Origin of the sequence: Cyanobium sp. BA5m-10 (genome assembly GCF_024346255.1) — a bacterium.
Taxonomy (GTDB): Bacteria; Cyanobacteriota; Cyanobacteriia; order PCC-6307; family Cyanobiaceae; genus Cyanobium_A; species Cyanobium_A usitatum.
In genome coordinates, this window is record NZ_JAGQCP010000014.1 from 1 (window position 1) to 53,360 (window position 53,360).

General features: G+C 63.6%; 61 protein-coding genes and 1 tRNA gene (1 of these 62 running past the window's edge). 29 read left to right on the forward strand and 33 right to left on the reverse strand.

Annotated elements, in window-relative coordinates:
• The coding region (locus KBY85_RS06945) for an FAD-dependent oxidoreductase (protein WP_254960851.1) at window positions 1–170 on the forward strand (170 nt) is incomplete at its 5' end.
• A gap of 2 nt (window positions 171–172) precedes the next feature.
• Window positions 173–1,084 (forward strand): phytoene synthase, encoded by a 912-nt coding sequence (locus KBY85_RS06950; RefSeq protein WP_396121822.1) that lies wholly within the window; start codon window positions 173–175, stop codon window positions 1,082–1,084.
• Here KBY85_RS06950 and KBY85_RS06955 read toward each other — a convergent pair.
• The 3 genes from KBY85_RS06955 to KBY85_RS06965 form a co-directional block, all read right to left on the reverse strand.
• The gene (locus KBY85_RS06955; protein ID WP_254960801.1) at window positions 1,072–1,992 is read right to left on the reverse strand and encodes an alpha/beta fold hydrolase; all 921 of its coding nucleotides are present in this window, start codon (window positions 1,990–1,992) and stop codon (window positions 1,072–1,074) included. The two genes, KBY85_RS06950 and KBY85_RS06955, sit on opposite strands and share 13 nt — an antisense overlap.
• A 65-nt stretch (window positions 1,993–2,057) precedes the next feature.
• Entirely contained in the window at window positions 2,058–2,486 is a 429-nt protein-coding gene (locus KBY85_RS06960; RefSeq protein WP_106632655.1) for an RNA-binding protein, read from the reverse strand.
• A gap of 67 nt (window positions 2,487–2,553) precedes the next feature.
• Entirely contained in the window at window positions 2,554–3,855 is a 1,302-nt protein-coding gene (locus KBY85_RS06965; RefSeq protein ID WP_254960802.1) for a CCA tRNA nucleotidyltransferase, read from the reverse strand.
• A 28-nt stretch (window positions 3,856–3,883) separates the two neighbouring features.
• On the opposite strand from KBY85_RS06965, the gene KBY85_RS06970 reads away from it, so the two are divergent.
• Genes KBY85_RS06970 through KBY85_RS06980 form a run of 3 tightly spaced genes read left to right on the forward strand, consistent with a single transcriptional unit; the run spans window position 3,884 to window position 5,425 of the window.
• Window positions 3,884–4,135, forward strand: coding sequence for a Ycf34 family protein (locus tag KBY85_RS06970; RefSeq protein ID WP_254935639.1), 252 nt, complete (start codon window positions 3,884–3,886; stop codon window positions 4,133–4,135).
• Window positions 4,136–4,145: 10 nt separating this feature from the next.
• Window positions 4,146–4,760, forward strand: coding sequence for a tRNA (adenosine(37)-N6)-threonylcarbamoyltransferase complex dimerization subunit type 1 TsaB (gene tsaB, locus KBY85_RS06975; RefSeq protein ID WP_254960803.1), 615 nt, complete (start codon window positions 4,146–4,148; stop codon window positions 4,758–4,760).
• Window positions 4,760–5,425 carry a YdcF family protein gene (locus KBY85_RS06980; protein ID WP_254960804.1) on the forward strand — a complete coding sequence of 222 codons (666 nt, stop codon included), beginning with the start codon at window positions 4,760–4,762 and terminating at the stop codon, window positions 5,423–5,425. The genes tsaB and KBY85_RS06980 overlap by 1 nt, the downstream gene beginning before the upstream one ends.
• On the opposite strand, the gene KBY85_RS06985 is transcribed toward KBY85_RS06980, so the two are convergent.
• The 5 genes from KBY85_RS06985 to rpaB all read right to left on the reverse strand — a co-directional run bounded on the left by KBY85_RS06985 (window position 5,367) and on the right by rpaB (window position 10,163).
• Window positions 5,367–6,080, reverse strand: coding sequence for a 1-acyl-sn-glycerol-3-phosphate acyltransferase (locus tag KBY85_RS06985; protein ID WP_254960806.1), 714 nt, complete (start codon window positions 6,078–6,080; stop codon window positions 5,367–5,369). The two genes, KBY85_RS06980 and KBY85_RS06985, sit on opposite strands and share 59 nt — an antisense overlap.
• Window positions 6,077–6,970 (reverse strand): ACP S-malonyltransferase, encoded by an 894-nt coding sequence (gene fabD / locus KBY85_RS06990; protein WP_254960807.1) that lies wholly within the window; start codon window positions 6,968–6,970, stop codon window positions 6,077–6,079. Before fabD ends, KBY85_RS06985 begins: the two co-directional genes overlap by 4 nt.
• Before the next feature lie 38 nt (window positions 6,971–7,008).
• Window positions 7,009–8,001 (reverse strand): beta-ketoacyl-ACP synthase III, encoded by a 993-nt coding sequence (locus KBY85_RS06995; RefSeq protein ID WP_254960853.1) that lies wholly within the window; start codon window positions 7,999–8,001, stop codon window positions 7,009–7,011.
• A gap of 79 nt (window positions 8,002–8,080) precedes the next feature.
• Window positions 8,081–9,412 carry a phosphate acyltransferase PlsX gene (plsX, locus tag KBY85_RS07000; RefSeq protein ID WP_254960809.1) on the reverse strand — a complete coding sequence of 444 codons (1,332 nt, stop codon included), beginning with the start codon at window positions 9,410–9,412 and terminating at the stop codon, window positions 8,081–8,083.
• Window positions 9,393–10,163, reverse strand: coding sequence for a response regulator transcription factor RpaB (gene rpaB / locus KBY85_RS07005; protein ID WP_254941379.1), 771 nt, complete (start codon window positions 10,161–10,163; stop codon window positions 9,393–9,395). The genes plsX and rpaB overlap by 20 nt, the downstream gene beginning before the upstream one ends.
• A 112-nt stretch (window positions 10,164–10,275) precedes the next feature.
• Between rpaB and radA the strand changes: the two genes are divergently transcribed.
• Window positions 10,276–11,745, forward strand: a complete 1,470-nt coding sequence (gene radA / locus KBY85_RS07010; protein WP_254960810.1) for a DNA repair protein RadA — start codon at window positions 10,276–10,278, stop codon at window positions 11,743–11,745.
• A 6-nt stretch (window positions 11,746–11,751) separates the two neighbouring features.
• Here radA and KBY85_RS07015 read toward each other — a convergent pair whose 3' ends face one another.
• Window positions 11,752–12,273, reverse strand: coding sequence for a photosystem I assembly protein Ycf3 (locus tag KBY85_RS07015; RefSeq protein WP_254960815.1), 522 nt, complete (start codon window positions 12,271–12,273; stop codon window positions 11,752–11,754).
• Window positions 12,274–12,344: 71 nt separating this feature from the next.
• On the opposite strand from KBY85_RS07015, the gene KBY85_RS07020 reads away from it, so the two are divergent.
• From KBY85_RS07020 to KBY85_RS07030, 3 genes are read left to right on the forward strand one after another with little or no spacing between them, the layout of a single operon-like run.
• Window positions 12,345–14,666 carry a heavy metal translocating P-type ATPase gene (locus KBY85_RS07020; RefSeq protein WP_396121823.1) on the forward strand — a complete coding sequence of 774 codons (2,322 nt, stop codon included), beginning with the start codon at window positions 12,345–12,347 and terminating at the stop codon, window positions 14,664–14,666.
• Window positions 14,656–15,336, forward strand: coding sequence for a dTMP kinase (gene tmk, locus KBY85_RS07025; protein WP_254960817.1), 681 nt, complete (start codon window positions 14,656–14,658; stop codon window positions 15,334–15,336). The genes KBY85_RS07020 and tmk overlap by 11 nt, the downstream gene beginning before the upstream one ends.
• Window positions 15,333–16,283, forward strand: a complete 951-nt coding sequence (locus KBY85_RS07030) for a DNA polymerase III subunit delta' (protein WP_254960818.1) — start codon at window positions 15,333–15,335, stop codon at window positions 16,281–16,283. The genes tmk and KBY85_RS07030 overlap by 4 nt, the downstream gene beginning before the upstream one ends.
• On the opposite strand, the gene KBY85_RS07035 is transcribed toward KBY85_RS07030, so the two are convergent.
• The 4 genes from KBY85_RS07035 to KBY85_RS07050 all read right to left on the reverse strand — a co-directional run bounded on the left by KBY85_RS07035 (window position 16,284) and on the right by KBY85_RS07050 (window position 18,362).
• Window positions 16,284–17,009 (reverse strand): response regulator transcription factor, encoded by a 726-nt coding sequence (locus KBY85_RS07035; protein ID WP_254935582.1) that lies wholly within the window; start codon window positions 17,007–17,009, stop codon window positions 16,284–16,286. It lies immediately after the preceding gene.
• A 271-nt stretch (window positions 17,010–17,280) separates the two neighbouring features.
• A tRNA-Asn gene (locus KBY85_RS07040) sits at window positions 17,281–17,352 on the reverse strand.
• Window positions 17,353–17,381: 29 nt separating this feature from the next.
• Complete coding sequence (locus KBY85_RS07045; protein WP_254960819.1) at window positions 17,382–18,065, reverse strand: ABC transporter ATP-binding protein; 684 nt, start codon at window positions 18,063–18,065, stop codon at window positions 17,382–17,384.
• Window positions 18,066–18,098: 33 nt separating this feature from the next.
• Entirely contained in the window at window positions 18,099–18,362 is a 264-nt protein-coding gene (locus KBY85_RS07050; RefSeq protein ID WP_254960821.1) for a hypothetical protein, read from the reverse strand.
• Between the two features lie 178 nt (window positions 18,363–18,540).
• On the opposite strand from KBY85_RS07050, the gene psbD reads away from it, so the two are divergent.
• From psbD to KBY85_RS07070, 4 genes are all read left to right on the forward strand, one after another.
• A complete protein-coding gene (psbD, locus tag KBY85_RS07055) occupies window positions 18,541–19,596 on the forward strand; it encodes a photosystem II D2 protein (photosystem q(a) protein) (RefSeq protein ID WP_254960822.1) in 1,056 nt (351 codons plus the stop codon).
• A 92-nt stretch (window positions 19,597–19,688) separates the two neighbouring features.
• Window positions 19,689–19,826 carry a hypothetical protein gene (locus tag KBY85_RS07060; protein WP_254960823.1) on the forward strand — a complete coding sequence of 46 codons (138 nt, stop codon included), beginning with the start codon at window positions 19,689–19,691 and terminating at the stop codon, window positions 19,824–19,826.
• A 198-nt stretch (window positions 19,827–20,024) separates the two neighbouring features.
• Window positions 20,025–21,566, forward strand: a complete 1,542-nt coding sequence (locus KBY85_RS07065) for an iron uptake porin (RefSeq protein ID WP_254960824.1) — start codon at window positions 20,025–20,027, stop codon at window positions 21,564–21,566.
• A gap of 229 nt (window positions 21,567–21,795) precedes the next feature.
• On the forward strand, window positions 21,796–22,446 hold the full coding sequence (locus KBY85_RS07070) for a J domain-containing protein (protein WP_254960825.1): 651 nt from the start codon (window positions 21,796–21,798) through the stop codon (window positions 22,444–22,446).
• Window positions 22,447–22,452: 6 nt separating this feature from the next.
• On the opposite strand, the gene KBY85_RS07075 is transcribed toward KBY85_RS07070, so the two are convergent.
• Window positions 22,453–23,778 (reverse strand): O-antigen ligase, encoded by a 1,326-nt coding sequence (locus KBY85_RS07075; protein ID WP_254960826.1) that lies wholly within the window; start codon window positions 23,776–23,778, stop codon window positions 22,453–22,455.
• The gene (ndhO, locus tag KBY85_RS07080) at window positions 23,775–24,044 is read right to left on the reverse strand and encodes an NAD(P)H-quinone oxidoreductase subunit O (protein ID WP_254932304.1); all 270 of its coding nucleotides are present in this window, start codon (window positions 24,042–24,044) and stop codon (window positions 23,775–23,777) included. Before ndhO ends, KBY85_RS07075 begins: the two co-directional genes overlap by 4 nt.
• 101 nt (window positions 24,045–24,145) lie before the next feature.
• On the opposite strand from ndhO, the gene KBY85_RS07085 reads away from it, so the two are divergent.
• Window positions 24,146–25,081, forward strand: coding sequence for a TIGR01777 family oxidoreductase (locus KBY85_RS07085; RefSeq protein ID WP_254960827.1), 936 nt, complete (start codon window positions 24,146–24,148; stop codon window positions 25,079–25,081).
• On the opposite strand, the gene KBY85_RS07090 is transcribed toward KBY85_RS07085, so the two are convergent.
• The 4 genes from KBY85_RS07090 to KBY85_RS07105 are packed head-to-tail and all read right to left on the reverse strand — an operon-like array spanning window position 25,038 to window position 27,400.
• Window positions 25,038–25,301 (reverse strand): hypothetical protein, encoded by a 264-nt coding sequence (locus KBY85_RS07090; RefSeq protein WP_106633073.1) that lies wholly within the window; start codon window positions 25,299–25,301, stop codon window positions 25,038–25,040. The two genes, KBY85_RS07085 and KBY85_RS07090, sit on opposite strands and share 44 nt — an antisense overlap.
• Window positions 25,298–26,521 (reverse strand): lipid-A-disaccharide synthase-related protein, encoded by a 1,224-nt coding sequence (locus tag KBY85_RS07095; RefSeq protein ID WP_254960828.1) that lies wholly within the window; start codon window positions 26,519–26,521, stop codon window positions 25,298–25,300. Before KBY85_RS07095 ends, KBY85_RS07090 begins: the two co-directional genes overlap by 4 nt.
• Entirely contained in the window at window positions 26,518–26,940 is a 423-nt protein-coding gene (locus KBY85_RS07100) for a M48 family metallopeptidase (RefSeq protein WP_254932301.1), read from the reverse strand. Before KBY85_RS07100 ends, KBY85_RS07095 begins: the two co-directional genes overlap by 4 nt.
• A 49-nt stretch (window positions 26,941–26,989) precedes the next feature.
• Window positions 26,990–27,400, reverse strand: a complete 411-nt coding sequence (locus KBY85_RS07105) for an iron-sulfur cluster assembly accessory protein (RefSeq protein WP_254960829.1) — start codon at window positions 27,398–27,400, stop codon at window positions 26,990–26,992.
• 98 nt (window positions 27,401–27,498) lie between these two features.
• Between KBY85_RS07105 and zds the strand changes: the two genes are divergently transcribed.
• From zds to KBY85_RS07120, 3 genes are all read left to right on the forward strand, one after another.
• Complete coding sequence (zds, locus tag KBY85_RS07110; protein ID WP_254960830.1) at window positions 27,499–28,992, forward strand: 9,9'-di-cis-zeta-carotene desaturase; 1,494 nt, start codon at window positions 27,499–27,501, stop codon at window positions 28,990–28,992.
• A gap of 8 nt (window positions 28,993–29,000) precedes the next feature.
• Entirely contained in the window at window positions 29,001–29,444 is a 444-nt protein-coding gene (locus tag KBY85_RS07115; RefSeq protein WP_254960831.1) for an SRPBCC family protein, read from the forward strand.
• 286 nt (window positions 29,445–29,730) lie between these two features.
• Entirely contained in the window at window positions 29,731–29,982 is a 252-nt protein-coding gene (locus tag KBY85_RS07120; protein WP_254960832.1) for a hypothetical protein, read from the forward strand.
• Here KBY85_RS07120 and KBY85_RS07125 read toward each other — a convergent pair.
• From KBY85_RS07125 to KBY85_RS07145, 5 genes are read right to left on the reverse strand one after another with little or no spacing between them, the layout of a single operon-like run.
• Window positions 29,939–30,769, reverse strand: a complete 831-nt coding sequence (locus tag KBY85_RS07125; protein WP_254960833.1) for a uroporphyrinogen-III synthase — start codon at window positions 30,767–30,769, stop codon at window positions 29,939–29,941. The two genes, KBY85_RS07120 and KBY85_RS07125, sit on opposite strands and share 44 nt — an antisense overlap.
• Window positions 30,770–30,780: 11 nt before the next feature.
• Window positions 30,781–31,992, reverse strand: coding sequence for a glycosyltransferase (locus tag KBY85_RS07130; protein WP_254960834.1), 1,212 nt, complete (start codon window positions 31,990–31,992; stop codon window positions 30,781–30,783).
• 45 nt (window positions 31,993–32,037) lie between these two features.
• On the reverse strand, window positions 32,038–33,693 hold the full coding sequence (locus tag KBY85_RS07135) for a glycoside hydrolase family 3 N-terminal domain-containing protein (protein ID WP_396121824.1): 1,656 nt from the start codon (window positions 33,691–33,693) through the stop codon (window positions 32,038–32,040).
• Complete coding sequence (rbfA, locus tag KBY85_RS07140; protein WP_254960835.1) at window positions 33,683–34,075, reverse strand: 30S ribosome-binding factor RbfA; 393 nt, start codon at window positions 34,073–34,075, stop codon at window positions 33,683–33,685. Before rbfA ends, KBY85_RS07135 begins: the two co-directional genes overlap by 11 nt.
• Window positions 34,076–34,077: 2 nt before the next feature.
• A complete protein-coding gene (locus KBY85_RS07145; protein WP_106633081.1) occupies window positions 34,078–34,284 on the reverse strand; it encodes a DUF751 family protein in 207 nt (68 codons plus the stop codon).
• Window positions 34,285–34,349: 65 nt separating this feature from the next.
• Here KBY85_RS07145 and KBY85_RS07150 point away from each other — a divergent pair, with 65 nt between their 5' ends.
• Window positions 34,350–35,069 (forward strand): glutathione S-transferase, encoded by a 720-nt coding sequence (locus KBY85_RS07150; protein ID WP_254960836.1) that lies wholly within the window; start codon window positions 34,350–34,352, stop codon window positions 35,067–35,069.
• On the opposite strand, the gene KBY85_RS07155 is transcribed toward KBY85_RS07150, so the two are convergent.
• Window positions 35,026–35,691, reverse strand: coding sequence for a DUF6816 family protein (locus tag KBY85_RS07155; RefSeq protein ID WP_254960837.1), 666 nt, complete (start codon window positions 35,689–35,691; stop codon window positions 35,026–35,028). The genes KBY85_RS07150 and KBY85_RS07155 overlap by 44 nt on opposite strands.
• Between KBY85_RS07155 and KBY85_RS07160 the strand changes: the two genes are divergently transcribed.
• Complete coding sequence (locus KBY85_RS07160; RefSeq protein WP_106633084.1) at window positions 35,690–35,950, forward strand: chlororespiratory reduction protein 7; 261 nt, start codon at window positions 35,690–35,692, stop codon at window positions 35,948–35,950. The genes KBY85_RS07155 and KBY85_RS07160 overlap by 2 nt on opposite strands.
• A 10-nt stretch (window positions 35,951–35,960) precedes the next feature.
• Here the strand turns inward: KBY85_RS07160 and KBY85_RS07165 are convergent, their stop codons facing one another.
• Window positions 35,961–36,587 (reverse strand): shikimate kinase, encoded by a 627-nt coding sequence (locus KBY85_RS07165; RefSeq protein ID WP_254960838.1) that lies wholly within the window; start codon window positions 36,585–36,587, stop codon window positions 35,961–35,963.
• Window positions 36,588–36,657: 70 nt separating this feature from the next.
• On the opposite strand from KBY85_RS07165, the gene KBY85_RS07170 reads away from it, so the two are divergent.
• Both KBY85_RS07170 and KBY85_RS07175 read left to right on the forward strand, forming a co-directional pair.
• The gene (locus KBY85_RS07170; RefSeq protein ID WP_254960839.1) at window positions 36,658–37,620 is read left to right on the forward strand and encodes a 6-carboxytetrahydropterin synthase; all 963 of its coding nucleotides are present in this window, start codon (window positions 36,658–36,660) and stop codon (window positions 37,618–37,620) included.
• Between the two features lie 5 nt (window positions 37,621–37,625).
• Window positions 37,626–38,261 (forward strand): dihydrofolate reductase family protein, encoded by a 636-nt coding sequence (locus tag KBY85_RS07175; protein WP_254960840.1) that lies wholly within the window; start codon window positions 37,626–37,628, stop codon window positions 38,259–38,261.
• Here KBY85_RS07175 and KBY85_RS07180 read toward each other — a convergent pair.
• Window positions 38,234–38,656: a hypothetical protein gene (locus KBY85_RS07180; RefSeq protein ID WP_254960856.1), complete on the reverse strand. Its 423-nt coding sequence runs from the start codon at window positions 38,654–38,656 to the stop codon at window positions 38,234–38,236. The two genes, KBY85_RS07175 and KBY85_RS07180, sit on opposite strands and share 28 nt — an antisense overlap.
• Before the next feature lie 53 nt (window positions 38,657–38,709).
• Here KBY85_RS07180 and KBY85_RS07185 point away from each other — a divergent pair, with 53 nt between their 5' ends.
• Together KBY85_RS07185 and KBY85_RS07190 are read left to right on the forward strand one after the other, a co-directional pair.
• Window positions 38,710–39,900: a GNAT family N-acetyltransferase gene (locus KBY85_RS07185; protein ID WP_254960841.1), complete on the forward strand. Its 1,191-nt coding sequence runs from the start codon at window positions 38,710–38,712 to the stop codon at window positions 39,898–39,900.
• The gene (locus KBY85_RS07190) at window positions 39,893–40,276 is read left to right on the forward strand and encodes a DUF4346 domain-containing protein (protein ID WP_254960842.1); all 384 of its coding nucleotides are present in this window, start codon (window positions 39,893–39,895) and stop codon (window positions 40,274–40,276) included. Before KBY85_RS07185 ends, KBY85_RS07190 begins: the two co-directional genes overlap by 8 nt.
• A gap of 84 nt (window positions 40,277–40,360) precedes the next feature.
• Here KBY85_RS07190 and KBY85_RS07195 read toward each other — a convergent pair whose 3' ends face one another.
• Window positions 40,361–41,968 carry a B12-binding domain-containing radical SAM protein gene (locus KBY85_RS07195; RefSeq protein ID WP_254960843.1) on the reverse strand — a complete coding sequence of 536 codons (1,608 nt, stop codon included), beginning with the start codon at window positions 41,966–41,968 and terminating at the stop codon, window positions 40,361–40,363.
• Between the two features lie 156 nt (window positions 41,969–42,124).
• Here KBY85_RS07195 and KBY85_RS07200 point away from each other — a divergent pair, with 156 nt between their 5' ends.
• Entirely contained in the window at window positions 42,125–42,217 is a 93-nt protein-coding gene (locus tag KBY85_RS07200; RefSeq protein ID WP_106633090.1) for a cytochrome b6-f complex subunit 6, read from the forward strand.
• Here KBY85_RS07200 and KBY85_RS07205 read toward each other — a convergent pair.
• Entirely contained in the window at window positions 42,204–43,427 is a 1,224-nt protein-coding gene (locus KBY85_RS07205; protein WP_254960844.1) for an MFS transporter, read from the reverse strand. The genes KBY85_RS07200 and KBY85_RS07205 overlap by 14 nt on opposite strands.
• Window positions 43,424–44,824, reverse strand: coding sequence for a 30S ribosomal protein S12 methylthiotransferase RimO (gene rimO / locus KBY85_RS07210; RefSeq protein WP_254960845.1), 1,401 nt, complete (start codon window positions 44,822–44,824; stop codon window positions 43,424–43,426). The genes KBY85_RS07205 and rimO overlap by 4 nt, the downstream gene beginning before the upstream one ends.
• Window positions 44,825–44,924: 100 nt before the next feature.
• Here rimO and KBY85_RS07215 point away from each other — a divergent pair, with 100 nt between their 5' ends.
• Window positions 44,925–45,851 carry a vitamin K epoxide reductase family protein gene (locus KBY85_RS07215; protein ID WP_254960846.1) on the forward strand — a complete coding sequence of 309 codons (927 nt, stop codon included), beginning with the start codon at window positions 44,925–44,927 and terminating at the stop codon, window positions 45,849–45,851.
• On the opposite strand, the gene nadB is transcribed toward KBY85_RS07215, so the two are convergent.
• From nadB to KBY85_RS07230, 3 genes are all read right to left on the reverse strand, one after another.
• The gene (gene nadB, locus KBY85_RS07220; protein WP_254960847.1) at window positions 45,830–47,485 is read right to left on the reverse strand and encodes an L-aspartate oxidase; all 1,656 of its coding nucleotides are present in this window, start codon (window positions 47,483–47,485) and stop codon (window positions 45,830–45,832) included. The two genes, KBY85_RS07215 and nadB, sit on opposite strands and share 22 nt — an antisense overlap.
• Window positions 47,486–47,571: 86 nt before the next feature.
• Window positions 47,572–47,949, reverse strand: coding sequence for a photosystem II complex extrinsic protein PsbU (gene psbU / locus KBY85_RS07225; RefSeq protein ID WP_254941806.1), 378 nt, complete (start codon window positions 47,947–47,949; stop codon window positions 47,572–47,574).
• Window positions 47,950–48,060: 111 nt separating this feature from the next.
• Window positions 48,061–48,726, reverse strand: coding sequence for a DUF3120 domain-containing protein (locus tag KBY85_RS07230; protein WP_315859974.1), 666 nt, complete (start codon window positions 48,724–48,726; stop codon window positions 48,061–48,063).
• Window positions 48,727–48,891: 165 nt separating this feature from the next.
• On the opposite strand from KBY85_RS07230, the gene KBY85_RS07235 reads away from it, so the two are divergent.
• The 4 genes from KBY85_RS07235 to KBY85_RS07250 form a co-directional block, all read left to right on the forward strand.
• Window positions 48,892–49,755, forward strand: coding sequence for an undecaprenyl-diphosphate phosphatase (locus KBY85_RS07235; RefSeq protein WP_254960848.1), 864 nt, complete (start codon window positions 48,892–48,894; stop codon window positions 49,753–49,755).
• Between the two features lie 22 nt (window positions 49,756–49,777).
• The gene (locus tag KBY85_RS07240) at window positions 49,778–51,196 is read left to right on the forward strand and encodes a TIGR03279 family radical SAM protein (RefSeq protein ID WP_254932328.1); all 1,419 of its coding nucleotides are present in this window, start codon (window positions 49,778–49,780) and stop codon (window positions 51,194–51,196) included.
• Window positions 51,197–51,331: 135 nt separating this feature from the next.
• Window positions 51,332–52,906: a TolC family protein gene (locus tag KBY85_RS07245; protein WP_254960849.1), complete on the forward strand. Its 1,575-nt coding sequence runs from the start codon at window positions 51,332–51,334 to the stop codon at window positions 52,904–52,906.
• Between the two features lie 7 nt (window positions 52,907–52,913).
• A protein-coding gene (locus KBY85_RS07250) for a BCD family MFS transporter (protein WP_254960850.1) crosses the window boundary here: on the forward strand, window positions 52,914–53,360 show its 5' portion. 969 nt of this gene lie beyond the right edge of the window; the window shows 447 of its 1,416 coding nt (coding positions 1–447); the start codon lies at window positions 52,914–52,916; its stop codon lies beyond the right edge, outside the window.

Genomic DNA, 53,360 nt, shown 5'->3' on the forward strand with positions numbered 1-53,360 from the left:
CGGTTTACAAAACCGTGCCTGGCTGCCAGCAACTGCGGCCCGATCAAGCCTCGCCGATCCCCAACTTCTTCTTGGCCGGCTGCTACACCATGCAGCGCTACCTGGCCTCAATGGAGGGGGCGGTGCTCAGCGGTAAGCAGTGTGCCCAGGCGATTGGTAATGCGGTCTAGTCGTGGTGGTTTCCTCGCTCCCAAATTTGGAGAAGGCTTATGAGGCCTGCCGGCAGGAGACGGCCGAGTGGGCTAAGACCTTTTATCTGGGCACCTTGTTGATGCCGCCGGCCAAGCGCCGGGCGATTTGGGCGATTTATGTGTGGTGCCGCCGCACAGATGAGCTGATGGATAGTGCGGAGGCCCAAGCCCGTCCTGTGGCAGAGCTGGCAGCTCGCCTAGATGCCTGGGAGGAGCGCACTAGGGCCCTGTTTGCTGGCGAGGTTTGCGATGGTCTTGATCTGGTTATGCGGGACACGATGGAGCGTTACCCCCAGCCCCTGCAGGCTTACTTAGACATGATCGAGGGTCAGAGGATGGATCTGCGCCTGCACCGTTACCCCACCTTTGAAGATCTAGAGCTCTACTGCTACCGGGTGGCAGGCACTGTTGGCCTGATGACTCAGGAGGTGATGGGATTGGATCCTGCCTATACAAGCGCGCCTTGGAGTGATCGGCCGGACACCTCCCACGCAGCTGTAGCCCTCGGCATCGCCAACCAGCTCACCAACATTCTTCGCGACGTGGGCGAAGATCGTTCTAGAGGGCGTATTTACCTTCCCCAGGAAGATCTGGAGCGATTTGGTTATAGTGAAGCCGAATTGCTTGCCGGCACTGTTAACGACAATTGGCGTGCGCTGATGCGATTCCAGCTGGAGAGAGCTCGAATGTGGTTTGCCCGCTCAGAGTCAGGCGTGCGCTGGCTTGCTCCCGACGCTCGATGGCCCGTATGGGCATCGCTACGGCTATATAGGGGCATTCTTGATGTAATTGAGGAGCACCACTACGACGTTTTTAACAAGCGAGCCTTTGTGCCTAGGGCTGGCAAGCTATTCGATCTACCTTTTTCCTATCTGGTCGCTCAGGTGCGCTGAGTAGCGCCGCCTTTAATCCACTCCAGCAGAATTGAATTCACCAGCTCAGGTGCTTCGTCGTGGGGGCAATGTCCAAGTCCTGGCAGCACGCGTAGATCCTGAATACAGGAGTATTGCTCTGCCCAGCGGCGCGCCTCGGCTGGGTCCTCCCAGGGATCGGCTTCCCCCCAGATCATGCGCACCGGCAGCGCCGGTGTGGCGGCGCTTAGGTCGGCCAGCAGATCGGGGGCCAGGTGGTCGTTAAATAGGTTGACGAAGCCGCGAAAACTTTCCGTGGCACCTGGATCGGTGCTGGGCCGGTGCAGCAGGGCTACCAGCTCATCGTCGATGTGGGCACCACTCGGGTAGGCCTGCGCCAGCACGCTGCGAATGAAGGCCGGCTGAGCCAGTAGGCGAAACAGGGGTGCGATCACCCAGCGCTGCCGCACCAGCTGCTTCACCAGGGGGCGACTGGCCCGTTCCCAGCCGGGCAGCTGGGCCGCCCGTTTGTCGTCGAGGGTGCGCTGGGCGCAGTCGATCAGGATCACCTGAAAGGGTGGGAAACCCTCTGCCAGTAGCAGCCTGGCGGCGGTGAGGGCCACCATCGCGCCGATCGAGTTGCCCACCAGGTGCACGCGGGGCTGGGCTGGGCCGCTGCCAGGTTCGGCCAGAAGCAATTGCCTCACCGCGTCGGCTACCTGGCGGCCCCAGAGGTCGAAGCAGTACTGAACAGCGCCCTGCCTTGGCGGCTCTTGAGCTAATCGCGAAACAGGCTTATCGCTGGCGCCAAAGCCCAGCAGGTCGAGGGCGATCACCCGGGCATGGGGAGCGAGGGCCGGCAGGTTGTGGCGCCAATGGCCCACAGACGCCCCAAAGCCATGGATAAGCACAACCCGGTCGGTGCTGCTCGGCGAGCCCGCTGCAAGCAAGTGGATCCGATGTCCCTGCCAGTTCCAGTCGCTGGGGATCGGATCCGTATCAGTAAGTGCTTGGCTCAGACAGCAGCCTTCTGATTAGCCAGCAGGTCCTTGAGCTTGGCCAGTTCGCCGGCCCAGCGGGGATCGGGAGCTTCGCTATCGACGTTGTCGGCGTGCACAACCTTGTTGACGGCCTTGCGGGCAGCGGTGGGAGCCGCGCCGCCGGGGCGACGCTCGCCGGGGGCAGGGCTGCGGCTGTCCTTGCGCTCAGAGATTTCGATGCGCATGGCATTGCCACCGAAATCCTTGCCGTTGAGCTGCTCGATCACGGTTTCGGCAGTCTTTTGATCTTCGACATTTGCAAAGCCGAAGCCGCGGCAAGCGCCGGTGTCGCGGTCGTTGACGGCCTTGAAACGGACTCCTTCACCCACGGCACTGAACAGAGCCTCGAGCTCCTTGGCATCAAAGGTCTGCGGCAGGTTGCCGACGTAGAGGCGAATGCTCATGGGGAAGGGGGAAGAAAACTTTCTGCAGGCGAGGAGAAGCCTCTCGAAGCGCCTTTACATCAGAAAGTTAATCACGCCGCCGGTCCTCGCTTCCCTCCCGTGCGTGTTGCTGCCACCAGCTTTGTGCCGCCGCCAGCACTTCTGCGCGGGCATCAGCATGGGCCTCGGGCCCTGCAACCAGGCGCCCGAAAGCTCGCTCGAGGGTCAGGTGTGCGAGCAGGCGCCCCAGCAGGCGGCCTGGGGGAATCGCCAGCTCCTGCTGCAGGCTGAGGCCATCTAGGGGCGGCGCTGGATGGAACAGGGGGTCGCTTGGCAGGCGCCAGCGCTCCAGTAGGCCCGCCCCCGACTGGGGGAGCAGCAGTAGCAGGGCGGGCAGATCGGCCTCCAACGCGCTGCATAGGGCCAGGCGTCCAGCCTCCGGTAGCCCATCCCAGCCACCCACTGAGCCCAGCTCCTGGCGCCAGTGGCGCAGGGCCCGGCTGCGTTGCTGCAGCCTGCGGCTGCTGCGCAGGCCGGCCAGGGCTTCAGGTGTCAGCAGGGCAGTTAGGCGCGCAAGAGGCAGGGCCCAAGAGATTTCTTCGGCTTCCAGGCCCCGATCCTGGGCTTGATTCAGGCCCAGTGCGCTTAGGGCGGCGGCACCCGTCTCAGTTGTACCGCTGATAGTGGCATCGGCGCCCCAACTCCCTAGTAGGCCGCATTCCAGGGCCAGGGCCAGGCCCGTTTCTCCGTAGGCAGCGCAGGCCAATTTCTCCAGCTCCGCCAGCACCCGTTCGCCGGCTACCTGGGCGAGCTGGCTGGCATGGGATTCAATCCAGCGGCTGCTGGTGGGGTCTAGTTCAAAGTTCAGGCAGCAGGCCAGGCGGATGCCTCGCAGCAGGCGCAGGGGGTCGGCGAGCAGATTTGCTTCGCTCACCGCCACCAGCTGACGGCTGCCCAGGTGATTGAGACCGCCGGTGGGGTCCACCAGGGCTGCCGCGGCGGCGCCGGCGGCGGGCACGGGCAGGGCGATGGCGTTGATTGTGTAGTCGCGGCGCCTCAGGTCTGCTTCCAGGCTTGAACCTTCCTGGCGGGCCAGGTCGAGGCTCCAGCCCCCCAGCACCAGCCGGGCGATGCTGCGCTCCGCATCCAGCACCACGCAGGTGCCGCCATGGTCCCTGGCCAGCTGGCGGGCCAGGGCTAGGGCATCTCCAGGCACCACTACGTCCAGGTCCGGCTGGCGCTCCAGGCCCCCCAGCAGACCATCGCGCACGGCGCCGCCCACCAGGGCCGTGCCAGGTGGCAGGGCTTCTCGGGGAAGGGGCCAGGGCTCGGCCAGCAGGCGCTGCCACAGCTCTTCTGCCACCTCGCCAGTGGGGCGGTGAGCCGTCACAATGGGTCCCTGGCTCCGCCTGGGCAGCATGTGCATCTGCGTGGATTGCCACTGGGTCGACCGCTGTCAGGCTTACCACGCGGTGGAGCGTCAGCACGGTGCGCCCCACCTCTGCCTGGAGCCCGATCTCAGCCCGACCGAGCCACGCATTCACGTGCAGGTGCAGGATCTTCCCGCAGGTGGGGTGGGAGTGGAGTGGGACGTGCGCGCCTGCGGCAGTTTTCAGCGGGATGTGGGCCGCTGGCAGCGTCTCTGCCCAGGCGCAGCCCTGCCGCGATGAGGACAAGCTGATGGCTGCCGTTTTGGCCTTGCACAGCTCCAGTAAGGTGCTCGGTGTAGGAGTTCGCTGGCTTGACGGGCCAAGCGCTCTGGCGGGCCGCACTGTGGTGCGCGCCTTTCCTCTCGGCCGCGAGCTCTCCAACCAGCTGTTCAGCTGCATTGAACAACTATTGCCAGCTGAGCAGTGGCCCCAGCTCAGCCGCCTGGCGGTGGCCACTGGTCCAGGCGGGTTCACCGGCACCCGGCTCACGGTGGTGCTGGCCCGCACCTTGGCCCAGCAGTTGCAGTTGCCCCTCGACGGCGTGGGCAGCTTTTTGCTGGTGGCCCGGCGGCTGGGGATTGGCGAGCCAACCTGGTTGGTGCAGGAGCTGCCGCGCCGCGGCGTGGTGGCTGGGCTTTATGCCCCTGCTGGCCCAGATCGCGCCATCATCGAGTTGCAGGCGCCCCGGCTGTTTGCCCCAGATACGCCCTTGCCGCCGGGTCCCCAGCTGTCCGCCGCGGCCCTGCTGCCCAACGACGTTGAGCAATTGCTTGAGCTAAGCGTGCAGGCGGCAGATCAGGGCCTGGCAGCTCCCTGGCAGCCCGTGTTGCCCTCCTACCCCACTTCGCCGGTTGCGGGGCTCTGATGGTGTCCCAACCCGATCCGCTGCAGCGCCCTCCCCTTCGCCGTGTTCAGGGGCGCTCCCGCAAGCGGCGCTCTCGCCGGCCTCGCCCCAGCCCCTGGGGGCTGGTGGCGCTGCTGCTGGCTGGTGGTTTTCTTTGGCTGTCGCGCGGTTGGTGGTGGCCGGCGCCCCCGCCAGCCCAGATGATCCTGGTGCTGGGCGGCGATCTGGCGCGGGAGCGGGAGGCGGCGGCTTTGGCGGCCCGCCGGGGATTGCCGGTGGTGGTCAGTGGCGGCAGTAATCCTGAATATGCTCATTGGTTGTTTGAGCAACGCCAGGGCTTGCCATCCCACCAGGTGCAGCTCGACTACCGAGCTCGCGACACCCTTTCCAATTTCACCTCCCTGGTGGACGATCTGCGCCAAGCCCGCATCCGCCACGCCCTGCTAGTCACCAGCAGTGACCACATGGACCGGGCTCTGCTGGTGGGAAGGATCGTGGCCGGCAGCCGCGGCATCCACCTCACTCCGGTGCCGGTTTCCTGTGGTGATAAATGTCAGCCGGAGGGGCGGCGCAAGGTGTGGGGCGATGGACTCCGGGCTGCCTTGTGGGTGCTGAGTGGCAGAGACCTCAAGGACTGGGCGGCAGCTCGCCTGCCTGGCCAGCTGGGCCCAGCTGGCGGCCATTGATCAAACCCTGGTCGAGCAGAGCATTGATCTGGGCCTGACAGGCGGCCGTGGCGACGTCGAGGTCGGCTCTCCGCCGTGAGGCGGGTGGTGCAATTGGCGTGCCAATGCGGATGTGAATGGGCAGTAGCCGTGCCCCCGCTTGCCCAGGCCCCAGGGCCCGGTGGCTGTTGATGATCGCCACTGGCAGCAGGGGCACGCCGGCTCGGGCCGCCAGCAGGGCGGCGCCAGCCTGGGGATCATTCACCCGGCCATTGCTCTGGCGGGTGCCGTCGATGAATACGCCGGTGGCCCAACCCTCGAGCAGGCGGTTGGTGGCGGTGCGGATGGCCTCGCGGTCGCTGGCACCTCGGGACACCGGGTAGGCGCCGCAGGCCCGGATGATGGCGCCGAGTATCGGCACCCTGAACAGCTCTGCCTTGGCCATGAAGGCCACTGGCCGGCCAAGGGCGTGGCCCAGTAGGGGTGGGTCAAGGTGGGAGCCGTGGTTCGCCACCACCACCAAAGCCCCTTGCCTTGGCACGTTGCCATTGCCAGCGGTGCGGCCGCGAAACAACAAGCGGTAAATCGGAAACACCAGCAGACAGCTGATCAGCCGGTAGGTGAGGCTCGGCGGCGGTGTGCGGATCAGGGCCGGCGGCTGGCTTGATTGGCTCATAGGGCCAGGTCGGCGGCGCTGCTGATCTGGGCGGTTTGGATGCCCGGGCAGCTGCGTTTGATTAGGCCGCTGAGCACGGCTCCAGGTCCAATCTCCACAACGATATCGATGCCCAGAGCCCCGAACTGCGCCATGGTTTCACGCCAGCGCACGCCGGTGGTCATCTGACGCACAAGGCGGGCCTTGAGCGCGGCGGCGTTGGTTTCGGGGCTGGGATCGGTATTGCTGAGCACGGGGATCGCCGCATCGGCGAAGGCCACCGATTCCAGCTCGGTGGCAAAGGCGGTGGCTGCTGCCGCCATGAAGGGGGAGTGGAAGGCACCGCTAACGGCCAAGGGAATCGCCCGTTTGCACTTCAAGCTGCTGCTGACGGCTGCCACCGCCTCGGCGCTTCCGGAGAGCACCACCTGGGCGTCGCTGTTGTCGTTGGCAACAACCACCCCTTCGGTGGCTGCCACCAGGTCATCCAGTTCGCTCCGCTCGAAGCCCATCACCGCCGTCATGGCACCGCCGCCGGCAGCGGCCATCAAGGTGCTGCGGCTTTTCATCAGCTGCAGACCGGTGGCGACGTCGAACACCCCCGCCACATGCAAGGCGACCAGCTCGCCCAGGCTGTGGCCAGCTACTAGATGGGGCATCCGTCCCTGGGCCTGCAGGGCTTCTGCCAGCAGGCTTTCAATCACAAATAGGGCCGGTTGGGTGTTGCGGGTGTCGTTGAGATCGCTTAAGTCGCCGCCACCCCCCGTGCCTGAGCAGATCGCCAGCAGGTCCCGGCCCAGCAGGGCTGAGGCTTGCTCGAAACGCTCCCGGGCGCCAGGCAGCTGCAGCACCGGCTCTGCCATGCCCACTTTCTGCGAGCCCTGGCCAGGAAACACCCAGGCAATGCCCATGCCTTCACCCTCTAACTAAGTCGGCAGGAGATTAGGTCTCAGTCGGTGGGGCCCTGCCAGCGCAGGAGAGCCGCACCCCAGCTAAGGCCGGCGCCAAAGCCGCTGCTGGCCAGCAGATGGCCAGGCTGCACCCGGCCGTCCTTGACGGCTTCATCGAGCATTAATGGAATCGTGGCGGCCGAGGTGTTGCCGTAGAGGGCCAGGTTGCTCAGCACCTGGCTGTGGTCTATGGCGAAGCGGTCGGCAACGGCGTCGAGGATGCGCTGGTTGGCCTGGTGCAGCAGCAGCCAGTCGAGTTGCTCGGGGGCGGTGCCGGTGGCTTCCAGCAACTCGCTGAGGATTGCCGGCACCTCTCGCACCGCAAATTTGTAGACCTCTTGGCCGTTCATCTGGATCGGGGCAAAGCCGCCCCGCTGGGCCGTGAGCTCCCCGAGCAGGGGTGCGTGTTTATCCAGCTGGGCAAGAGTTAGGCAGCCGTTGCGGCTGCCGTCGGAGCGCATCCGGAAACCCAGTAGGCCGTTGTCTTTCGCTCCGCAAGCCTCCACTGCCACGGCGCCGGCACCATCGCCAAACAGCACGCAGGTGCTGCGGTCGTCCCAGTCGACCCAGCGACTGAGCTGATCGGCGCCGATCACCAGAGCCCGCTTCATGGCTCCGCTGCCCAAATACTGGCTGGCGGTGATCAAGGCAAACAGAAAGCCGCTGCAGGCGGCGGTGAGATCGAAGGCCACCGCGCGTCTGGCGCCTAAGGCCCCCTGCACCTGCGGCGCCGTGCCGAATAAATCGTCGGGGCTTGAGGTGGCCAGCAGGATCAGGTCGACATCGTCTGGGCTCCAGCCGGCATGGTCGAGGGCGGCCTGGGCGGCGCGGCTGGCTAGGCAGGTGAGGGATTCGCTGGGGCCTGCGATCCGGCGGGCGCCAATGCCAGTGCGGGTGCGGATCCACTCGTCATTGGTGTCAACCCTCTCGCTGAGTTGCTGATTGGTGATGCTGGCGGCTGGCACTGCGCTGCCGCATCCAACTAAGGCCATGCCCAGCAGGCCCGTTGCATTTAGTTCTGGTGTGTTGACTCCGCCGAGCGACACCGGGAAAGGTTCACAGTTGGCTCAGTCAATCACAGGCGACTGGCGCTTCGGGGCTGCCCGCTTCGCTGAGGGCGTGGAGGTTGGCCATCACACCGTGGCTGGCGGCGGAGTGGGCCAGGCGCAGGGCGCTGAGCACCGAGAGAGCCTTGCTGCTGCCATGGCCGATTACGCATACCCCATTAACCCCGAGCAGTAGGGCGCCGCCATGTTCGGCATGGTCGAGGCGTTTTTTAATGCGGCGCAGGTTGTTGATCAGGAAGGCCGAGCCCACCTTGCCGCGGCGGCCCCTGGGCAGTTCCTCTTTGATCACATCCAGCAGCACGCTGCCCACGGATTCCAGGAACTTCAACAGCACGTTGCCGGTGAAGCCGTCGCACACCACCACGTCGAACTGGCCCGAGAGGATGTCGCGCCCTTCGCAGTTGCCGGCGAAGGTGAAGCGCTCTTCTTCTGCCAGCAGGGAGTAGGTGCGCAGGCAGAGCTCGTTGCCCTTGCACTCCTCTTCGCCGATATTCACCAGGCCGATGCGGGGCTGGGCCACCTGCAACACATCACGGCTGTAGATGTGTCCAAGCAGCGCCCACTGGTGCAGGTAGGCGGGCTTGCAATCCATGTTGGCGCCCACATCGAGCACCAGTACCTGCTGTTCTGTGTCTTTGGTGGGGAATAGGGCGCCGATGGCTGGGCGATCGATGCTCTTGAGTCTGCCCAGCCGGAATATCGCCGCAGCCATCACGGCGCCGGAGTTGCCAGCGGAATAGACCGCCGTGGCCTCGCCCTGCTTCACCAGATCCATGGCCTTGTTGATGCTGGCGTCGCGCTTCTTGCGCACCACCGTGGCCTCTTCGTTCATGCCCACCGAGGGGCCGCTCGCCACAAGCTCGATCAGGCCGCGAGCCACGGCTTCGTTGAGTTCGTCCTGGAGGCCCATGGCGGTCACGGCGGCCTGTAGCAGGGCCGTTTCGGCCACGAAACGCACCCGCAGGGGCAACAATTCCACGGCCCGCAGGCAGCCCTCCAGAATTGGCCCAGGGGCGTGGTCCCCACCCATGCCATCCACCGCTACCCAGAGGCGGTCGGAGTCGTTGATCGGAGTGTCTTCGCCCGGTCCGCCCAGGCCCCGTTGCAGGCGGCGTAGGGGGTCGAACACCAGCGGCTGCAGCACCGTGTTGGCCATGTTGCCGGCCACGCTGGTGGCGGTGCCAGCCACATTGCCAGCAGTGTTGGCGGCGGAGCTGGCGGCAGAAGTGGCGCTATCCACCAGGCTGGTTACCGCCGCGTTGCGGCGATACCAGATCACCAGCCGGCGGATGGCCCGGCTGGGCTTGGCGCGCTTTTCAGGTCCCTTCGGAGGCAACGGCGTCAACGATGCGTTGGAACAAATAACCGGTGCCGCGAGCTGTGAGGATCAACTCGGGGTTGGCAGGATCATCCTCCAGTTTGGAGCGCAGACGGGAAATGTGGACATCCACCACCCGGGTATCCACGTGACGCTCCGGGGTGTAGCCCCACACATCCTTGAGAATTTCACCCCGGCTGAAGGGTTCGCCGCTGCGGCTCACCAGCAGCTCCAGCAGGCTGAACTCCATGCCGGTGAGGCGGATGCGCTCATCACCTCGATACACCTGACGCTTGTTGGTGTCGATGCGCAGTTCGCCCACCGTGATCACCCCGGAATTGGGAGAACCGGCGATGGACTCCTTCTCCACCCGGCGCAGCACGCAGCGGATGCGGGCTTCCAGCTCCTTGGGGCTGAAGGGTTTCACCACGTAGTCGTCGGCGCCGAGCTCGAGGCCGGTGATCCGATCTGCCACATCGCCTAGGGCGGTGAGCATGACGATCGGCACATCCGATTCCTTGCGGAGCTCCTGGCAGACGCCATAGCCGTCAAGCTTCGGCATCATCACGTCGAGTACCACCAGATCCGGCTGAGTGGTCTTGAACAATTCCAGGGCCTCGATGCCGTCGCAGGCTGTGATCACCTGATAACCGATCATCGATAGCCGGGTCTCCAGGATCCGCCGGATGCTGGCTTCGTCGTCGACGACAAGGATTATTTCCTTGCCGTGATTGTTCCCGAGGGTGGTGGTTGGGGCGGATGCCGTCATCACTGCAGCCGGGCTGCTACATCAGGTAGCCCCCACTGAAAAGGCGGGAGGGGGCGAAATTTATTCAATGCCACCTTTCTTCATACAGCCCTCTCTCCTCAGCCCTTAGTTCGTGGCCAAGCCCAGCACTTTTTTTGTTTGCACTAGCTGCGGAGCCCAGGCCCGCCAGTTTTTTGGCAAGTGCGCCAGCTGCGGTAGCTGGAACACCTTGGTGGAGCAAAAAGCTGCTCCGGCGGCCGACAGTCGGCGCCGGCGGCCGGTGGCCGAGGCTGCTGCCGCTGAAGCCGTTGTCGCCGGCCAGCCGCGACGCTCCGAGCCGATCCAAGCGGTGGGCGAGCGGGCCTTGCAGCGGCTTAGCAGCGGCTACGGCGAATTCGATCGGGTGCTGGGCGGTGGCCTGGTGCCCGGCTCCCTGGTGCTGGTGGGCGGCGACCCGGGAATTGGTAAGAGCACCCTGCTGCTGCAGAGCGCCCGCGCTATGGCGGGTCGGGCGTCGGTGCTCTACGTGAGTGCAGAGGAGTCGGCCCAGCAGGTGAAGCTGCGCTGGCGTCGCCTGGCCGAGGCGTCTCCTGCTCAACCAGAAGCTGGTCAACCAGAAGCTGGCGAATCCAAAGCTGGGGCTGATTTTCAGCTGCTCGCTGAAACCGATCTGGAGCTGGTGCTGCAGGAGCTGGAGGCGTTGCGGCCAGCGGTGGCGATCATTGACTCCATTCAGGCCCTCCATGACGCCGAACTGGGCAGCGCCCCTGGTTCGGTGTCCCAGGTGCGGGAATGTGCCGCCGCCCTGGCCCGCATCGCCAAGCGCCAGGACACCGCCCTGCTGCTGGTGGGCCACGTGACCAAGGAGGGCGCCCTGGCGGGCCCGAAGGTGCTCGAGCATCTGGTTGATGCGGTGCTGACCTTTGAGGGCGACCGCTTTGCGAGCCACCGGCTGCTGCGGGCGGTGAAAAACCGCTTCGGCGCCACCCATGAGCTGGGCGTTTTCGAGATGCGTGATCGGGGCCTGGCCGAGGTGACCAACCCCAGCGAGCTATTTCTCGGCGGCGATGAACCCAGCGCCGGCACCGCCACGATCGTGGCCTGCGAGGGCACCAGACCCCTGGTAGTGGAAATGCAGGCTTTGGTGAGCACCACCAGTTACGCCAGCCCGCGCCGCAGCGCCACCGGCATCGCCGTTAATCGCTTGCACCAGATCTTGGCCGTGCTCGAAAAGCACCTGGGCCTGCCCCTTTCGCGCTTTGACTGCTACCTGGCGGTGGCCGGTGGGCTGGAGGTGGAGGAGCCCGCGGCGGATCTCGGCGTGGCCGCGGCGGTGGTGGCTAGCTACCGCGATCTCACCCTGCCGCCCGGCACGGTGCTGGTGGGGGAGCTGGGTCTGGGCGGCCAGCTGCGGCCCGTGGGGCAGCTGGAGCTGCGGCTGCAGGAGGCGGCGCGGCTGGGCTTCACCAGGGCGGTGGTGCCGAGGGGCACGGGCCTGGCCAAGGCGGCCGCTGGGTTTGGTCTGCAGCTACTTGAAGCCGGTGGCGTGGCTGAGGCGCTGGTAGCCGCCCTGGGGGTGAATCCGGCCGACGACCGGGGTTAATCCGGTTCAGAAATACACGTCGACGCTGCCACGGCCACTGGTTTTGAGCCAGTTCTGGGCTTCGATGTAGTTGTTTGGTGCCAGCCGGATCGCCTTGCCCCAGAAGTCGGCTGCCTGATCGAAACAGCGATCAGCTTCATCGGCATCGCCGCTCTCTTCGGCGATTGAGCCCAGGTGGTGGTGAATCACCGCAATGTTGTTGAGGGCCTGGGGCATCTTGCTGTTGAGATCCAGGGCCTGGCCATATAAGTCAAGCGCTTTGGCGTGGTCACCGTTTGAGGCAAACACCAACCCCATGTTGTAGAGGATGAAAGCCTTGTCGTTGGGGTCGTCCTCGAGGGTTAGCGCCTCCTCGTAGTTCTCAAGGGCTTCTGCGTATTCGCCGTCGGCCTGGGCGCTCATGCCGTCGCGGTAGTAGGCGAAGGCCTCCTTGGCGCGACGGTTGGTGGGCAGCACCTTGAGGATCAAGTCGGCCATCACCGTGAAGCTCTTATCGATGAAGTTGTCGTTGCGCTGACTGCGGGGCACGGGCTCGGGCTGCGGACTTCGTGGGCCCATCCTGGCGGATGTCCCTAGCCTGAGCCGACTCCTTTACCTGCTTGGCCTTGCACTCGCTCCAGGAGCCGCCTCTGCTGGAGCCCCTCCTGCTGGAGATCGAGGGGATGAAGTGCGGTGGCTGCGTGCGGGCCGTGGAGCAGCGCCTGCTGGATCAGCCCGGGGTGCGCCAGGCCAGCGTCAACCTCTTAACCCGCACTGCCTGGGTCGATCTCGCCTCTGCGGAAGCGGATCAAGGGAACCTGGTTGAGGCCTTGGCAGAGCTGGGTTTCCAGGCGCGACTGCGCTCCACTGAAATCGAGTTTTCGAGTCGTCGGGAGCGCTTGCGGGCGCGCAGCTGGTGGCAGCAGTGGCGCCAGCTGGTGGTGGCCCTGCTACTGCTGCTGGTGTCCGTGCTCGGCCATCTGCCAGGGGCGGGGCTAGGTGACCTCTGGATTCACGCCTTGGTCGCCACTGCAGCTTTGGCAGGGCCCGGGCGGCCAATTTTGGTGCGGGGAATCCAGGGAGCTCTGGCCGGCTTGCCCAGCATGGACACCCTGGTGGGGCTGGGGGTATTCAGTGCGTATGGGGCCAGCTTGGTGGCCTTCCTTTGGCCCCAAACCGGCTGGCCTTGCTTTTTCAATGAGCCGGTGATGCTGCTTGGCTTTGTGCTGCTGGGCCGCTTTTTGGAGGAACGGGCCCGCTTTCGCACCGGCCGTGCCCTCGAGCAGCTCGCTGAGCTCCAACCTGACACCGCCCTGCTGCTGCTTGGCGATGGGCCGTCACGTCCTGTGCGGGTTGGCGGCCTGCGCCCCGGTGACCGCGTCAGGTTGCTGCCCGGAGACCGGGTGCCAGTTGATGGCGTGGTGCTGGAGGGCTGCTCGGCGGTGGATGTTTCAGGCCTTACCGGCGAACCGCTTCCGCTGCAGGCCGCTGCCGGCAGCGAGCTCGCTGCCGGCAGCCTCAATTTGGAAGCGCCCTTGGTGCTGGAGGTGAGTCGCCGTGGGGCCGACAGCGCCATTGCCCGGATCATCCATTTGGTGGAGCGGGCCCAGGCGCGCAAGGCGCCAATTCAGGCCCTCGTGGACCGGATCGCCGGGCGTTTCACCCTGGTGGTGCTGGCTTTAGCGGTGGCGACGCTGCTTTTTTGGTGGTTGCTAGGCACCGAGATCTGGCCCCAGGTGCTCAACTCCCCCCATGCGGCCGGTCATGCCGGGGGCCACGCCGGCCATGGGGTGCTCGGCACCAGCGCCGAAACCCCCTTTGCATTGGCCCTGCAATTAGCAATTGCGGTGTTGGTGGTGGCCTGCCCCTGCGCCCTGGGCCTAGCTACCCCCACCGCCATCACGGTGGGCACCGGTAGGGCGGCCCGGGAGGGTTTGCTGTTTCGCGGTGGTGATGCGATTGAAACCGCTGCCCGGCTCCAGGCTGTGCTGTTCGATAAAACCGGCACCCTCACCCTGGGGCGTGCCTTGGTGGCGGCGGTGGAGCCCCTCGCTGATCTTGATGCCGATCGGCTGGTGCAACTGGCTGCCAGTCTTGAAGCGGGCAGTCGCCATCCCCTGGGCCAGGCCTTGCTGCAGGAAGCCCAACGCCGTGATCTGGCGCTGTTTGAGCTGGGTGATTCCCACACCACAGCCGGTGAAGGCGTGGCGGGCTTGGTTGAGGGCAGGAGGTTGCGGGTTGGACGGCTGGCCTGGGTGGAGCCGGCGCCCTCAGCCCAATTGCTTGCCCGCCAGGCTCTGCTCGAGTGTCAAGGGGCCAGTGTTCTGGCTTTGGCCGACGACCAGCTGGGCCTGCTCGGATTAGTAGCAATCAATGATCAGCCCCGCCCGGACGCGGCGGCGGTGCTGGCAGCCTTGCGGGGCATGGATCTGGAGCTTGGCCTGCTTAGTGGTGATCGGCGTGAGCCGGTGCAGCAGCTGGGCCGCAGGCTTGGTCTGGCTGAGGCCGAGCTGGCCTGGGAACTGCGGCCCGAGCAGAAGCTGGAGCGCATCCTGAAGCATCCGGCCTACGGCGCCCTGGCGATGGTGGGTGATGGCATTAACGACGCCCCAGCCCTGGCTGCGGCAGACCTTGGCATCGCCGTTGGCACGGGCACCCAGATCGCCCAGGACAGCGCCGATTTGGTGGTGATGGGCGAGCAGCTCGACGGCATTGTGCGGGCCCTGCTGCTGGCCCGCCGCACCATGGCCAAGGTGCGCCAAAACCTTGCTTGGGCCTTTGGTTACAACCTGATCGTGCTGCCCTTGGCGGCCGGCGTGTTGCTGCCCGGCTTTGGGCTATTGCTCACCCCGCCGCTGGCTGCCCTGCTGATGGCTCTTAGCTCGATCACGGTGGTGGCAAATGCCCTGTTGTTGCAGGATGGGAGGGACTATGACAGCTGATTTCCAGGTGTCAGAGTCGGCAGTGGCTCCCCAAGGCAGGTTCGTGGTGCTTGAGGGCATCGATGGCTGTGGCAAGAGCACCCAGATCGAGGCTCTACGCCGCTGGTTGCCCACCAGTGGCTTGCTGGCCCCCGGGGCCGAGCTGCTGGTGACCCGGGAGCCGGGTGGCACTGCCCTGGGGGCCGCCCTGCGTCAGCTGCTTCTGCACCCCCCAGGTGAGGCGGCGCCGGAGCCAATGGCCGAGCTGCTGCTCTACGCCGCCGATCGGGCCCAGCATGTGGAGCAATGCATTCGGCCGGCTCTGGCGGCCGGCCATTGGGTGCTGAGCGATCGCTACAGCGGCTCTACGGCGGCCTATCAGGGCTATGGCCGCGGCCTCGACCTGGCCCGTATCGCCCAGCTGGAGGAGCTTGCTACGGGAGGCCTGGCCCCCGATCTCACTCTTTGGCTGGAGTTGCCCCTGGCCGAATCCCTGCGCCGCCGCGGTGAGCGCACTGCCGACCGCATCGAGGCCAGCGGTGAGGCTTTTCTGCAGCGGGTTATCGAGGGTTTTGCGGCCCTGGCCGCAGGGCGGGGCTGGCGGCGGGTTGATGCCACCGGGGCACCGGAGCAGGTGGCGGCAGCCTGCTGCGGCTTTCTGGCCGAGCTTGCGGCTGGTTCGCCCCCATGACGGCCCTGTTTAAGGACCTGCTTGGTCAGACCAGGGCCGTAGCCCTGCTCGAGGCCTCCTTGGTTAAGGGGCGGCTGGCGCCGGCCTATCTGTTTGCCGGCCCAGATGGCGTCGGGCGGCGGTTGGCGGCGTTGCGCTTTTTGGAGGGTGTGCTGGCAGGGCTTCAGGGCGATGCCGGTATCCGCCGGCGTCTGCAGGAGGGAAACCACCCGGATCTGCTCTGGGTCGAGCCCACCTATCAGGACAAAGGCCAGTTGGTGCCGGCTTCCAAGGCCGAGGAGCTGGGTTTGGCGCGGCGGGCTGCACCCCAGCTGCGGCTTGAGCAGATTCGCGACGTTTCGCGCTTTTTATCCCGCCGGGCCGTGGAAGCCAGGGGTTGTGTGGTGGTGCTGGAGGACGCCGAGGCGATGGCGGAGGGGGCAGCCAATGCCTTGCTCAAAACCCTGGAGGAGCCCGGCGAGGGCCTGTTGATCCTGATCGCGGCGAAGCCAGAGCAGCTGCTCACCACGATTCGCTCCCGCTGCCAGCAGATCCCCTTCACCCGGCTCAGCTCCGAGCAGCTGGCGGTCGTGCTGGAGCGCTGCGGTGAGCCCGCCCCAACGGCCGATTCAGCTGAACTGCTGGAGTTGGCTGCGGGTTCGCCGGGAGGCCTGCTGCGTTGCCGCCAGGCCTGGGCAGCCCTGCCTGAGGGGCTGGCGGCAAGGTTGCTGGATTTGGCAGCAGCTGCGGAGCCCCTCCAGGCCCTGGCTCTGGCAAGGGATCTGGCCGAGGCCCTTGATGCTGAACAACAGCTATGGCTGCTTGGCTGGTGGCAGCTGGCGTTATGGAGGCGGCAGGCCCCGGTGGCCCAGCTCCAGCGTCTGGAACTCCTGCGCAGCCAGCTGCGCGCCTACGTGCAGCCGCGGCTGGCCTGGGAAGTGGCCCTGCTGGAGTTGGCCGGGATCTGATCAGCTGGCCTGGGCTTGGCGTTCGCTGGGTAGCTCCAGGCAGTAGCCGGCGCCGTACACCGTTTTGATGAAGCGGGGTTTACGGGGATCGGGCTCGAGCTTGGTGCGTAGGTGGCGCACGTGCACCCTGATGGTCTCGATGTCGTCGTCAGGTTCGTAGCCCCACACCTCCTTGAGGATCAGGGAAGGGGCCACGGTTTGGCCGTGGCGCTGCAGCAGGCAGTGCAGCAGTTCGAATTCCAGGTGGGTGAGGCGCACCGGCTCGTCAAACCAGATGGCTTCAAAGCGCTCCGGTACCAAGGTGATGCAGCCGTAGCTGAGGATTTCGTTGTGCTTGGTGGATAGGGGGGCATGGTCGCTGCGGCGCAGCAGCGCCTTAACCCGCACCATCAGCTCCTCGAGATCGAAGGGCTTGGGGAGATAGTCGTCGGCGCCGGAATTGAAACCGCTCACCTTGTCTTTGATGCTGCCGAGGGCCGTGAGCATCAGGATCGGGATCTTGGCAGTCCGCTCATCGCGCCGTAGCCGCTGGCAGAGGGTGAGGCCGTCCACCTTGGGCAACATCAGATCCAGCAGGATCAGATCAGGGCTGTATTGAAGAGCAAGGGCCTGGCCCTTGATGCCGTCTTCGGCGCGCTGTACGTCGAAGCCGCCATGCTCCAGGTGGCCTGCCACCAGCTCGCGCATGTCGCTGTCGTCTTCGATCAGCAGGATGCAGGGCTTCATGGAATGAGGTGGCGGAGCAATCGCTACCGCCGGAGCGAACTTCAGCGCATTTTCTCCGTTTTTGCCCGGATGGGTGAGCTCCGGCCGCTGATTGAAGGTTTGCTGAAATGATTCTTTTGGGCTGATCGCGCCCGTTCGCCTGACTCAGGCCAGTGGGGGCAAGCCCTGCCGCTGTCATCTTTGGCCGGATCTTCAGGATTTCTTCCTGGTTTTTTGTTGCGGCGCGGGCAATAAAAAACCGCAACCCAAGGGCTGCGGTTTGGTGAATAAGCTCCCCGGGCGGGATTCGAACCTGCGACCAATCGATTAACAGTCGATCGCTCTACCGCTGAGCTACCGAGGAATAAGCCGGATCAAACCGGTTCGAAGACCTTACCCTTCGGCCCTGCCGCCCTGCAAGGGGGCCAAGCGCTGGGCTAGCTGCTGTCCGTTCTGCCAGCTCCCCACGGAGCCGTGCTCCATCAAGGCGGCGCCATCGCAGTGCTGCAGCTCCTCAAGCCGGTGGGTGATCCAAAGGGCAGTGAGTGGGGCTGCGGGCAGGTGGGTGAGCTGCCAGAGCAACTGCAAAACCCCGTTTTGGCTGTCGGGGTCTAACAGGGCGGTTGGTTCATCCAGCAGCACTAGATCGGCGTCGCTGGCAAGGGCGCCGGCTATGGCCAAGCGCTGCTTCTGGCCGCCGCTGAGGGTGTGGATCGGCCGCTCCTCAAAACCGCCTAACCCCACTTGGGCAAGGGATTCGGCCACTCGCGAGCGCCGATCATCGTCGCTTAAATCTGCTGGCAGGCCTAGTTGCAGGTCGCTGGCGCAGCTGGGCAGCAGCAGCTGATGGTCTGGGTTTTGAAAAACGAGTGCGGCCTTGCCGGCAGCTTGAATGCGGCCGCTGCGGGGTTCCAGCAGGCCGGCGATCAACCGCAGCAAAGTGCTCTTGCCGCTGCCATTGGTGCCCACCAGCATCCATAGCCCTGGCCTCGGGATCTGCAGGTTGCAGTGACTCAGGGCCGGACGGCCATTGGGCCAGGTGAAGCTCAGGCGCTCAACGGTGAGAGGAGGGGTCATGACCGGGTGGCTCCAGCGCGATGCCGTGGCAGCTCAGCTGTCGAAGCTGAAACCGGGGCGCTTGCCGCCACTACCCGTGGCTGATTTCTCGTACAGCTGCACCGCAACCACTTCACTGCAAAGCAAGGTGATCCGCTTTTCCTCCTCCTTCTCGCAAGTGAGTTCCAGCAGTCGGGGGCCATCGCCTTCGAGGACCTGCCGCACCTGGTTGTAGAGGACCTGGGCATCGTTCAACTCCTTGCGCTGAACGGCAACAGGCATGGGGCTGAGCTTGAGGGAGAGCTCTATTACGTACATGGAAGGGGGTTGGGCTGGCCCCACTGTGGCGAATCCCGTCCCCCATAGTGCAAGAAGCGACTTGGGCAAAACGCAACTGGCGGCCCCTAGGTAAATCTGCTCAGCGTTGCGGTGGGTTTGCGCAGCTGACGGTTGTGACCCGTAGTATTCCGATGTAACGCTTCATGAAGCCGCTCTCATGACGATCGCCTTAGGCCGCGCGCCGCAGCGGGGATGGTTCGACATCCTCGATGACTGGCTCAAGCGCGACCGCTTCGTATTTGTGGGGTGGTCTGGTCTGCTCCTGTTCCCCACGGCCTATTTGGCCCTGGGTGGCTGGCTCACCGGCACCACCTTTGTCACTTCCTGGTACACCCACGGAATTGCCAGCTCCTACCTAGAGGGCTGCAACTTCCTCACCGCCGCCGTCAGCACTCCTGCTGATGCCATGGGTCACAGCTTGCTGTTGCTCTGGGGCCCAGAAGCCCAAGGCGACTTCGTGCGCTGGTGTCAGCTCGGTGGCCTCTGGCCCTTCGTTGCCTTGCACGGCGCCTTCGCCCTGATCGGTTTCATGCTGCGTCAGTTCGAGATTGCCCGCTTGGTTGGCATCCGTCCTTACAACGCCATCGCCTTCTCCGGCCCGATTGCGGTGTTCGTCAGTGTTTTCCTGATGTATCCGCTGGGCCAGAGCAGCTGGTTCTTTGCGCCCTCCTTTGGAGTGGCGGCAATCTTCCGCTTCCTGCTCTTCCTGCAGGGCTTCCACAACTGGACGCTTAACCCCTTCCACATGATGGGAGTGGCCGGCATCCTCGGCGGTGCCCTGCTGTGCGCCATCCACGGCGCCACGGTTGAGAACACCCTGTTTGAGGACTCCGATCAGTCGAACACCTTCAAGGCGTTCGAGCCCACCCAGGAAGAAGAGACCTACTCAATGGTCACCGCCAACCGCTTCTGGAGCCAGATCTTCGGGATCGCCTTCTCCAACAAGCGCTGGCTGCACTTCTTCATGCTGTTTGTGCCGGTGATGGGTCTTTGGACCAGCAGCATTGGCATCATCGGCCTTGCCCTCAACCTGCGCGCCTATGACTTCGTGTCACAGGAGATCCGCGCCGCTGAGGACCCCGAATTTGAAACCTTCTACACCAAGAACATCTTGCTGAATGAAGGTCTGCGTGCCTGGATGGCACCGGCTGACCAGCCGCATGAAAACTTCGTCTTCCCTGAAGAGGTTCTGCCCCGCGGCAACGCTCTTTGATCGAAGCCTGGTTTTGATATTCGAAATCAGCCTCAGCGCCCCCACGGGGGCGCTTTTTTGTTGGCTAAATTTCGCGAGTTCTGTCAGCAGTGATGTGGCAAAGATCTGGACCTTCGGGTGCTGATCCTGCCGAATGCATCGCCGGCTGGCTCCAATCCCCAGAGGAGGAGGTGCCCGTGAGTTCCAGTTGTTTCACCCAGGGTCTGCTGATCGCGGAGAACGCCGGCTGATTTCGGCGCCTGATTCCTGATCAAACGGTTCCGCGCCATAGCGGACCCGGCGAGAGCCCCCGACGAGCCCCGTGCCCGTCGGGGGCATCGTTTTGGGAGCGCGTGTCATTGTGCGCAGTGGCACAGGCCCAGGCGCCGTTGCCGTGATGTCGAGTGAATATGTGTTCGGCGCATTGCGCCATCTCGTGTGAGGAACCCATGAAACTCTTTAAGCAACTCCTGGTTGCACCTGCAGCTCTTGGTCTGCTGGCCCCCGTGGCCGCTACCGCAGCTGAGCTCAACTTGGACGGCGTCAACAAGTACGCCTCCGAGGAGCAAGTCACCAGCATCTCCCAGTTCTCTGACGTCAAGCCCACCGACTGGGCTTACCAGGCTCTGTCCAACCTGATCGAGCGCTACGGCTGCGTCGCTGGTTACCCCGATGGCACCTACAAGGGCGCCCGGGCCATGACCCGCTTCGAAGCAGCTGCTCTGCTCAACGCTTGTCTCGACCGCGTCACCGAAGTGACCGACGAGCTCAAGAAGCTGATGGCCGAGTTCGAGAAGGAACTCGCCATCCTCAAGGGTCGCGTTGACGGCCTCGAGGCCAAAGTGGGCGAACTGGAAGCTAACCAGTTCTCCACCACCACCAAGCTGAAGGGTATCGCCACCATGGTGCTTGGCGGCGCCACCAACGGTGCCAATGCTGCCAACAACCCCATTACTGGGCTCAATGGCAACGATGCGAGCGAAGTCACCTTCAACTATGACGTTCGCCTGATCTTCGACACCAGCTTCACCGGCAAGGACCTGCTGCGCACCACCCTGCGTTCCGGCAACTTCTCCAACTCCATCTTCGGCAACGGCAACACTCTCCTTGAAACCGCCTTCCAGGAAGAAACTGGTTTAGGCAACACCAGTGGCCAAGACACGGTTGGCATCAACCGCCTCTTCTATCAGTTCCCGATTGGCGAAAACGTCACCGCCACCTTCGGTGCGAAGGTTCGTCAGGACGACATGCTGGCTATGTGGCCCAGCTTGTATCCCGGTGACAGCGTCCTGGATCTCTTCACCTACGCCGGTGCCGGTGGTACCTACTCCCTCAACCTGGGCGCTGGTGCTGGTCTCTGGTATCAGAAGGATGGCTTCAGCATGAGCGCCAACTTCGTTTCCAACGAAATTGCTGCTGAAAACTCCACCTTGGGTGTTGATGAGGCTTACACCTTCACAGCCCAGGTTGGTTATGCCGGCAAAAACTGGGGTGTGGCCCTGGCATACACTTACGCAGATTTCGCCGGAGCTAGCGATCCTGCGTTCAACACTGTTGGCGCTTTCGACGCCAACCCCTACTTGGGCAATGGTGGTCTGAGTGCTTACTGGCAGCCTGAGGAGTCCGGTTGGATCCCCTCGATCAGCGCTGGTGTTGGCTTCGGCACCTCTAATCAGGTCCTCGCTGACGACAACTACAGCTGGATGGTTGGCCTGCAGTGGGCTGATCTCTTCATGAAGGGCAATGCTCTTGGTATGGCGATTGGCACCTCCGGTCAACTCCAGACCGGTTCTCCTACGGGCCGCGGCATCGTCACCGACAACGGCGAATCCAACCTGGCCTATGAGCTGTGGTACAAGTTCCAGGTCACCGACAATATCAGCGTGACCCCCGCCTTCTTCTGGATTGAGAACTCACAAGTTCTGGGCGGCGCCCCTGGTACCGGCGACGACACCTACGGTGCACTGCTGAAGACCACCTTCAAGTTCTGATCCTCAGAACCCAACTGGACCGGATTCCTCACACATTTCCGGTCCTTTCCTCCTCCACTTCTCAACACACACCTCAATCAACCCCAGCCTCGGCTGGGGTTTTTTGTTGGGCAGCAACAAGCGATATTGGCAGTCAGTGGGGCTTGAGTTCCTAAAGTCATCAACAAATTCCTTTGCTTGCGGAGGCTGAGCCCTGGCTGCTGCTGAACCCACTGCAGATCCTTATCGCGTGCTGGGTGTTTCACCCACTGCTAGCGGCGCTGAAATCAAGGCCGCCTACCGGGCCCTGGTGAAGCAGCACCACCCGGATGCTGGCGGCGATGACCGCACAATCCTGGCCCTAAACGCAGCCTGGGAGGTATTACGCGATGCCGATCGCCGCCGCCGCCACGACCTCACAGCGCCCACCTCTTTAGATCCTGCTGGCGCCAGCTTTTCCGTCAAGCGGGCCCGTGCTCAGTCCACACGCAGCGCTGCCACTGATGCCGTGTTGCAGCAGTGGTTGCAGCAGGTGTATGCGCCGATTGATCGGCTTCTGGCGCAAGTGATCAACCCATTTCCAGCCCAGCTCAAGGCCCTTTCCGCAGATCCCTACGACGACACCTTGATGGAGTCATTCTGTGCCTTTCTCGAGCAGGGCCAGGCCCGCATCGACAAGGTTGAGTTGATCTACCGCTCTCAGGTATGTCCACCAGGGGGACAAGCATTTGCCCTCGATCTTTATCACTGCCTCAGCTTGGTGAAAGACGCTCTCACTGAACTGGAGCGCTACACCATGGGCTACGTGGATTCATATCTGCACGACGGCAGGGAGCTTCTGAAGCAGGCTCGACTGCGCCGTCAGTCATTGCAGTCCCAGAGGCGGGAGCTAGCTGGTTGAGTGAATTTAACTTGGTGTGGTTTCAATTTGCGCGGCAATGACTGCCTCTGGAGAAAAGAGGGCCGCCAAAAAACCTCCTAGCACCATTATCAGGAGGCAGAAGTAAAACGCTGCAAATAAAACGGTGTGGGTTGTTAACGGGAAAAGCATTACTAGCAATGTTGCTGCATAGGGTGCTGCCATTCTTTGCCTTTCGTGGCATGCCAGCGCAAACCAGCGCCAGCCAAGTGCTATTGCTAGCAGGAGGCCGCCAAGGCCAATTAACCCTGTTTCAGCTGTTAGTTCTAGGTAAATGTTGTGGGCATGGGTGGGCTTGTCTCGATGGCCATGGGGAGTGAGCTGGGCGTATAGCGGGTAGGCAGGGCGGAATGCATTGATGCCAACCCCGGTAAGGGGGCGATCTTGAATCATTTTTAGCCCTGCGTCAACAAGAAAAGCTCTGTCGGAGGTGAAGCGGTTTAAAGAATTAAACAGTCGCTTGCTTGATTTGGCATCGCTTGGATTTTCGCGTAGCTCCTGAAGTGAGGCGACCATTTCGCTTCCGGAGGAGATCATCCAGCTCGATCGTTGTTGAAGGGTTGGTGCAAATGGATATACAGCAACTACGGTTGCCACCAATATTGCTAAGCCAATCAGGCGGGTGCGCCTACTCCAGAGATTCGATAGTGCGATCAGGCCTAAGACCAGTAGTAATAGATTATTGCGTTGGCCCGAGAGAGTCACCGTTATTACAATTCCACTTAGTAGGGCAATGGCCCAGCGATGGCGTTGTTTTAGAGGCTCCCACAGCACCAGTGGGGTCATTGCTGCCACGATTATGCCAAAAATGCCGTTGGTAGTGAACGGCCCATTAATCATCCCCTCCGCTTTTGGCGTGATCCTAAATACATCTGCGCCGGTGAGAGCTTGCAGTAGGCCATCGCCGATCCAAGCGGCAATCACTATCACTAGACCAGTCTGCAGCCAGCTGTGATCTTGCTGGCGGCGGAGTCCATAGAGCACGCTCAGGCCGGCCAGACCAACCAATACAACTGAGGCAATTTCACCCCAGCTTTTGCTAGGAGCTAGTGATGTGGGAATTGATAGCAACCCTGGAATCAGCAAACACAGCAGCAGCAAACCCAGCCGTTTGGCAGGTTCAGCAACCGCTCGCCATTCGCCGCGCCAGGTAAGGGCTAAGCCCAGCAGGGCTGACCCCACCAACGGCACCCGGTATTCCCCCGGGAAGGGCTGCCAGGCCACCATCAGGAGCGCAAACAACCGGCAAAGATTGGTCAGAGTCAACGCTCTACCAAGGTTGCCAAAGGTCACAAAGCTGGAAAGTCTGTTCAAGCAGGAAAGGCCTCCAACTGGTCTAGCCGTAGCCACACATCCGGCACCGGGCGTCGCCAGCGCAGCTGGGCATAGTCACCCTTGATGGCCAGGATTTCGCCAGGACCTTCTGCCAAGTAGCCCGGCAGTGCATCGCTCGCGCTGGCTTCCAGGCTGCCGAAGTAAGCAGCTTTGTCTACCCGCACCAGGCTGCCCTTTTTCAGGGGTGTCTGAGCTTGCGTCTGTACTTGCGGCTGGGCGGGAGGTGCTGGGGCGGCGTCAGCCATGTTTCATTTGTCTGTTGGCTCAGGTTAAGGCGCTTCGTGCAGTCCAGACCAGCTCGTCTTAGTTGCAACCGCCTAGCCTCCCTCAAGCTGTTAGGTCTGAAATGCGGCTGCTGCTGCTGGGTTGTTCGGGGTTTGTAGGTCGCGAGCTGGTGCCTTTTCTGCTCGAGCTAGGCCATGAGCTGACCCTCGTGAGCCGTCAGTCCCAGCCCTTTCCGGCTCTGGTTGGTAAGAGACTGGCCTGCATACGCCTAGATCCGGCCGATGCGGCCAGTTGGGCTGATAACGGCCTCGATAGGGCCCTCTCTGAGGCGGAGGGTGTCGTGAACCTCGCCGGTGAGCCGATCGCTGAACGTCGTTGGACAGAGGCTCACTGTCAGCTGTTGCTGCAAAGCCGCGTTCGCACCACTGAGCTGCTGGTGGCTGCCTTGGCGCGGCTGGAGCAGCCCCCCGCCGTGCTGGTTAATGGTTCAGCCGTGGGCTTCTACGGCTCCAGTACGCAGACGCGCTTCAGCGAGACCAGCCCCGCCGGGAGCGATTTTCTGGCCGAGATCTGCCAGCGCTGGGAAGCGGCCGCTGATCAGGTTCCAGCTGCTTGCCGGCTGGTGAAGCTGCGCATCGGCATCGTGCTGGGCCCCGATGGTGGTGCCCTCGGCAAGATGTTGCCCATCTTCCGTTTGGGTTTCGGTGGGCCGGTCGGTTCCGGACGCCAGTGGATGAGCTGGATTTATCGCCACGACCTCTGCCGCCTGATCGCCACGGCCCTTGAGGATGGCGCCTACAGCGGCGTCTACAACGCCGTTAGCCCGGAAGCCACCACCATGGGCCTGTTCGCCAGTGCCTTAGGCAAGGCCCTAGGCCGTCCCAGCCTGCTGCCCGTGCCGGGGCCGATCCTGCAGCTGCTGCTTGGCGACGGGGCCCAGGTGGTGCTGGAGGGCCAGCAGGTGCTGCCCGAGCGCTTGCTGGCCCAGGGATTCACCTTTCAGTATCCCCAGCTCAGCGCTGCCCTCGCCGCTGCCACCAACCCAGCACTCCGCTGAGCAGCGCCGCTCCCATCAACAAGCCAATTGCCGGGGTAAAAAGCGGTTCCCACAGCCGCTGAAACAACTCCAGGGGGGCTTCGATGTGTTGGCTGTGCAGGGTTACGGCCACCGCAAACCAAATTGCCCCGGCAATCACCACAAACACATCCACCACCAGCAGGGTGTCCATCGATCCCTTGAGTTGCTGCAGCAAGCTGGGGGGGGTAGGTGTGGTCATGGCAGCTCAGAGGCCTGATTAGGGCACAGCATTGCCATGATCGCCGCTGCCATCGCCTGGCTGCCGCCGGGCGCGCCAATTCGCTCCAGGCCAATGGCGGCCAGGGATTGACGTAGGGCTGGTCCTTGCTTGTGATCGCTTTGCTGCTCCAGCAGGCCTTGGGCTAGCAGGGCACTGGCCCTCAGGGATGCATCACTGCCGCTGCTGCCGGGGGCGCAGCGCACCCCTGGGCCAAGCAAGCGGCGCTGGGCTTCAGCAAAGCCCGCTGTGAATTGGGGGCCCTGTCCCACCAGCTGCAGCACTGGTTTGCCTAGCCCCACGGCCTGTTCGGCGGCGGTGCCAGCCATGCACAGCACCAGCTGGGAGGAGGCCAAGATCTCCCCAAACTGGCCCCAGCCAAGTTCAACTGCCAGGGGGCCGCGAACCAGCCGGTCGCTTGCCTCGAGCCGCCAGCCCAGGGGGCCGGCCAGCTTGGCAACGCGACTGCCGTCGAGCTCGGACACCAGGGCGGCGCGTAGCCGCAGGGGCTGGCTGCGCGCCCATTCCTCGGGCAGCAGGGCCAGGACCCGCAGCATCAGAGCGAAATTGCGCGCCGCTTCCGGCAGGCGGCTGCCTGGCACCAGCGCCAGAGGCTGCAACGCTGTTAGAGGCTGGAGTGATTCGCTTGTGGCGGCGCTCACCACGTCGAGGAAGGGATTGCCGAGGAATACCACGGCACGGTTCAGTTGCTGGCTGAGGTCGTTGGCGGTGAGGGAATCGCGGCTCCAGATGGCTTTGATGCTTGCTTGGTTCAGCAGCCAGCCGCAGGGCCAAGGCAGGCGCAGGCGGCCTTCGTAGTGGCTGGAGTAAGCAACTAGATAAACGGCGCTGGGCAGGCCCGAGAGCCAGCTTCCCAGTACCGCGAGCACATCGCCCACGGCCACCACCAGGCCGTAGTGGCGGCGGCGGCGGCGCAGGAGCAATAGCCGGCCGAGCACATGGCCCATCTGGCCTTCCAGCAGCTCGCTGAGCCGTCCGCGCAGGCTGGTGTAGCCGAGGCCGCCCGTGCTGCAGCTGCGGGTGCGGCCCAGCACCGGCACGCCCCGCTGGCGATAGGGGCTTCCGTGACCCACCAAGGGCAGAGCCTCAACCGGAATGCCCCGCTGCATCAGCTCGGCAGCTACGAGGGCACCACTGAGGTCTTCCCCGTGACCGTTGCTGAGTAGCAGAACCGGTTTCAACCCGCCAGCCAGGCCTTCAGCTTCTCCATGGCCTTCCAGCCTGGTTTGCGCACTAGGCCATCGGCGATCGACTTCTGCAGGTCGCCAGTCATCTCCGGCGCCATTGCCATTACCCGCTGCACAATTTCGATGTGTTCGCGCACCCCTTTGGCGCCCGTTTCCAGCATGGCCAGGCTCAGGTTGATGCGGGCCTGGGGGTCCTGGGGGTTAAGGCGCACGGCGGTTTTGGCGGAGCGCAGGGCGGCTTGGGGCTGCTCATCAAGCAGCTGCAGCCAAGCCAGGCAGGTCCATCCCGCCGACTGGTTGGGGGACTGCTCGGTGATAGCGATGAAGCTATCGATCAATTCAGCCGGTGCCACTCCCTCCTGGTAGCGCTGCATGGCCTGCTCGAACAGGGACGGTACGTCTGCTGAGGTCATAGGGAGGCGGCTTGCCTGGTCATCTGCTCAGATTGCCACCCGACGGGCATTACACCGCAAACGAGCTGCCGCAGCCGCAGGTCTGGCTGGCATTGGGGTTGGTGAAGTTGAAGCCGCCGCCGATCAGGGCACTGGAAAAATCCAGCTGCATTCCGTAGATGTAGAGCAGGCTCTTGGGATCGCACACCACCGCGAAACTAGGAGCATCGGCGGGTTCGTAGGTGTAGTGCTCGTCATCGCCCTGGATCGCTCTGGCATCGACGAAGTCCATCGTGTAGCTCATGCCGCTGCAGCCCCCGGAGCGCACGCCCACCCTCAACACCTTGGCCTCGCCCTGCTGGTTCATCAGAGCCCCCAGCTGCTTCATGGCCGGTTCGGTGATCAGGATCCCCTTCCCGTCTTTGGCGGTGAAGGTGGGTTGGGCCTGGGCTGCAACAGCAGTGACAGTTTCGGTACTCATCAAGATCTACGCCAGTTGCAACCACTGTATGGAGGCTCCCCGTTCGCTGCCTGGCGGAGTGTCTCCATAGAGTCAGCACACTACTGAGGGTTGAAAGGGTGCAGGTCGCCATCGTGGGAGCGGGACTGGCCGGTTTATCTGCGGCAGTGGATCTGGTGGATGCCGGCCACCAGGTGGATCTCTACGAGGCCCGGCCGTTTCTGGGCGGCAAGGTGGGCAGCTGGGTGGATGAGGGCGGCAACCACATTGAGATGGGGCTGCATGTGTTCTTTTTCAACTACGCCAACCTCTTCGCTCTGATGCGCAAGGTGGGGGCGATCGACAACCTGCTGCCCAAGGACCACACCCACCTGTTTGTGAACACGGGCGGTGATTTGCGGGAGCTCGACTTTCGCTTCGCCCTTGGCGCGCCCTTCAACGGCTTGAAGGCCTTCTTCACCACTCCCCAGCTCGACTGGATCGACAAGCTGCGCAATGCCCTAGCCCTGGGCACCAGCCCGATCGTGCGCGGCTTGGTGGACTACGAGGGAGCCATGAAGACGATCCGAGCCCTGGATCGGATCAGCTTCCAGGAGTGGTTTGTGGGCCATGGCGGCAGTGAGCAGAGCATTAAGCGGATGTGGAATCCGATCGCCTATGCCCTGGGCTTCATTGATTGCGAGGCGATCTCGGCCCGCTGCATGCTCACGATCTTCATGATGTTTGCTTCCAAAACCGAGGCCTCCAAGCTCAACCTGCTCAAAGGGTCGCCCCACCGCTGGCTCACGGGCCCGATCCTCGACTACATCCAGCAGCGCGGCGGCCGGCTGCATCTGCGCCACCGGGTCACGGAGGTGAATTTCGAGGAGGGGGCAGCTGGCGTCGATGGCCAGCCCGCTACCCGGGTGAGCAGCCTCACTCTCGGCACACCTGAGGGCGATGTCTCTGTAGTTGCAGACACCTATCTGGCCGCCTGCGATGTGCCTGGTATTCAGCGAATGCTGCCCCAAGCCTGGCGCCGCTGGCCCCTATTCGACAACATTTACAAGCTCGATGCGGTGCCGGTGGCCACCGTGCAGCTCCGTTATGACGGCTGGGTAACCGAGCTCGGTGATGGCGCCGCCGCCACCGCCGCCCGAGCCGATCTCAGCAGCCCCGCTGGCCTCGATAACTTGCTGTACACCGCCGACGCTGACTTCAGCTGCTTTGCCGATCTGGCCCTGGCCAGTCCCGAGGATTACCGCAAGCAGGGGCAGGGCTCCTTGCTCCAGTGCGTGCTCACCCCAGGTGATCCCTGGATTCCCAAGAAAACCGAAGAGATCGTGGCCCACACCGACGCCCAGGTGCGAAGCCTGTTCCCTTCGGCCGCGGGCCTGAAGCTGGTGTGGAGCAACGTGGTGAAGCTGGCCCAGTCCCTTTACCGCGAGGCTCCCGGCATGGAGCCTTACCGGCCAGAGCAAGCCACGCCAGTAGCCAATTTTTATCTGGCCGGTAGTTACACCAAGCAGGACTACATCGATTCCATGGAAGGCGCCACCATGAGTGGGCGCTTAGCCGCAGCTGCGATCCTGGGAAGCCAGGCTGCGCTGGCCACCAACACCTCTGTTTCGTAGGAGATTCCATGGGCCGTTGGCTTGAGCACAGCGTCACCACAGAGATCCGGGCCTCGGTGGATCAGGTGTGGGAGGTATGGAGTGACTTGGAGGCAATGCCCCAGTGGATGCGCTGGATCGAGTCGGTTGTAACTGAGCCGGGCGACCCCGATCTCACCGATTGGACTCTGGCGGCGCAGGGCTTCCGCTTCCATTGGAAAGCCCGTATCAGCCAGCGGGTTGAGGCCCAGCAACTGCATTGGGAGTCGGTGGGAGGCCTGCCCACTAGGGGTGCGGTGCGCTTCTATTCCCAGACGCCCGAGCTCACGGCGGTCAAGCTGAGCGTCAGCTATGAACTGCCCGGGGTCTTGGCACCATTGATGGAACCAAGCATCCTGGGTGGAATTGTGACCAAGGAGCTTCAGGCCAACCTTGACCGATTCCGTGATCTCGTTGAAACCCGCAACCCCTAAGTCCCTCGGCTCTACCATCGCTGCAGCCCTGCTGCTGGTCTCGTGCTCTGGGGAGAAGCCCCCGCAGGCCTCCAGCCAGGCAACCCCGCCGCCCAAGTCGCAGCCGGCACCCCCAGCACCAGCCCCTGTTGGGGCACCAGCTCCCTTGGCGGGACTGACACCTCTGCCCAGCTCCAACCAGGTGGTGGCTTCCGTTTCGTCAGGGCGTGTTGATCCATTTGCGCCCCTGGCGACTCCCGCAACAGCTTCCTCTGCCCGGCCGATACTTCTCAGCCTCCCCCCTGGCTTGATCTTCAACGGCGTGATTCGCTCCGGCGGCACCCCGGAGGCTCTTGTGCAGTTCGGTGCGGAGAGCGGCACCTTGCGGGTCGGTCAGAGAGGCGGCAGCACCACGGACTACAGAACCACGGACTACAGAACCACGGACTACAGAACCACGCCCCTACTGCCGGCGGGTTGGAGCGTGGCCAGCATTGATGTTCAAAATGGTCGCCTCACCCTGCGTCAGGGCAAGCAGGCGGTGACGGCCGAGCTCTGAGGCTGCGGCCGCAGGCCTCCACCAGTCCAGTCAGGTCATGGGGATCGGCTTCAGCGTCGACGCGGCCGAGTAGCTGCCGGCAGCGCTCGCTGGTTTGGGGTCCGATTGAAACCACGGCCACCCCCTCCAGCTGGCTGCTCCAGGTGGGCCCGAAAGCCCCTTTCAGCAGCTGGCAGGTGTGGCTCACGGTTTTGCCGCTGCTGAAGGTGATTGCGTCGAGGCGCCGTTGCTCTAGGGCGGCCACCGCAGCGCTGGGTAAACCCTCTGGACAGCCGGTTTCGTAGGCGGCAACTTCAACCACCCGGACACCAGCAGCGGCGAAGGCATCCGCTAGCAGGGTGCGGCCGCCGCTCTGCACCCGGGGCAGCAAAAGGCGCAGCCCCCAACCTGAGACGGGAAAGTGCTCCAGCAGGCTGTCGGCCACAAAGCTGGGCGGGATGAAGTCGGCGGGCGATCCCAACGATTCGAGCTGCGCCGCGGTTTTGCGGCCTACCGCAGCGATCTTCAGGTGGCTGGGCCGCCGTGCCAGGGAGCGGCCGATGCGGCGCAGCCGCTGCTCCACGGCCTCAACGCCGTTGCCACTGGAAAAAACCAGCCAGTGGAAATCATCTAGCTCGGCTAGGGCATCGTCGAGGGGGCCCCATTCATCTGGTGGGGTCACCACCAAGGCAGGTAGGTCTACCACCGTGGCGCCAGCGGCTTCAAACAGGCGACGGGCTTCACCTAGCTGGGTTTCGGCCCTGGTCACGGCGATGCTGCGGCCGCTCAGATAGGAGTCAGAAGCCATGGCCAGGGGGATCACTGGTCATCCAGCTTGACCATGCTGCCCGCCTGTTGCCGCAGTGCTTCCGCTTCGCTTTGCCGGTTTTGCTGCTCCAGTAGGGAAATCGCCTGGCGGAAGCCGCTGCGGGCCCCTGGCACATCACCGCTGAGCAGCAGGGCAACGGCCAAGTTTTGCTGGGCGGCGGCCAGGCTTGGATCGCGCTCCAGGGCTGAGCGGTAGGCCGCGATTGCCGCCGGCAGCTGGCCGCGTCGCCGCTCGCTAATCCCCAGGTGCAGCCAGCCGAGTGCCAGTTCGGGCGCTGCTGCGCAGGCCTGGCGGCACAATTCGCAGGCCTCTTCCAGGGCGCCCTGGCTCGTGGTGCCGGGCTCTTGCAGCAGGGCGGCCAGATTCAGCCGGGCCGCCAGGGTGAGCCGCGGCGGCAGGGGTAGCTCCAGGGCCTGGCGGTATAGCTGGCAGGCGTGCTTTGGGTCGCTGCTGCCCAGGGCGATCGCCAGGTGCAGCAGCAGCTCGTAGCGCTCGGGGTGGCGGCTGGCTGGGCACCGGGCCAATCCCTGCTGCAGCAAGGCGATGCCGCGTTCGCGGTTGCCCTCGCTCACCTCCAGGCTGCCGAGCTTGGCGCAGGCGTAGGGATCCCCAGGATTGGCGGCAAGGTCGGCCTCCATGGCCTGGCGCAGCCGTTTCGCCTTGGCGCCGCTGGCCAGCAGATCACTGCGGTAGCCATCGTGGGCTAGCGCAGGCACATCGCAATCCGCCAGATGCCAGTGGGGCTCCTTTCCCAGCAGGGCCAGCACGCTGTCATCCACCATCGAGTGGTAGGGCCGGCTCCAGTGGATGGCTAGATGGCGGCGAAATAGGCGGCTCACATTTGAGTAAGGCGACTGGGCCGCCCCCAGCTCCTGCCGCAGCAGGTTGATCAGCAGCAGATCCGGCTCGGCCATCAGGGCTTGGAGCGGCTGGCGGGCCTCGGGCAGCAGCCACTCGTCGGCATCGAGCACCAGCACCCAGTCGCCGTTCACGTGCCTTAGGGCCTCATTGCGGGCCGGCGCGAAATCCCCTGGCCAGGGCAGCTGGTGCACCACCGCACCGCAGCTCTCGGCGATGGCGATGGTGGCATCGCTGGAACCGGTGTCCAGCAGCACCATCTCATCGACGAAGCCCGCCACCGAGGCCAGGCAGCGCTCCAGCCGCTCGGCTTCGTTGCGCACGATCATCGAGAGACTGAGCATGGGCCGGATGGGGACGGGGCGAGAAACGGACAGCTCGGCTCCAGTTCAGTCGGTGAAGCCAGCGCTTGCTTCAGTGTCTCCCAGGCCCAGTCCACTGCCCAGTCTTTGCAGAGCTTCGGCCTGAGCCAGGGGCATCTGGCCAGGGCTGTAGACGCCAGGGACGCCCGGCGGCAGGAGGGGGCGCAGCTCCTCCCAGAGGTAGGGGCTGCCATACACCACCAGCCCCGCCAGCCTTCCGGCTCTTGCTAGCTGGCGCAGGGCTGCGGGCCAAGGTTCGGCGCTGCCGGCGCTGCCGCGAAAGGGATTGCCCCGCACAAACAACTGCAGCAGCACCTGTCCTGAGCCGAGCCGCTCCAGGGCGAGGGGGGCGTCGGCGTCTGTGGTCCAAGGGCTGGGGCTGCGGGCCTCCAGCAGCACGGTGCGCCAGCCGCGGGATTCGGGCCGCGCCAGGGCTGGAGCGGTGGCGCTCAGCACTGCGGTTGCTGCGGCTAGGGCCGAGTCGAGCCTGATCAGGTTGATGCCGGCCTGGGGGGTGGCGGCGCCGGTGCTGCCGGCTGTCTCCATGGTGGCCCGCACCAGCTCCAGGGCTAGGGCCTGGTTGGGCTGGGCGGCCGCCTCTGGATCGGCAACGGCCAAGGCCGCGCCAGATCCAGATCCAGCGCAGCGCTCCAGGGCCCTAATGCGGCGCTCGGCACTGGCTTCCAGCTGCTCAACCCTGAGCCGGCCGCTGGCCACCGCTTCAGCGATGGCGGCGATGGCCGCATCCGCATCGGCGGGCATCAAGACCAGATCGGCCCCGGCTTCCAGGGCCAGCACGGCCGCCTCCCCGGCGCCGTAGCGCCCGGTGATCGCGTCCATCACCAGGGCATCGGTCACGATCAAGCCAGCGAAGCCCAGCTGCTGGCGCAGCAGCCCGGTAAGCACCGGCTTGGACAGGGTGGCTGGCCGCTCTTGATCAAGCTCCGGCAGCATCAGGTGGGCGGTCATCACCGAGGCCACTCCAGCAGCGATCGCCTGTTGAAACGGCGGTAGCTCGATCGCCGCCAGCCGCTCGCGGCTGTGGGGCAGCAGGGGCAAGGTGATATGGGAATCGCTCCTGGTGTCGCCGTGGCCGGGGAAGTGTTTGGCGCAGCCGAGCACCCCAGCTGCCTGCACGCCCCGCACAAAGGCCGCAGCCAGCGCCCCGGCTGTGGCTGGATCTTCCCCCCAGGCCCGCACATTGATTACCGGGTTGGCCGGGTTGTTGTTGACATCGCACACCGGCCCCAGCACCCAGTTGAGCCCCAGGCCCCGGGCATCTCGGCCCGTGCACTGCCCGTAGCGTTCGGCTAGCTCAAGCGCCTGTTGAGGCTCGCGTCCGTAGAGGCGCCCCAGGGCTAGGGGTGGCACCAGCCAAGTGGCTCCGTCGAAACGCTGGCCCACTCCCTCCTCCACATCGGCGCAGAGCAGCAGCGGCTGACCGGCCCAGCGGCGCAGCTGGGTGCAGCGCAGGGCCACCTCGGCGGCGCTGCCGCCAAGCAGGATCACGCCGCCCACGCCAGCCTCCAGCAGGCTGCGGAGCTTGTTGTTAGGCAGCTCCCAGCGGGGGTAGCCGCGTTGGTGGTCGGCGAGTTTGCCGCTGCCGCGCACCACGATCAGCTGGTGGATCAGGCGCAGCAGGGCTGGAGCCGTGGTTTGGGTCGAGCTTGGTTCAGAGATCACTGGCTTCGGCGGGTTCGCCCTTCTCCTGCCGCTCGTCCTCTAGGCGATTGAGCAGTCCCAGCACTGTGGTGCCCTTTTCGATACCTCGATCGAGCACAAACACCACCTCAGGGGTGCGCCGCATCTTCAGCCGCCGGCTCAGCTCACCCTTCACGAAGGCGCTAGCCGAATGCAGGCCTGCCATGGCTTGCTCCTTGTCGGCGTCGCTGCCGAAGACGCTCACAAAAATCTTGCAGTGCTGCAGATCGCCCGCCACTTCAACTGTGGTGACACTCACCATCCCCTGGTTGACCCGCTCGTCCTTGATGCCGCCAATCAGCAGCTCACTAATTTCGCGGCGGATCAGGGAGGCCACCCGCTCCACCCGTCGGCTCTGTGCCATGGCTATGCCAGCGGTGCTGGGTTCACCATCGCATGCAGGATCAGCCCCAGGCTCAGCAGGCCGCTGACGCCGGCGCCAATCAGGGCAACCGCCGTAACCGGATTGCGGCCCCGAGCCGCCAGCGGTTCGAATACCGAATTGGCCACACCCAGGCCAAAGGCCACCAGGTAGCGCGGGTAGCGCGTCACATTCAGGAAGAAGTCCTTCATCGCCCGGGGTGGTCGGTCCTTGCTGCTTGCTGGCTACTCTGCCGCCCAGAGGTCAGGTTTGAAGCATGGAACTGCACCAGTTCAGGCATTCGGCCTTTTGCGAGAAGGTGCGGCTGGTGTTGGCCGCCAAACGGCTCGACTACACGGTGGTCGAGGTCACGCCAGGCTTGGGCCAGTTGGAACTCTTCCGCCTGTCGGGCCAGCGCCAGGTGCCAGTGCTGCTGGATGGCAGTGAAGTTATTGCCGATTCCACGGCCATTGCCCTTTATCTGGAGCGGCATCACCCCGAGCCGCTGCTGCTGCCCGAGGCCCCGGCCGAGCGAGCCCGGGTGCTGCTGATCGAAGACTGGGCCGATACGGCTCTTGCTGCCGGCTGCAGGCTTGCCCTAGTGCAAGCGGCGGCTGTTGATCCGCTGTTGCGCTCCGCCCTGCTGCCCGACTCCACCCCCGGCCCCCTGCGTCAGCTGGTCAGCAACTTGCCCGTCGCCGTGATGGCTGGCGTCGGCGAGGCGGTGGCAACGGTGGTGGGCAGCGCTGAGCGCCAGCAGCTCCAGACCAACCTCGAGCAGTTGGCCGTGCTGGTTGCCGATCAGCCCTATTTGGTGGGCGATCGCCTCACCCTTGCCGATCTGGCTGTTGCCGCCCAGTTGGGCCTGCTCAAATTCCCGGCCAGCAGTGGTGCCCCCTTAGCGGGCCAGGGCGTTAGCGGCATCGCCGACCACCCGCTGCTTGAGCCTCTGTTCAATTGGCGGGATCGGATTGTGCTGGAAGCGGGTCGGGGCTGAGCGGCGTCAGGGTTAGTTGGAAATGGCCGCTGCTGCTGGCCGCGGCGGCCAGGCCTAGGGCAGGGGAGGGATAGCTGGCCTGCCACTGCTCGGTTGTCACCGTGCCGTCGGGGTTTTGGCTGTAGTGGCTCAGGGTTTCCACCCGGCTCACCCGGGGGTCGCCGGGGCCGTGCAGTACCTGCAGGGCCAGTTCGTCAGCCCAGAAGTCGGTCGGATTGGGCGGCTCACTGCGGCGTCCTACCACCGTCGATTCCAGTTGCTGATCACCCGCCAGCAAGGCGATCTGGCGGTTTGGGTTGGCCGGATCATTGCGCACTTGCAGCAGGGCAACGCCCAGCAGGGCCCGGCCGATAGCGTTGGCATTGAAGGCCCGATCGCCCACCACCGCTCCGCCTGGATCGGGGCTGAAGCGCACCTCGTAGTCCAGGTCATCGCTGCGCACCTGCCAGCGCCCGGCCATCCAGTCGGGGTAGCTCAGATCCTGGTGACCGGCTCGAGCCGAGGGTCGATCTAAGGGAGCGGGTAGGCGCCACTCGGGCCAGTGGGCGGCCCGTTCTGCCAGCACGCCCGGCCCCATCGCCAGCAGCAGCGCCAGGATGGGTGCCAGTAAGGCTCCAGTCATGTCCAATCCCCTGTTGCGGGAGCTAGATCATTACGTGGTGCTGGAGCCAGGTGGCGGCGAGCGGATTCTCACGGCGGCCGAAACCCTGGCCTGGCTTGAGGCCCGGCTTGCCAAGCTGGAGCCGGTGCCGGCAGATCTGGTCGGTCTCTCTAGCCCGGGCCTGCAGGCCCAGCGACTGCTGGAAACCGCCTGCGAACTGGAGTTGGCACCTGGCCTGACGATTCAGTGGTTTGCGGTGCGGATCGAACCGCCCGGCTAAGTGGCGTAACTCAGTTGAGGGATGGCGTGATCTGGCCATCGGCCTGGCGCAGCTCCACCGGGGCCTCAGGCGCAGCAGCTGGGTCTTTGAGAATGGCTGGCAGATCGGCCAGCACCTGCTGGGCCACTTGGGCGGGGCTAGCTCCAGCTTGCTGCACCCGCAGGTCGGCCTGGGCATAGAGCGGTTGCCGTTGGGCCAGCAGCTCGCCTAGGCGGGCGCCGGGATCACCGGCCTGCAGCAGGGGCCGGGGGGTGGAATCGGCGCGCAGGCGTTGCAGCAGCAAGGGCGCTGGCGCATCTAGCCACACCACCACCCCCTGGCGCATATGGCCCCAGTTCTCGGGCTTGGTCACCACTCCACCTCCGGTGGCCACCACCAAGGAATGCCAGCCGGCGATCTGGCCAAGCACCGCCGTTTCCAGTTCTCGGAAGCCGGCTTCGCCGTCAGTGGCGAAGATTTCGGGGATGGTGCGGCCAGCAACCTGCTCCAGGGCATCGTCTGCATCAAGGAAGCGGTAGCCCAGCGCTTCGGCCAAGGGGCGGCCGACGGCGCTTTTACCGGCGCCCATCATGCCGATCAAATAAACGTTTAGCCCTTGCAAGCGCTGGGCCAAGCATGGCGATGGGGGTTTATTCATGGCGGGGTTTTCCTGGTTCGACGCCTTGGCCCTTGCCCGTTTCTAGGATGGTGAGCCACCGACCCGGGCGATGACGGCTACTGCAACAGCGTCAGGCTTCTCGCCAAACCCGACCAGCTCCAGCCACGGGCGGGGCCGCCCCTGCGTAATTACCAGGCGGGCCACCTTTAGTGCCAGTCATCGCTACTGGTTGCCGGAGCTCAGCGCTGAAGAGAATCAGGCCCGCTTCGGCCCCTGCAGCCTGGCCCCAGGCCACGGCCACAACTACACCTTGGTGGTGGCGATGGCTGGTCCGCTCGATGCGGACGGCATGGTGCTCAATCTCTCTGAGGTGAAGCACGCCATTCGGGCTGAGGTGACGGCCCAGCTTGATTTTCGCTACCTCAACGAGGCTTGGCCTGAGTTCGATCTGGATCGTCCTGAGGGCAAGCTGCCCACTACCGAAGCCCTTTGCCAGGCCATCTGGACCCGCCTGGCCCCCCAGCTGCCCCTGGTGGGGCTGCGTCTGCACGAAACCGACACGCTCTGGGTCGACCTGCTCGCCCCAGGCTCTGCCCCAATCCCCATGGAAGCCTTTCTCTCGATCCGCACCCACTTCGCCGCCGCCCACCGCCTGGCCCGGCCCGAGCTCTCCCAAGGCGAAAACGAAACCATCTACGGCAAGTGCGCCCGGCCCCATGGCCACGGCCACAACTACCTGCTCGATGTAACCGTCCGAGGCCCGATCGATGCCCGCACCGGCATGGTCTGTGATCTGGCGGCTCTGCAGCAGCTCGTCGACGACCTGGTGGTGGAGCCCTTCGACCACACCTTCCTAAACAAGGACGTGGAGCACTTCGCCAGCACGGTGCCTACAGCTGAGAACATCGCCCTTCACATCGCCGACCTGCTCAGCGCCCCAATTGCAGCCACCGGCGCTCGCCTGCACAAGGTGCGCCTGCAGGAAAGCCCCAATAACGCCGCCGAGGTGTTTGCTGAAACTCCCCAGCTGGAAATGGTGCCCGCGGCGCTCGAAGCCCTGGTGGCTGGCTGAGACCCGTGCTGCGGCTGGTGCTGGCCGTCAGCCTGGATGGCCGCTTGGCGCCCCCGCAAGGTGGCGCTGCCCATTTGGGTGGAGTTGGGGATCGTCAGGTGTTGGAGGAGGCCCTCTCCTGGGCTGATGGCTGCCTGATCGGTGCCGAAACCCTTCGGTGCCATGGCAGTACCTGCCTAATTCGTGCGCCTCACCTGCTGGCCGAGCGAGCAGCCAGCGACCGCGCTGAGCAGCCGGTGGCCGTAGTAGTGAGTCGTAGCAACGATTTTTCCCCGGATCTGCATTTCTGGCAGCAGCCGCTGCAGCGCTGGCTGCTTACACCCACGCGATCGCCGCTAGCCCCGGCTTTTGATCGTCGCCTGGATCTAGAGAGCTGGGGTGTGGCCCTGGCTGCCCTGGCGGATCAGGGGCTGGACCGGCTGGTGGTGCTGGGCGGTGCTGCCCTTGCCGCCAGCCTGCTGGCCGAAGGCTGGATCGACGAGCTGCAGCTGACGCTTTGCCCTCGGCTGCTGGGGGGACCCCATGCCTGGTTGCCCCTGGAGGCCGCAGTTCAGGCTGGGGAGTGGTGCCTGCAGGAGCACCGGCGCCTGGAGGGTGAGGAGTTGCTGCTGCGCTACCGCCGCGTCTTGGCGAAGCCCTGAGCCAGCTCCCGCAGGGGAATCTGCTGGAGGGTGTCGGCGGGCAGGCCCAACATGCGGGCCAGGCAGCGTTTCAGCACTACTTCGCTGTCGGCGCCGAAGTCGCCGCGGATCAGATCGCCCAGCACCGCCAAGCCCCGTCCACTCGAGGCGGTTTCCTCCACAAGGCACTGGCTGGTGGGGCGGGCCAGCTGGGCGCAGGGAGCTTCTAATTTGGCAGCCAGGCTGGCATTGTCGGCGGCTGCGGTTTCCACGCAAACGGTTTTCAGCCGTTGCTCCAGTTGGGGGCGTACCAGCTGCAACACCGGCAGCAGCAGGCTCGTCAGCAACACCGGGGCGACCAGTACAGGGGCGAACAGTTGCACCGGAGTTGCCAGGGAACGGAACGATTGAGGCACCAAGGCGGCGCAGCTGTAGTTAGTTTTGCCCCTTGCGAGCCCCTATTGCAGCCATGGCTGAGTTGCAGGCCCGCTGGCACCAAAGTCTGGCCGAGATTCCCGAAGCCCATTGGGATGCCCTGCTGGCCGCGGCGCACCCCCAGGAGTTGCCTTTTTATCGTTGGCGCTGGCTGCAGCAGCTTGAGGCCAGCGGCAGCATTGCGCCGCGGGAGGGCTGGCAGGGCTGTCATCTGGGCCTGTGGCGCGGCGAGGTGTTGCTGGCGGTGGCTCCCCTCTATTTGAAGGGTCACAGCTACGGCGAATTTGTTTTCGACCAGAGTTTTGCCCAGCTCGCTGGCCAGTTGGGCCTGCGCTACTACCCAAAGCTGGTGGGCATGAGCCCGGTGAGCCCGGTTCAGGGCTACCGCTTCCTGATCGACCCCGCTGAGGACGAGGCGGAGTTAACCGCTTTGATGCTTGAGCTGATCGATGCGTTCTGCCGCCAGCACGCCATCCTCAGCTGCAATTTTCTTTATGTGGATCCAGGTTGGCAGCCGCTGGCTGAGGCGGCTGGCTGTGCTGCCTGGGTTAATCAGCAGAGCCAGTGGATCAACCCCGGCCATGGGGATTTCAATGCCTACCTGGCCAGCTTCAATGCCAACCAGCGCCGCAACATCAAGCGGGAGCGGCAGGCGGTGGCAGCCGCTGGCCTCACGGTTACGCCCCTGTTGGGTGAGGCAATCCCGCCGGCTTTAGTTGGGCGCATGTATGACTTTTATGCCCAGCACTGCAGTCGTTGGGGGGCCTGGGGCAGCAAATATCTGAGTGAATCCTTTTTTGCCGCCCTGGCTGCCGATCCGAAGCTGCGGCGCCACATAGTGCTCTTCAGTGCCCATCGCGGCGATCCCGGCGAGCCGGTGGCCATGTCGCTGTGCGTCCACGCCGGCGACCAGCTCTGGGGGCGCTACTGGGGAAGTGATGAGCAGATTGATTGCCTGCATTTTGAGGTCTGTTATTACGCTCCGATTGCCTGGGCAATCGAGCGCGGCATCCGCGCCTTTGATCCCGGCGCAGGCGGTAGCCACAAGCGCCGGCGTGGCTTCGTGGCCCAGCCCCGCGTCAGCCTGCATCGCTGGAGCGATCCACGTTTTGCTTCGATCCTGCAGCGCTGGTTGCCTGGGGCTAATGAGGAGATGGCCGAGCTGATGGCGGCCATGAATGCGGAGCTGCCTTTTACGGCTGCCTACGATCCACCGCATGCCTGAAGTACCTCCCAGCCGCCAACAGCTCGATGACCAGCTCTCCCAGCGGTTCATCGCCTTAGACCCAGCCGGCTACTTCCTAATTCGCATCGATCTCGAGGCGGCGGAGCTGGTGGTTGAGCACTACGGCAATGGCATCGATGAGCGGGGCTTAGCCACTGATCCCGATACCGGAGAGGTATTGAGCTGCCGTGGCGGCGGCGTTCGTGCGCCCTTGGCAGTTTTTCGGGGCTGCAGTGCCAAGCAACTGGGTATTGACCTGACCGAAGGTCCAGGCCCTCACCCGCTCACCTGCCTAGACCACGCCCTCTATCTAGGCAGGGAGCTTCAAAGAGCTCAAGCGTGCCTTGAACAAAGAATTGAATATATCCAAGATTGAATAAATAAATATTGGGTAAATCAGGGCTATAAATATTGATGCATCAATCCAGCCAAGTTAATTGACTGGATTCAACTAACACCTTCAAACCGGCTGTAGCTCGCGGCTCGGTTCAGCTGTGGCCTTTGGAGGATCGGGTGGCAGGGTGGCGAGCTGCTCTTCTATCTCGCGCCGCACGATTGCGCGGTATTCGAGGAAGTGTTCGTTGTGAGCCAGGATCGATATGAAGCCAATGAATCGCTTCGGGTTGTGGCGGTACATGCCATAAAGCGCTTTCCAGAAGCGCACCCTGGTGTTGCGCTTAAGGCCTTGGCGCCAAAGAACGATTCCTAAAGCGCGCAGGTCAACCCAGCTGGTCGGCTTGGGCGGACGGCTGCCAGGAACAACCAACTTCTTCCATTGTTGGGGTGGCAGTTTCAGGAAGTAGGAATAAACGCGATCGATGAAAGCGTTCGGCTCATAAAGGGCGCCGAAAGCATCTACATACTCATTGGCGATGTCGCGAATTGGCCGGGTGGGCTCGAAATTAAGCAGGTTGGTTTGGTTAACCCCTTTCGCAGCTGCCTTGCCTTCGATCAAGCGACCTTCTTTCTCGAGGCGATGCCAAAGAGCTGTGTTTGGAAGGGCCTGAAGCATGCCCATCATCGCGTGGGGAATGCCAGTGCGGGTCACAAACTCGACGATTCTGCCGCCCGCGCCCTCTTTCTCGCCATCGAATCCGATGATGAAACCAGCCATCACCCGCAATCCGTAGGAGGTGATTTTGTCGACAGAATCCACTAGGGAGCTGCGGGTATTTTGTAATTTACCGGCAGTTTCCAGGCTTGCTTCGTCGGGGGTCTCGATGCCGAGGAAGACGCTCTCAAAGCGGCATTCCACCATCATTTGCATGAGGTCATCGTCCGCCGCCAGATCCACTGAGGCTTCTGTGGCGAAGCTGAAGGGGAAGCCGTGCTCAATTTGCCATTGGCGCAAAAGCGGCAGCAGCAATTTGACATTGCGCTTATTGCCGATGAAGTTGTCATCTACCAGGAACACTGAGCGGCGCCAGCCCAAGTCGTAGAGGCACTGCAGCTCGGCAACTAGCTGCTCAGGGTTCTTGGTGCGAGGTTTGCGCCCATACAACACAATTATGTCGCAGAACTCGCACTGGAAGGGGCAGCCTCGGGAGAACTGCACCGACATCTCTGAGTAGGCGTCCAGCTCTAGTAGGTCAAAGCGTGGAATCGGCGTTCCGGTTACATCTGGCTTGACGCCATCAGAGCTAAACCGGCCATGGCTGTCACCCCGCTCAATGGCTTCGATGAACATCGGCAGGGTGATTTCACCCTCGTCGAGGATCTTGTAATCCGCCAGGTCGAGCTCGGGCGCGTCTGGGGTGGAACTGGCAAAAGGACCTCCCACGGCGACGGGGATACCGCGCTGCTTGGCCTTGCCGATCTGAGTGGCCATATCGGCCTTCTGGACGATCATTCCGGAGATCACCACCAGCTCAGCCCAGTCCCACTCGGCTTCGCTGACCTCGCGCACGTTGCGGTCAACCAGCTTCATTTCCCATGACTGGGGCAGCAGGGCGGCAACTGTGACCAATCCCAAGGGCGGTAGAAGCACCTTGCGATCAATCAAGTCGAGGATTTTTTCGTAGCTCCAGAAGGTTTTCGGGAACTCTGGGTAAACGAAGAGAGTGCGCATGCAAACAGCCGAGCTGGGTTGATGACCGGGGAAAACCAGGGCGCTTTTTCTGCGCTGCTATGCGGTGTTAATGAATGAAAGCTTAGGAGGTCTGCGGAAGTGCTGAAGCCTGCGGGCTTTCTGCTGTAATGGCCTCACCTTCAATGATGGCCTGCCATGGCTGCTGCGATTTACCTGGGTTTGTTTGGTGGTGGGCTTGCCGTTGCCATTGCCGCATCGATCGTGCTGCGCGGCATCAAACTGATCTGAGTTTGAGTCTCAGGCCCCTGCGGCTGATCAGCTCCTGTAGGCCCAAGACGAAGCCAGCCGCCCCAAGCACGGCAAAGGTTCCCTGCAACCCGAGCGTCAGGCTCATGGCAGCTGCCAATAGACCACTGAGGCCGCCCCCACCTAGGAAGGCAATCTGGCCCAACCCGGCCATGCGCCCCCGGATGGCCATTGACGAACCCACCTGGCTGATCAAATTGACCCCTGCCAGCAGACTGGCTGTGCCAGCCCCGAGGGCGAAGGTAGCCGCCAGACCTATTCCCAGCGTTTCTGGGCTGCTGAAAGCGGCCATGGCCAGTTGGGCTGCTGCGGTGATCAGGGTGCAGCTTCCAAGCAGCAGGCCGGGCCGCTGGCTCAACCAGCGACTGTGACGCTGAAGTACCAGGCCGCCGCTGATGCTTCCTGCCGCCAACACACTGGTGAATAGGCCAAGGGCCTGGGGGGAGGGGCCCAGCAAATCCCGGGCCATCAACGGGGCTAGGCCTGGGTGGAAAAAGCCCAGTAAACAAGCCAGTGCCGTGTAGATCAGCACATGCCGCAGCACTGGACCACTGCCGCGCCAGGCGGCTCTGAGCCCACTGCTGGCGCCAGCCATGCTGCGCTGCTCCAGTCCCCTATTGGGGTGGAGCAGCCACAGCACTGAGGCGATGGGGATCAAGTAAGTGGCGGCATCGATCGCGAGGGCCGTGCCCGCGCCGGTCCAGGCCAGCAGCCAGCCCCCTATGGGAGGCCCCACCAGCTTGCCCACGTTGAAAACCACCGAAAAGCTGGTGAGGTACGGAGCCAGTTGCTGGTGATCCTCCACCAGTAGGGCGCAATATTTGTTGCGGGCCGTGAGTTCGTAGGAACTGGCGATGCCTACCAGCAGGGTGCTCAGTAGCAACAGGACAACCTGCAGGTCGCCATTGCTCAGGGGTATGGCAACGGCTCCCAGGATGCCTGCTGCGAAAAGTCCCCACTGGGAGCGGATCAGTACGGCTTCGCAGCCCAGCTTGTCGGTCGCAACCCCTGCTGGCCCACTCACCAGCAGGGCGGGTAGGGCCAGCACCGCGAAATGGAGGGCTAGCACCAGGGCATTGCCGCTGCCATCCATCAGGATCCAGCCCTTAGCCGTGAGGCCTGCGAAGGATCCAGCTGTGCTCAGTCCTGAGGCAACCAGAAAGGTGGTGCATTGATGCGCCCGCCAGTTCAAGCGCCCAGGCGGCGGACGTCAACGGCCTCCGCCACCATCGCCTTGGCGCCTACTACCTCGCCGATGAGGTCGTAGGTGTCGGCAGCAGTGATGCGCACCGGCACCATGGTGCCTGGTGCTGCGCAAAGTCCGCCCTCGCCTGGATGCACCCGCACTTCGCCATCAACCTCGGGGGCGAAGCGGGTGCAGCGGCCGAGCATCTCACCGCTGCTGGGGTTCTCCTGCTCGATCAGCACATCCACGATCCTGCCTACCCAAGCGGCGTTGCGGGCGGCGGCGATCGGCTGCTGTAGGGCCATCAGGCGATCCTTGCGCGCTGCTGCCACCTCGGCTGGCACTTGATCCGGCAGGTCGGCGGCGGGGGTGCCCTCCTCCGGTGAAAAGGTGAACACGCCCACGTGGTCGAACTGCTGCTCGGTCACGAAATCGAGCAGGTGCTGGAAGTGCTCTTCGGTCTCGCCAGGAAAGCCCACGATGAAGGTGGTGCGCAGCACCGACTCGGGCAGCTGTTCGCGGATCCGCCGCAGCACGCCGCCGGTTACATCCGCTTGCCAGGGGCGGTTCATTGCCCGCAGCACCTCGGGGTGGCTGTGTTGCAAAGGCAGATCCAGATAGGGCAACACGTTGGCCACCTCGCGGTAGGCCGTAAGCACTGCCTCGGTGAGTCCGGTGGGGTAGGCGTAGTGAACGCGGATCCAGGGGATTTCCACCTCCCCAAGGGCCCGCAGCAGCTCCGCCAGCTGGGGCTTGCCGGCTAGATCGAGGCCGTAATTGGTGGTGATTTGGCTGATCAACACCAACTCCTTCACCCCCTGAGTCGCTAGCTGCTTCGCTTCAGCCACGATGCTCTCGATCGGGCGAGAGCGCTGATTGCCGCGCAGGTGGGGAATGATGCAGAAAGCACAGCGGTAGTCGCAGCCCTCGGCCACCTTCAGGTAAGCCACGGCCTCGCTGGTGGTGCGGTAGCGGGGCAGGTGCTCGTCGCCCACGAAGGTGGGGTTGGCGCTCACCTGATTGACCCGCTCGCCAGCCTCCACCCGCTCCAGCACGCTGACGATGTGCTGGTAGTCGCCGGTACCCACGATCGCCTTGGCTTCGGGGAGGCTTTCGAGCAGCTCCTCCTGGAAGTGCTGGGCCAGGCAGCCCGCGATGATGAGTTCCTTGCCCTGTTCGGCTAGCTCCACCAGGGTGCGCACCGACTCCTCTCGTGCTTCCTGGATGAAGCTGCAGGTGTTCACAACCACCAAAGTGGCGTCGCTTTCATCGGCACTGACGCCGTAGCCGGCCTCGGCTAGCAGACCCAGCATGTGCTCGGTGTCCACGCGGTTTTTTTCGCAGCCCAAGTGGGCAAATGCCACGGTGGGCTTGGCTGCAGGAGCGTGGGTTTCCTGGGTCACAGTTTTTCCAGGGCAGAGATTCACCCTACGTTGCACTCTGACGGCACCCTGAAACCCTGGGTTGCGCCTGCCACAATCAGGCCTGCCTGGGCTACGACCCGTGACCTCAACCCGCCTCAGCCAGCGCCTTAGCTCCAGCCGGCGCCGTAGTGATCCGGCCCGCCGCTGGGCGCGGGTAGCAATGGCTGTGTTGGCCACCATCGGCGCCATCGATACCGGCGCCATCACCCTGAAGCGTTGGGGTCTGCTGGGTCCGCTGAGTTGCCCTGGCGGAGCAGAGGGCTGCGACAAGGTGCTGAACAGCGCCTGGGGCAGCATCTTTGGCCAGCCCCTGTCTTTATTTGGCTGGCTTGCCTACGGGGCGGTTTTGTTGCTTGCTGTGCTGCCGCTGGTGCTGCGCGGCGACTCGAGAGCGGCCCTTGCCCAGCGCAGTTGGTGGGCCCTATTGCTGCTGAGCACGGGCATGGCTGTTTTCAGCCTGTTGTTGATGGGGGTGATGGTTCTCAAGATTCAGGCCTTCTGTTTCTTCTGCGTGCTCTCAGCGACTCTCAGCCTGAGTCTGTTAGTGATCAGCCTCGTTGGTGGGGAGTGGGAAGACCGCGGCCAGCTGGTGTTCAGGGCCGTGATCGTGGCCTTGTTGGTGGGCATGGTGGGCCTGGGCTGGGCGGCTTCTGTGGATCGCCCCGCAGCGGTGCGGGGGGCTGGGGTCCCCCCCCTAGTTGTGGCCATCAGTAGTCCAGAAGCGATTGCCCTAGCAGAGCATCTCAGTCGCACCGGCGCGGTGATGTACACGGCCTACTGGTGCCCCCATTGCCATGAGCAGAAGGAGCTGTTCGGCAAGGAAGCCAGCGCCAAGTTGGGCCTGGTTGAGTGCGCTGCCGATGGCCAAAACAGCCAGAAGTCACTGTGCGACACCAAGAAAATTGAGGGCTTCCCCACCTGGGAGATCAACGGCAAGCTCGATTCAGGGGTTAAGTCCCTAGCTGATCTCGCCCGGCTATCCGGTTACGCCGGCCCAGTGCCCTGAACAGCAGCGGTGCTGGGGGGCCTGTGCAGCTGTTGATCGGTGTGGCGCTGCCAAAAAGGCTGGGCATGGGGCGAATCTGTGCGGTGGTGTCCGCCCCGGCTCTCGGTGCGGAACAGGGCAGCTTCGATTAGCAGCTCGGTCAGCACCAGCCGTTGCTGCAGTTCCTGCAGCCGCCGCAGTGCGGGCACCGCCGCCGGCTCGAATTGGACGCTCTGGCCCGGCTCCACGATTTGTAGCTGCCGCCAGGCTTGGCTTGCTTCGAGCTGCCGGCGCTGGCCACGCAGTTGCTGTAGGGCAGGCCCCAGGGAGTAGCCATTGCGCTCCACACCCGCCACCTGCCAGCAAAGATCCCGCAAGGCGCTGATCTGGGCCTCCAGGCGCTCTTTTGGGGGCAAGGGCAGCTGGGTCGTGGTGATTGGCTCCTCTGGGGCGGCCGCGGTTGGCCTGCCCGGCGCCAGCTCGATTGTGCGTAGCTGGCGGGCAAACACCAGGCACTCCATCAGGGAGTTGCTGGCTAGCCGGTTGGCCCCGTGCACGCCCGTGCAGGCCACTTCGCCTACGGCATACAGGCCAGGCACGCTGGTGGCGGCTTGTAGATCGGTCCAAATGCCGCCCATCCAGTAGTGGGCGGCCGGGGCCACCGGGATCGCCTCCCGGGTGGGTTCCAGCCCGAGTTCACGGCAACGCCCCAAGATCGTGGGGAACTGGCGCTCCAGGCGCGGCAGTCCAACAGGCCGCAAATCCAGCCACAGATGGTCTACGTCTAGGGCCTGCATCCTTCTGGCCAGGGCGCGACTCACCGCATCCCTTGGGGCGAGATCTGCTCCCGGCAGCTGCGCCACCGGGCTGGCTCCCGACTCTTCCACCAGGCGTGCGCCTTCGCCGCGCACCGCCTCCGATATCAGGAAGTGGGGTGCACCCGGCAGCATGAGGGCGGTGGGATGAAACTGCACAAACTCCAGATCGCGCAGTTTTGCGCCGGCTTGCCAGGCCATCACTACCCCGTCGCCGCTCGCCAGGCTGGGGTTGGTGGTGTGGGCGAAAAGGTGGCCTCCACCACCTGTGGCCAGCACCACAGCCCGGGCGGTAAGCCAGTGGAGGCGGTTCTCCTCGAGCACCGCCAGGCCCACACAGCGGCCCTGCTCCAACCAGAGTTGCCAGGCCACAACGCCCTTGCGCTGTACTAGCCGGGGCCGAAGCAGAACCTCCCGTTCCAGGGCTTCCACCAGGGCGCCGCCGGTGCGGTCCTGGGCATGCAGAACCCTCCGGTGGCTGTGGGCGGCTTCCAGGGTTGTGCTCAGATTTTTGCCGTCGCGGTCGAAGGCCATGCCCAGCTCCAGCAGGCGCTCTACGCAAGCTGGAGCGTCATGCACCAGTCGCTCCACGGCCGCCAGATCGCACAGTCCAGCCCCTGCCACCAGGGTGTCGTCGATGTGGCTCTGGAAGCTGTCGTTGGGCCTTGTTACTGCGGCTATACCTCCCTGGGCCCAGCGGCTGGCGGATCGTGGCGTGCTGCTGGGATCACTGTCCTTGCTTAGCAACAGCACGTGCAGATGGCTGGGCAGCTCCAGGCAGGCCATGAGCCCGGCTGCTCCACTGCCAACTACCACCACATCCCAGGACTGCTCTGCCATGGCGGCTCAAGACATCCGACAAAGGTCGGCACTAAAAAAGCCGCCGGAAGGCCCCGACGGCTTTCAAGAGAATCGAATTTTAAGCCTCAGCGGTACTGGCCATCGTTGATGCGGTCGTCGCCTTCGTTCAGGGCGATGACTGCATCAGTGACGGTGAAGTTGTCCTTGTACTTGTTGAACAGTTCCTTTTGGCGATCGGTCAGATCGATGTTCAGCACATCGTCAACGCTGGCGTAGGGGCCTCCCAGGACGATTTTGCCGGCCAGGGTCGGATACATGCCTGGGTAATCCTGGAAGCGGCGCACAGAACAGTTGTTTAGGTCCACCTTGCCGGCTCGCTCGGCGATTTTGTCGTCGGCTTGGTTGCGACGATCGGCTGCGTAAGCCGGCGGTGGAATCAGCAACGTGATCAAGAGGCCGGCCAGCACGACCCCACTAATCAGCCAGGCAACCAGCCGTTTCATCACGACACTCCGTTGAACTACGGGAAGGGAGGCGACATCGGTCACCGGGAGTCCAATGTTACAGAGCCATGCCGGAATTTTTACCTGTAACCCTCCAGGATTTGCAGTTCTTCAGATCAGGCCGCTCAGGCTCGGTGCCCCAAGAGAGGCCAGCAGGAAAAGGGCATCTACCGCCAGGGTTGTGGCCAAGGCTGCGCTTGTTACGCGTCCCACCTCGCCCAAACCCCAGAGCCAGCGGCAGGCTTGAACAAGCACCGCAGCGCACAGCACAACCAACACCAGGCTTTGGGGTGCTAGCACCTGCTGGGCTGCAGCTTGCAGGAGCAGGGGTGCTTCGGTGCTGCTCGCATTGAGGATCTGGGGCCAGGAGGGCATCAGCCAGGTGCCGGCTATGGCTGCATCAGTGGCTGCCGTACCAAGCAGGGACCCTAAATAGAAACCGCAGGCAAGTTTCCAGCGGCTCTGCAGTCCAGTCAGTGCTAGAGGCAGGGCAAAGGCCTCGATGGGCAGGTGCCACACCGGATGGAGCCGGCACCACCCCCAAAACAGGCTGCCTGCCAACCAGCTGCCGCAGAAACCAACTAGCAATTCCCCGGCTCGACTGACTCGGGGATTGGGGTGCTGACTCAGGGCTAGCGCTAGGCCAAGGAGGGGCACCGTGAACAGAGCCGCACTAAAAGGTGCAAGCCGCACCCATGGGGCCTGAAGGAAAACTGGCAGGGTGACCAAAACCCCGCTGATCAGGCTCAGCCCAGGGTTGCGGCACGCCTGCAGCAACGCACGCAGCGAAGGGATGGCCGGAAGGCCTGCCGGGGCTATTGCGCTGGGAGGGGCCCCGACCACCAAAATTGTGAAGAAAGATGCGCAACCTTAAGGGTTCAAGCGGGGAGCCGCGCCATAGGGTCGTTGCAGCTCGTTTTGCCCACGATGTTGTCCGCTGCCATGCCGAACCTGCCCGTTGCGGTGATCGGTTTCTGGGAAGCCTGCTTTCGATCCCTGGTGTTGGGGGTTTTGCAGGGGCTGACGGAGTTTTTGCCGATCAGCAGCACCGCCCACCTCAAGGTGGTGCCGGTCTTGCTCGGCTGGGGTGACCCGGGGGTGGCGGTCACGGCGGTGATTCAGCTGGGCAGCATCGCGGCGGTGTTGGCTTATTTCCGCTCAGACCTGGCTGAAGTGATCAGGGGTGTGGGCCGGGCCTGCCGTCACGGTCAGTGGGGCGACCCCTCCGCTCGCATGGGTGTCGCCATTGCCCTGGGCACTCTGCCGATTGTTTTTGCTGGTTTGGCTTTGAAGCTTTGGGTGCCCGATTACGACAACTCGCCGCTGCGCAGCATGGCCTCGATCGCGTTCGTGTCGATCGTGATGGCCCTGTTGCTGGCTCTGGCTGAGCTGGTGGGTAGCCGTCGCCGCGAGCTGGTTGATGTGCAGCCCCGTGATGGCGTCTGGGTCGGCCTGGCTCAGTCCCTGGCTCTGGTGCCAGGCGTTTCCCGCTCGGGGAGCACCCTCACTGCCGCTTTGTTTGACAGCTGGCAGCGCCCGGCCGCCGCCCGCTTCTCCTTTTTGTTGGGCATTCCGGCAATCACCCTGGCGGGGCTGGTGTCCCTCAAGGAGGCATTCAGTGCTCCAACTGGTGGCGGCGCCGTGCCCTTGCTTGTGGGAATCGTTGCCGCTGCGATGGTGTCCTGGTTGGCGATCGCCTGGTTGCTGCGCTTTCTGCAAACGAACAGCACCTGGGTATTTGTCGCCTATCGCCTGGTCTTCGGGGTAGGCATATTGATTTGGCTTGGCGCCAGGATGGGAGCCTGAATCCCTAGCAGCCCCTAACGTCGTGTGGAATGAGCCCTCTGCGGGGATTGCCCTAGCTGCTCTCGATAGCAGCTCTCCAGGGGCGGTGCGCTTGCCGGCCCCTGCCGTGGTTGCCTCGGTGGAGCCTGGTTCGATCGCTGAGGAGTTGGGCTTTCAGCCGGGCGATCGCCTGCTCAGCATCAATGGCAAGCGTCCACGGGATCTGATCGATGTTCAGATGTTGGTGGGAGAGGAAGAGCTCACCTTGGAAGTTGAAGATCCAGACGGATCCCTGCATACGGTTGAGTTGGAGAAGGATCTCGATGAGGGCTTGGGCCTGGGATTCACTGAAGCTTTGTTCGATGGCCTCAAGCAGTGCAACAACGCCTGTCCGTTCTGCTTCATCGACCAGCAGCCACCGGGTCGCCGCAGCAGTCTCTACCTCAAAGATGATGATTACCGGCTCAGTTTTCTTTACGGCTCCTACCTAACACTCACCAACCTCACCGCCGCTGATTGGCAGCGGATAGAGGAACAGCGGCTTTCGCCCTTGTTCGTTTCCGTCCATGCCACCGAGCCTGAGCTGCGTAGCCGTTTGCTAGTCAATCCTCGGGCCGCTCTGCTGCTGGATCAGCTTGGCTGGTTCGCCCAGCGCGATTTGCAGATCCACGCCCAGGTGGTGGTGTGCCCTGGTATCAACGATGGCCCGGCCCTACTGCGCACCTTGCAGGATTTGGCCCAATTTGGCGCTGGCGATTGGCCCGCGGTGCTCTCCGTGGCAGTGGTGCCCGTGGGGCTTACCCGTTTTCGTCCCGATGGGGATGCCCTCGTACCCGTAGATCGCCAGTCTGCCCGCCAGGTAATCGCCTTGGTGGAGCCCTTGCAGCAGGGCTTTCAGCGAGATCTGGGCAGTCGTTTCGTTTGGTTGTCCGATGAGTGGTATTTGATGGCGGGGCTGCCGCTTCCCCCCCGGGCAGATTACGAGGACCTACCCCAGCAGGAAAACGGCGTCGGCAGCATTCGCGCCTTTATCGAGGCGCTTGAGCTCGCTACCCGGAAGCTGCCCAAGGCCCTGGCCAGGCCGCGGCGGCTGAGCTGGGTGGTGGGCCAGCTGGTGGCCGAAGCTCTCGAGCCCGTGGTAGCCAGGCTCAATGCGGTTGAGGGGCTTGACCTGATTTTGCATGGCTTGCCCAGCCCTTACTGGGGTCAGGAGCAGGTGGTTACGGGCCTGCTGACCGGTTCTGATCTGCTTACCGGCTTGGCTGGCTTGGATTTGGGCGAGGCCTTGCTGCTGCCAGCGGTAATGCTGCGCCAGGGCGAACCGGTATTCCTCGACGACCTCAGCCTGGCTGAGGTCGAGGCCCAGCTGCCGGTGCCTGTGCAGCTGCTGAAGGGTGCAGACGACCTTGTGGCCTCATGTTTAGGCAGGTTTCCATTAACTCCTTACAATGTTCGGGATTAGGCTGATGTTTACGTGCTCAATTTCACTTCCCGCTTAGCTCTGCTTTGCCTGCTGGGTCCCCCTTTTCTGGCCTTTGCAGCCCAAGCTCAGGACAAGCCAGCGACTGCTGCTTCCCAGGCGGATTTGACTTTGCCCATGCCTCCACCGTTGCCACTGGCACCTGAAGCCCTGCGTGGCGACTCCACTACCAAGTTGCGGGGCTATCGGCCACGCCTAAACCCAACCCTCGTGACTCCGGCAGCCACCAAGCTGGCTCCTGGGCTTGAGAATCTGCCCGCACCCGCCTCCTTGGCGCTGCCGGTTAAGCCAGAGCAAGTGCGAATAACCGAGTTGCGCCCCCTTGGTTTAGTTGAAGTAGAAAATCTTGCCGAGGTCAATAACTCCAATCTCAAGGCGATTGCTAGCCAGGTAGATCAGGCTCAGAGCAATCTTCGAGCCCAAATTTCTCAGTGGTATCCCAGCCTCAACTTGGAGGCAAATTCACTACCCGTTTATAACACCGGTGAGCAGAGCAACACGGTGTTTAACGGTGTTAAGCAGACCCAGGTCATTAATCGTTGGGATTTAGGAGCTGCCATCACGGCCCAGTGGTCACTAATCAATCCTCAGCGGGTGCCTACTATAGCAGCGGCGCGTGATCAATTTGAAAAGGCCAAGTTCCAATACGTCATTGCTCTACGGGATCTGCGATTGCAGGCAGCTTCTTCATATTTTGATCTCCAGCAGTCTGACGACCAAGTCCGTATTGGTCAGGAGTCCGTACGCGCTTCTTTAGTTAGCTTGAGAGACTCCAAGGCAAGATTTCAGGCTGGTGTGGCTACAAAGCTAGAGGTGCTTGAAGCTGAAACCCAGCTTTCCCGTGATCAGCAGCTCTTGACCAACTCTCTCGCTGCCCAAGCAATCGCTCGCCGCACCTTGGCAGCTCTTTTGGATTTACCCCAAAATGTAACCCCAACCGCTAAGGATCCGGCAAGGGTCTTTGGCATTTGGCAGCCCTCGTTGCAGGAAAGCATTGTTGCGGCTTATACATTCCGTGAAGAGCTGGATCAGGCTTTGCTGGATATCTCAATCGCTAACAGCCAGGCAAATGCAGCATTGGGTGCTGTTCAGCCCTTCCTAAACATATTTGCTGCGTTTTCAGGCAGCGTTTTTGACGGCCAAGATCCTCAAGTTCTAAACGACCCCGCAGGCGATGGAACGGAATACAACACTGCTATTGGCCTCAACCTGAGCTGGCGCCTCTTTGATGGCGGAGCAGCTGCGGCCCAATCACGGCAAAATAAGCAGCTTGCCCAAGAAAATACTTTTCGCTTCGCCCAGCGACGAGATGGCATTCGCCAGGAGGTTGAAACAAGTTTCTATGAACTCGAGAAAAACAACCGCAACATTGTGACTACCTCTAGGGAGGTGATTTCGGCGCGCGAATCCTTGCGGCTAGCTCGTCTGCGCTTCCAGGCTGGTGTGACAACCCAGCGAGAGGTGGTGGACAACCAGCGAGATCTCACTCAGGCAGAGGTGCGCTATTCCGGTTCAATCACTGACTACAACAAGCGTCTTGCCGAACTTCGTCGCCGAACTGGCCTAGATCAAGTGGCTGGTTGCACGCCCCAGTCCCTACCGGCAGTCAAGCCTGCCGGCGCTTCAGATCTTCCCGTCGAACCCACGCCCCTGATCCCTGCCTGCCAGGCCGCTGCCCAGGGAGCCGTCTGACGCCGTGGTGGCGTCATCTGTTGATCCACAGCCTTCATTTGGGCTGCCCAACACCCTGCGATTGGGTTTGTTCCAGGGTTGTTTGGGCTGCCTGGCCGTCATCTTCGCGGGCCTGCTCAATAGGGTCATGCTCAGCGAGCTTGAGTTCCCCGGCCTACTGGTTGGTGGCGCGCTGGCATTTGAACAGTTTGTTGCTCCCTCCAGGGTGTTGTTCGGCCAAATTTCAGATGCCCATCCCTGGGCGGGGCGTCACCGGCTTCCATATATATGGCTGGGTACTGCCCTGTTTTGTGGCTTGGCGGTGCTGTCCGTTCCCCTGATCTTTCATGTGGGTCGCTTGCTTGAAGCTGCTTCCCAGCCTGAGCTGGCATTGGGAATCACGGCGCTTTGCGGGCTGTTTGCTCTTTATGGTCTGGCGATTTCCCTCGCCACCACCCCCTATCTCGCCCTCGTA

Excerpts from the sequence above, each read along its gene's own strand:
- KBY85_RS07245 (WP_254960849.1), top strand. The coding sequence starts at position 51,332 with ATGCCTCCACCGTTGCCACTGGCACCTGAAGCCCTGCGTGGCGACTCC.
- KBY85_RS07050 (WP_254960821.1), bottom strand. The coding sequence starts at position 18,362 with ATGTACGTAATAGAGCTCTCCCTCAAGCTCAGCCCCATGCCTGTTGCC.
- nadB (WP_254960847.1), bottom strand. The coding sequence starts at position 47,485 with ATGGCAGAGCAGTCCTGGGATGTGGTGGTAGTTGGCAGTGGAGCAGCC.
- KBY85_RS07115 (WP_254960831.1), top strand. The coding sequence starts at position 29,001 with ATGGGCCGTTGGCTTGAGCACAGCGTCACCACAGAGATCCGGGCCTCG.
- KBY85_RS06970 (WP_254935639.1), top strand. The coding sequence starts at position 3,884 with ATGTGCATCTGCGTGGATTGCCACTGGGTCGACCGCTGTCAGGCTTAC.
- KBY85_RS07060 (WP_254960823.1), top strand. The coding sequence starts at position 19,689 with ATGTGGCAAAGATCTGGACCTTCGGGTGCTGATCCTGCCGAATGCATC.
- KBY85_RS07105 (WP_254960829.1), bottom strand. The coding sequence starts at position 27,400 with ATGAGTACCGAAACTGTCACTGCTGTTGCAGCCCAGGCCCAACCCACC.
- KBY85_RS07200 (WP_106633090.1), top strand. The coding sequence starts at position 42,125 with ATGGCTGCTGCGATTTACCTGGGTTTGTTTGGTGGTGGGCTTGCCGTT.
- psbU (WP_254941806.1), bottom strand. The coding sequence starts at position 47,949 with ATGAAACGGCTGGTTGCCTGGCTGATTAGTGGGGTCGTGCTGGCCGGC.
- tsaB (WP_254960803.1), top strand. The coding sequence starts at position 4,146 with ATGGCTGCCGTTTTGGCCTTGCACAGCTCCAGTAAGGTGCTCGGTGTA.
- KBY85_RS07190 (WP_254960842.1), top strand. The coding sequence starts at position 39,893 with ATGCCTGAAGTACCTCCCAGCCGCCAACAGCTCGATGACCAGCTCTCC.
- tmk (WP_254960817.1), top strand. The coding sequence starts at position 14,656 with ATGACAGCTGATTTCCAGGTGTCAGAGTCGGCAGTGGCTCCCCAAGGC.
- KBY85_RS07045 (WP_254960819.1), bottom strand. The coding sequence starts at position 18,065 with ATGACCCCTCCTCTCACCGTTGAGCGCCTGAGCTTCACCTGGCCCAAT.
- KBY85_RS07185 (WP_254960841.1), top strand. The coding sequence starts at position 38,710 with ATGGCTGAGTTGCAGGCCCGCTGGCACCAAAGTCTGGCCGAGATTCCC.
- KBY85_RS07160 (WP_106633084.1), top strand. The coding sequence starts at position 35,690 with ATGTCCAATCCCCTGTTGCGGGAGCTAGATCATTACGTGGTGCTGGAG.
- rbfA (WP_254960835.1), bottom strand. The coding sequence starts at position 34,075 with ATGGCACAGAGCCGACGGGTGGAGCGGGTGGCCTCCCTGATCCGCCGC.
- KBY85_RS06960 (WP_106632655.1), bottom strand. The coding sequence starts at position 2,486 with ATGAGCATTCGCCTCTACGTCGGCAACCTGCCGCAGACCTTTGATGCC.
- ndhO (WP_254932304.1), bottom strand. The coding sequence starts at position 24,044 with ATGGCTGACGCCGCCCCAGCACCTCCCGCCCAGCCGCAAGTACAGACG.
- KBY85_RS07125 (WP_254960833.1), bottom strand. The coding sequence starts at position 30,769 with ATGGCTTCTGACTCCTATCTGAGCGGCCGCAGCATCGCCGTGACCAGG.
- KBY85_RS07155 (WP_254960837.1), bottom strand. The coding sequence starts at position 35,691 with ATGACTGGAGCCTTACTGGCACCCATCCTGGCGCTGCTGCTGGCGATG.
- rpaB (WP_254941379.1), bottom strand. The coding sequence starts at position 10,163 with ATGACGGCATCCGCCCCAACCACCACCCTCGGGAACAATCACGGCAAG.
- psbD (WP_254960822.1), top strand. The coding sequence starts at position 18,541 with ATGACGATCGCCTTAGGCCGCGCGCCGCAGCGGGGATGGTTCGACATC.
- KBY85_RS07195 (WP_254960843.1), bottom strand. The coding sequence starts at position 41,968 with ATGCGCACTCTCTTCGTTTACCCAGAGTTCCCGAAAACCTTCTGGAGC.
- KBY85_RS07100 (WP_254932301.1), bottom strand. The coding sequence starts at position 26,940 with ATGACCTCAGCAGACGTACCGTCCCTGTTCGAGCAGGCCATGCAGCGC.
- KBY85_RS06985 (WP_254960806.1), bottom strand. The coding sequence starts at position 6,080 with ATGAGCCAATCAAGCCAGCCGCCGGCCCTGATCCGCACACCGCCGCCG.
- KBY85_RS07030 (WP_254960818.1), top strand. The coding sequence starts at position 15,333 with ATGACGGCCCTGTTTAAGGACCTGCTTGGTCAGACCAGGGCCGTAGCC.
- KBY85_RS07130 (WP_254960834.1), bottom strand. The coding sequence starts at position 31,992 with ATGCTCAGTCTCTCGATGATCGTGCGCAACGAAGCCGAGCGGCTGGAG.
- KBY85_RS07145 (WP_106633081.1), bottom strand. The coding sequence starts at position 34,284 with ATGAAGGACTTCTTCCTGAATGTGACGCGCTACCCGCGCTACCTGGTG.
- KBY85_RS07035 (WP_254935582.1), bottom strand. The coding sequence starts at position 17,009 with ATGAAGCCCTGCATCCTGCTGATCGAAGACGACAGCGACATGCGCGAG.
- KBY85_RS07085 (WP_254960827.1), top strand. The coding sequence starts at position 24,146 with ATGCGGCTGCTGCTGCTGGGTTGTTCGGGGTTTGTAGGTCGCGAGCTG.
- KBY85_RS07090 (WP_106633073.1), bottom strand. The coding sequence starts at position 25,301 with ATGACCACACCTACCCCCCCCAGCTTGCTGCAGCAACTCAAGGGATCG.
- KBY85_RS07235 (WP_254960848.1), top strand. The coding sequence starts at position 48,892 with ATGCCGAACCTGCCCGTTGCGGTGATCGGTTTCTGGGAAGCCTGCTTT.
- KBY85_RS06995 (WP_254960853.1), bottom strand. The coding sequence starts at position 8,001 with ATGGCCTTAGTTGGATGCGGCAGCGCAGTGCCAGCCGCCAGCATCACC.
- fabD (WP_254960807.1), bottom strand. The coding sequence starts at position 6,970 with ATGGGCATTGCCTGGGTGTTTCCTGGCCAGGGCTCGCAGAAAGTGGGC.
- KBY85_RS07065 (WP_254960824.1), top strand. The coding sequence starts at position 20,025 with ATGAAACTCTTTAAGCAACTCCTGGTTGCACCTGCAGCTCTTGGTCTG.
- KBY85_RS07150 (WP_254960836.1), top strand. The coding sequence starts at position 34,350 with ATGGAACTGCACCAGTTCAGGCATTCGGCCTTTTGCGAGAAGGTGCGG.
- KBY85_RS07170 (WP_254960839.1), top strand. The coding sequence starts at position 36,658 with ATGACGGCTACTGCAACAGCGTCAGGCTTCTCGCCAAACCCGACCAGC.
- KBY85_RS06980 (WP_254960804.1), top strand. The coding sequence starts at position 4,760 with ATGGTGTCCCAACCCGATCCGCTGCAGCGCCCTCCCCTTCGCCGTGTT.
- KBY85_RS07165 (WP_254960838.1), bottom strand. The coding sequence starts at position 36,587 with ATGAATAAACCCCCATCGCCATGCTTGGCCCAGCGCTTGCAAGGGCTA.